Here is a 56,781-nt window from a genome sequence, read left to right as displayed (position 1 = left end):
GGCGGCCAACACCTGGACCATGAACGTACTGATCGACGGGCGCAATCCCAACGATCCGACCCTGACAACGCCCTATACCGCGAACCTGGGCTTCACTACCGCTGGCCAGCTCGACCTCGCCAGCTTGAGTTCCCCGGACCTGACTGTGGATCCGGCTACCGGTCTGATCACCATGACCAACTGGACACCTGCAGCCCCGGACAACTCCGTGCCACCAGTGTGGAGCTCCAACGGTGCCTCCGCTGCCGCGGCCGGGGTGACCATCGATATTCGCGATGCCACCCAGTTCTCCAGCGCCTTCGCCGTTACCGCTGTCAGCCAGGATGGCTACACCACCGGCGAGCTGGCTGGCCTGGAGATCGACGACACCGGTGTGATCTTCGCTCGCTACACCAACGGGCAGTCGCTGATCCAGGGCCAGGTGGTGCTGGCCAACTTCGCCAACGTGCAGGGCCTGACCCCGGTCGGCAAGACCGCCTGGGTGCAGTCCTTCCAGTCCGGCGAGCCGGTGGTGGGCACGCCGCGCTCCGGCACTCTGGGCGCCCTGCAGGCTGGCGCGCTGGAGGACTCCAACGTCGAGCTGTCTGACCAACTGGTGAACCTGATCGTCGCCCAGCGCAACTACCAGGCCAACGCCAAGACCATCGAGACCGAGAGCGCCATCACCCAGACCATCATCAACCTGCGTTGATAGGGGAGGAGGGGCCTTGCCGCCTGCGGCAAGGCCCCGCCGGATGACTCGCAAGCAAGGCTCCCTGAGGAGTCTTTTATTTTAATAAATCCTTGTTAATCATGTAGATAGATGTATTTATAAGTCCTGGCACGCGGTTTGCTTTACAGCAGGTAACTGAGTTGCGAGCGGCAATTGCCGACCTGCGGAGCAAACCATGGACAAGATGCTGTACATCTCCATGACGGGCGCCAGCCAGAACACCCTGGCCCAGCGTGCCCACGCCAACAACCTGGCGAACATTTCCACCAGCGGCTTCCAGCGCGACTACGAGCAGGCCCGCTCGATGCCGGTGTTCGGCGACAGCTACCCGGCTCGTGTCTACGCGATGACCGAGCGTCCGGCCACCGACTTCACCCCCGGCTCGTTGCAGGAGACCGGCCGCGACATGGACGTGGCCATCGACGGCCAGGGCTGGATCGCCGTGCAGGCGGCCGATGGCAGCGAGGCATACGTGCGTACCGCCAGCCTGCAGATCGACGCCTTCGGCCAGCTGCGCACCGGCAACGGTTTGCCGGTACTCGGCAATGGCGGGCCGATCGCCGTGCCGCCGGAGCAGAAGGTCGAGATCGGCCAGGACGGCACCATCAGCATCCGTGCCCTCGGCGAGGCGCCGAACGTGATGGCCGAGGTGGACCGCATCAAGCTGGTCAATCCGGATCCCAAGACCATGGAGAAGGGCACCGACGGCCTGGTCCGCGTCAAAGGCGCCACCGAGCCGATCGCCGCCGACGCCAACGTGCGCGTGACCTCCGGCTTCCTCGAGTCGAGCAACGTCAACGCCGTCGAGGAGATGACCGCGATCCTCTCGCTGTCCCGCCAGTTCGAACTGCACGTGAAGATGATGCGTACCGCCGAAGACGATGCGGCGGCCATGGCACGGGTCATGCAACTCAGCTAATCACCAACGCGAAGCGCCATGAAACTGGCGCTCGAGGAGAAAGAATATGCTTCCTGCACTCTGGGTTGCGAAAACCGGTCTGTCCGCCCAGGACATGAACCTGACCACCATTTCCAACAACCTGGCCAACGTCTCGACCACCGGCTTCAAGCGCGATCGCGCCGAGTTCGAGGATCTGCTGTACCAGATCCGTCGCCAGCCCGGCGGTCAGTCCAGCCAGGACAGCGAGCTGCCCACCGGCCTGCAGCTGGGTACCGGTGTGCGCATCGCCGGCACCCAGAAGATCTTCACCGCCGGCAGCCTGCAGACCACCGAGCAGCCGCTGGACATGGCAGTCAACGGCCGTGGTTTCTTCCAGATCCTGATGCCGGACGGCACCGTCGGCTATACCCGTGACGGCAGCTTCCACCTGGACTCTGACGGCCAGATCGTCACCTCCCAGGGCTTCCCCCTGGAGCCGGCCATCGTCCTGCCGGCCGAGGTGCAGACCTTCACCGTCGGCGAAGACGGCACCGTGTCGGTGACTACTCCCGGCAACCCGGCCGCCCAGGTGATCGGCAACATCCAGACCGCCGACTTCGTCAACCCGGCGGGCCTGCAGGCGATCGGCAACAACCTGTTCCTGGAGACTGCCTCCAGCGGCGCGCCGCAGGTCGGCACCCCGGGCCTGACCGGCCTGGGCACCGTGCTGCAGAACACCCTGGAGAACTCCAACGTCAGCGTGGTGGAAGAGCTGGTCAACATGATCACCACCCAGCGCGCCTACGAGATGAACTCCAAGGTGATCTCCACCTCGGACCAGATGCTCTCCTTCATTACGCAGAACCTTTAATCCCGCGGGCGCCCTAGGCGCCGGCAGCTAGCAACACGAACGCCGTGAGGTAAGTGGTTATGAACCGGCTGATGATTCTTCTCCCCCTGCTGGGCTGCGTGGTCCTGAGTGGCTGCGTCACGCCTCCGCCGAAGCCGGACGATCCCTACTACGCGCCGGTGCTGCCGCGCACTCCGCTGCCGGCGGCGCAGACCAACGGTTCGATCTACCAGGCCGGCTTCGAAACCAACCTGTATGACGATCGCAAGGCCTACCGGGTCGGCGACATCATCACCATCAACCTCAGCGAGCGCACCCAGGCGAGCAAGAAGGCCGGCTCCAGCATGTCCAAGGACAGCAGCGCCAACCTCGGCCTGACCTCGCTGTTCGGCGGCGGCGTGTCCATCGACAACCCGAGCAGCAGCCTCAATCCACTCAAGGCCGAGAACCTCAGCCTGGACGTGGGCTACGAAGGTACCCGTGATACCGATGGCGAGAGCGAGGCCGACCAGAGCAACAGCCTGTCCGGCTCGATCACCGTGACCGTGGCCGAAGTGCTGCCCAACGGCATCCTCGCCGTGCGCGGCGAGAAGTGGCTGACCCTGAACACCGGCGACGAGCTGGTGCGCATCGCCGGCATGATCCGCGCCGACGACATCGCCACCGACAACACTGTGTCCTCGACCCGTGTGGCCAATGCCCGCATCACCTATTCCGGCACCGGCGCCTTCGCCGACGCCAGCCAGCCGGGCTGGTTCGACCGGTTCTTCATGAACCCGTTGTTCCCGTTCTGACCAGGTACCGATCATGAAACGACTGCTTTCCGCCCTCTGCCTGCTGCTCGCCGCCACTGCCGTGCAGGCTGAGCGCCTGAAGGACCTGGCCAGCATCCAGGGCGTGCGGACCAACCAGCTGATCGGCTATGGCCTGGTGGTGGGCCTCAACGGGACCGGTGACCAGACCACCCAGACCCCGTTCACCCTGCAGACTTTCAACAACATGCTGGCCCAGTTCGGCATCAAGGTGCCGACCGGTGGCGGCAACGTGCAGCTGAAGAACGTCGCCGCCGTGTCCGTGCACGCCGAGCTGCCGCCCTTCGCCAAGCCTGGCCAGACCCTGGACGTGACCATCTCCTCGATCGGCAACTCGAAGAGCCTGCGCGGCGGCAGCCTGCTGATGACGCCGATGAAGGGTATCGACGGCAACGTCTACGCCATCGCCCAGGGCAACCTGGTGGTCGGCGGCTTCGATGCCACCGGCAGCGACGGCTCAAGCATCACCGTCAACGTGCCCTCGGCCGGCCGCATTCCTGCTGGCGCCACCGTCGAGCGCCCGGTGCCGAGCGGTTTCGACCAGGGCAACAGCCTGACCCTCAACCTCAATCGCCCGGACTTCACCACGGCGAAGAACATCGTCGACCAGATCAACGGCCTGCTCGGCCCGGGCGTGGCCCAGGCCATCGACGGCGGCTCGGTGCGGGTCAGTGCGCCGCTGGACCCGAACCAGCGCGTGGATTACCTGGCGGTGCTGGAGAACATCGAGATCGAATCGGGTCAGGCGGCGGCCAAGGTCATCATCAATTCGCGTACCGGCACCATCGTCATCGGCCAGAACGTCAAGGTGCAGCCGGCCGCCGTGACTCACGGCAGCCTGACCGTGACCATCACCGAAGACCCCATCGTCAGCCAGCCCAACGCCCTGGCCGGTGGCCAGACCGCCGTGGTGCCGCGCTCCCAGGTGGACGCCGAGCAGGAAGCCAAGCCGATGTTCAAGTTCGGCCCGGGCACCACCCTGGACGAGATAGTGCGTGCGGTTAACCAGGTGGGCGCCGCACCTTCCGACCTGATGGCCATCCTCGAGGCGCTGAAACAAGCCGGCGCCTTGCAGGCCGACCTGATCGTGATCTGACGGAGGCGACCATGGACTCCAGAATCGCAGCCGGCCTCGACAGCGGCGCCTACACCGACCTGAACCGGCTCAACCAGTTCAAGGTTGGCGGCGATAGCGAGAGCAACATCAAGAAGGTCGCCCAGGAATTCGAATCGCTGTTCCTCAACGAAATGATGAAGTCCATGCGCAAGGCGAACGAAGTGTTCGGCGAAGGCAACTTCATGAACAGCAACGAGAGCAAGACCTACCAGGACATGCACGACCAGCAGCTGGCCGTGACCCTGTCGACGAGCAACGGTGGCATCGGCCTGGCCTCGGTGCTGGAACGCCAGCTCAGCCAGATGAAGAGCGGGCCGAAGCGGGTCAACCCGTTCGCCCAGGTCGAGGCGCCGAATGCCACGGCGCGCGCTGGCGCATTCAAGCCGGCGGGCGAGGGCGGCGTTGCCTCCCGCGACGACTCGCAGCTGCTCAACCAGCGTCGCCTGAGCCTGCCGAGCAAGCTCACCGATCGCCTGCTGGCCGGCATAGTGCCGGCCGCTGGTGAAGCGCAGCCGCTGGCCGGCAGCGACTGGGTACCGGCGCATGCCACGGCGGTGGCGGGCGACAAGCCGCTGAGCCTGGACGACAGCGACGCCATCAGCGGTCGCCGCGTGGCCCAACCGCCGCTGGCCAAGGGCAAGTCGGCCTTCGCCTCGGCCGCCGAATTCATCGAGACCATGCTGCCGATGGCCGAGGAGGCCGCGCAGAAGATCGGCGTCGATGCCCGCTACCTGGTGGCCCAGGCCGCCCTGGAAACCGGCTGGGGCAAGTCGATCATTCGCCAGGCCGATGGCTCTAGCAGCCACAACCTGTTTGGCATCAAGGCCCACGGCGGCTGGGAAGGCGATTCGGCGCGGGTGCTGACCACCGAATACAAAGGCGGCGAGGCGGTGAAGGAGTCGGCGTCGTTCCGCGCCTACGACTCCTACCAGCAGAGCTTCAACGACTATGTGAGTTTCCTACAGGGCAATGGCCGCTACCAGGAGGCCCTGGCCGTGACCGACAAACCGGAACGCTTCGTACGTGAGCTGCAGGAGGCCGGTTACGCCACCGACCCGCAGTACGCCCGCAAGATCGCGCAGATCGCCCGGCAGATGCAGACCTATCAGGCTGTAGCCGCCGTCGACAGCCCGACCACAAGGACCTGAGAGCTAGATCATGGCTGACCTACTGAGCATTGGCCTGTCGGGCCTGTCGGCGAACAAGACGTCGCTGGCAGTCACCGGTCACAACATCACCAACGTCAACACGCCCGGCTTCTCGCGGCAGGACACGGTGCAGGCCACGCGCATCCCGCAATTCAGCGGGGCCGGCTACATAGGTTCGGGCACCACCCTGGTGGATGTGCGGCGCATCTACAACGAATTCCTGACTACCCAGGTGCGGACCAGCACGGCGCTGAACAGCGACGTGTCCGCCTACCTGGACCAGATCAACCAGCTCGACTCGCTGCTGGCCGGCAGTACCACCGGTGTCACCCCTGGCCTGCAGAAGCTGTTCGCCTCGCTGCAGACCGCGGCGGAAGACCCCGCCAATATCCCGGCACGACAGCTGGTGCTGTCCGAGGCCGAGGGCCTGGCCAAGCGCTTCAACACCATCTACGACCGTCTCTACGAGCAGAACGCCTTCATCAACAAGCAGCTCGAGGCGGTGACCGACCAGGTCAACCAGCTGGCCACCTCCATCGCCGGTTACAACAACGCTATCGCCGTGGCTGCAGCCAACGGCCAGGCGCCCAACGACCTGCTGGATGCCCGCGAGGAAGCGGTACGCAAGCTCTCCGAGTTCATTGGCGTGACCGTGGTGCCGCAGGACGACAGCAGCTACAACCTGTTCATCGGTTCCGGCCAGCCGCTGGTAGTCGGCGCCACCGCCTCGCGCCTGGAGGTAGTACCGGGGCAATCCGACCCGCTGCGCGCGGAGATCCAGTTCGTCAGCGGCAACTCGCGCCAGGGCATCACCTCGCTGATCACCGGCGGCGAGATGGGCGGGCTGATTCGCTACCGCGAAGATGTACTGGACGAGTCGCTGAATGCCGTGGGACGCCTGGCCATTTCGATTGCCGATCAGGTCAACAGCCAGCTCGGCCAGGGTCTGGACCTCAAGGGCAACTTCGGCGAGCCGCTGTTCCGCGCCATCAACGATCCGCTGCTGATCGGTCAGCGCAGCATTGCCCGGGTCGGCAACAGCGATACCACGGCCAACCTCAATGTACTGATCGAAGACTCCACGGCCCTGACCACCAGCGACTACGAGATCGAGTTCACCAGCGCCACCGAGTACACCGTGCGCCGGGTTTCCGATGGCCAGACGGTGTCGGCGCTATATGACGATGACGGCGATCCGGATACCCCGCTGGTCGCAGCGCCTTCGCCCTACGACATCACCAGCGGTACGCCTTTGGTGTTCGATGGCTTTTCGATGAATGTGGCCTCCGGCACCTTCGCAGCCGGCGACCGCTTCCGCGTGATGCCGACCCGTACGGCCGGCAGCGACATCCGCGCCGACCTGAAGAATGCGCAGGAGCTGGCCTTCGCCTCGCCGCTCAAGGCCGAGACCAGCCCGGGCAACATCGGCACCGGCGTGATCACCCAGCCCAGTCTGACCACCACGATCGACATCTACGATCCGGTTGCCCAGGCCGCGCTGGAGAACAGCCTGCGCACCACACCGCCGTTGCGTATTGTCTTCACCTCGGGCACCGACTATGACGTGGTGGACACCACTGGCGCGGTACTGAGCAGCAACACCATTGTGCCGGGGCAGAACAACACCCAGCAGATTACTGCCGGTACGCCGCCCAACGACTTCACCTTCGAATTCACCATCAGCGGCCGGCCGAGCACGGGCGACAACTTCACCATCGCCTTCAATACCAATGGTGTGTCGGATAACCGCAACGCCCTGAAACTGGCGGACCTGCAGAACAAGGCGACGATCGGTATCGACCCGAACTTCCCCGGCACCACCGGCACGAGTTTTACTGACTCCTACGGCGATCTGGTGGAGCGGGTCGGTACCCTGACCAGCCAGGCGCGGGTAGATGGCGAGGCAACCGGGGCCATCCTCAAGCAGGCCACCGACAACCGCGACTCGGTGTCGGCGGTGAACCTCGACGAAGAGGCGGCCAAGCTTATCCAGTTCGAACAGTACTACCAGGCATCGGCGCAGATCATTCAAGTCGCGCGCAGTCTGTTCGATACCCTGATCAATACCTTCTAAGCCGGATAGCCATCATGGTCATGCGCATCTCCTCCATCCAGGCCTTCAACAACGGTGTGAACGGCATTGGGCGCAACTATTCCGATGTGATCCGCACCCAGGAGCAGATCAGCAGCGGCAAGCGCATCCTGACTCCGGCGGACGATCCGGTGGCGTCGGTGCGCCTGTTGCAGCTGGAGCAGCAGCAGGCGCTGCTGACCCAGTACAAGGACAATCTGACGGCGGCGAAGAACAGCCTGACCCAGGAAGAGACCACGCTGAACTCGACGGTTACGGTGCTGCAGCGTATCCGCGAGCTGGCGGTGCAGGCAGGTGGCGGTGCGCTGTCGGCGGAGGACCGCAAGTCCATTGCCAAAGAGCTCAGCGAGCGCGAGGGCGAGCTGCTCAACCTGATGAACAGCCGCAATGCCCGCGGCGAATATCTGTTCTCAGGGTTCCTGGGCAAGACCGAGCCGTTCATCCGCAATCCCGACGGTACTTATTCATACTTCGGCGACGAGGGGCAGCGTAGCCTGCAGGTGGCCAGTTCCACCACGGTGGCGATCAACGACAATGGCAAGCGTCTGTTCGAGGACGTGACCAACGCTGATCGACTGTTGCGCAACAACGGTGTCGACAATCCAGCTTTGGCTGGCCAGGTGCCGCCGTTGCCAGCTACCACTATTCCGCCGGTACCGAGCGATGAGCAGCGCGTATTCATGTCGCCAGGACTGGTCCAGGACAACGACGCCTTCAACAATAACTTCCGCGCCAGCGAGCCGTATTCCCTGGTATTCGTCAGTGGCAGCGAATTCCGCATCTATGATGGGGCCGGTACCGACGTAACCTCGGAAGTTCCCGGTGGCGGACAGATCGACCCGCTGGCCAGCGGTGGCAACGTCATCAACTTTCGTGGCATGCGCTTCCAGCTGGATGTGGTGCTGCAGGACGGCGACAACGAGCTGGATCTGGACAACCTGCTTGCCGATACCGGCACGCCAGGTACTCCCGGTATCGGCACCCACAGCTTCACCCTGCAGGCCGCGCCGACCGAGTTCGCCGTGACTCGCTCCTCCACCAACGCCTCTACCGCGGTCGTCGCCGGCGGCACGGTCAGCAACCAGGCCACCTTCAACTCGCAGTTCCCCACGTCGGGAGTGGTACTGCGTTTTACCAACGCTACCGACTTCGATGTCTATGCGCAGCCGGTTGGCCCGAGCAGTACGCCGATTGCCAGTGGCTCCGCGCCTGGTCCTTACCCGTCGACCTTCAACGTGTTCGGCGCCGACTTCACGCTGAGTGGTGCGGCGGCGGCTGGTGATGAGTTCGGCGTCAAGCCGCAGTTCCAGGAGCAACGCAGCATCCTCAATACCATCTCGCAGTTGCGTCAGGCCCTCGAGTCCTCGCCCACCACCTCCGTCGGCAATCTGGCGATTCGCGACGAGGTGTCTATTGCGCTGAAGAACCTGGATAACGGGATCGGCCAGGTACTGGAAGTGCAGACCGAGATCGGTGCGCGTCTCAACCTGGTGGATTCGACCGAGGTAGACAACGAGGACGTGACCCTGGTGAACAAGGCCGTGCAGGCTGACCTGCGTGAGCTTGACTATGCCGAGGCCCTTTCGCGGCTGTCGTTCCAGACGGTCATTCTCGAGGCCGCGCAGCAGAGCTATGTGAAGATCGCCGGGCTCAATCTGTTCAACCAGTTGCGCTGATCCTTTGTGTTGCGAACAGTGAGGCCCTGCCGCTTCGAATGAGCTGGCGGGGCTTTCTGTTTGTCTGATTCCTATCGGCCTGACCCTATGCAAGACTGGCTTACTTATTGCTGATGCACTTGCATATAGGCTTCAAGTAACAGTTTCTTGACGGGGAAGGCATGGATTCGAATGTGCAATGGCTGGTCGGCTTCTTCCGTGCCCAGGCCAAACTGGGCTTCGAGGAAGGAGACTACACCCGCACGCGCAACAGCTGTGAACTGGTCTTGGGTCAGTCGCCAGACGACGAGGGCACTTGGCTCTTGCTGGGGGACGCTGCATTGGCCTCCAAGGACAGCGCCACGGCCCGCCGCTGCTTCGAGCAACTGCTGGAACTGCAGCCCCAGGAGGCTGAATACGCGGTCAGTCTCGGTAAGTCCTACATCCAGTTGCAGGCCTGGGAGAGTGCCGCGCTGGCTTTGCGCCAGGCTCTGCAGATAAGTCCCCAGCATGCCGAAGCGCTGCACATGCTGGCGATGGTCGAGAAGATGCAGCAGGCCCTGCAGCTACTCGATGATGCCCCCGCTGTAAATGTCGGGCGTAACGATGCATGCCCCTGCGGCAGTGGCCGCAAGTACAAGAAATGCTGTCTGCTGACCTCGACGGACGACGCCATGCTGCTTTCGTTGCGTGCCGCCATGGCCGCAAAAGAATGGCAGCAGGCCATCAGTCTGGCGACTGATATCCAGGTTCGCAGCCTGGAGGTTCGACGATCAGACGCGATGGCTCGCTATCACCTCGGCCAGCGCCGCAATACGCGCCCGTTGTTGGAAGTCCTGCTCGACGAGCTGCCAGACGACGCCGAGTTGATTGCCGCCTTGGCCGATCTGGAGCTGGATGGCGAGAGCCTGCCGCGCGTCGAGCAGTTGGCCCGGCGCGCGCTGGCCCTAGATCCCGAGAGTCATCTTGCCTGGCTGGTGCTCTGTGCCTTCCATGCCCGCATGGGGCACGCGCAGGAGGCGGAGGAGGGTTTGCGTAGCCTGGTTGGATTCGCGCCGGACTGCCGTATGGCCTGGGAGCGCCTCGGTAGCCTGTTGCGCAAGCAGGGGCGCGGGGAAGACGAACTGAGCGTGATGCTCGACTGGGTCGAGCGCTGCCCGAACAGCCATGAGGCCTGGTTCCAGGTCGGTTTCGTGCTGATCACCCTTGGTCGCGCCCGCGACGACGCGAAGATTTACTTCGAGCGGGCTCTGCAACTCAAGCCTGATTTCCATGAGGCCTATTGCTGGTTGGCGCAGTGTTATCTGGATCTGGGGCAGAGCGAGCAGGCGCAGAATTTCTTTTTGCAGGGGTTGCAGCTCAAGCCCGATTACGACCTCGGCTGGATCCTGCTCGGTGGCGCTTACCAGAAGATCGGTCGCCAGCGTGAGTCTGAAGGCTGCCTGATGCGTGCCATCGCCATCAATCCGCACAACGGCTTCGCCTGGAACAATCTGGCCACCACCTACCTGGATGCTCACGAGCTGGCAGAGGCTGAGCAGGTGATTCGGGTGGCGCTCAAGCTGAACGGCGAGCATGCGGCACTGTGGAACAACCTGGGCATCATTCTCTCCGGCGCGCAGCGCCTGCAGGAGGCCAAGGAGTGTTTCGCCAAGGTCCAGGAATTGGATCCCTCTTTCCACGAGGTACGCATCAATCTGGCCGGTACCGAGGCCAGCTACGGCAACCTCGATCTGGCCATCAACTACCTGGATGGGCTGCTTGAGCAGTCAGAGCTGGCGCGCTCCAACCTGTTGTTCTTTGCCAACTATCATCCCGACTGGAGTATCGAGCGCATCTTCGAGGTGTATCGAGATATCGCCCAGCGCTTCTATCCGGAGCGGCGCTATTTCGAGTACTCCAACCTGCGCACGACCGACCGCCGCCTGCGTATCGGCTACGTATCTCCGGATTTCCGTCAGCATGTCTGCAGTCTTTTCATCGAGCCGCTGCTGAAGAATCATCAGCACGACGATTTCGAGATCTTCGCCTACTCGGCCGTGCGCCGCGAAGACGAGGTCACCGAGCGCTACAAGAGCTACGTGGATCACTGGCGGCACTGCGTGGGTGTCGATGACGAGAAGGTCGCGGAGATGATCCGCGCTGACGGCATCGACATTCTCGTGGATCTGGCTGGCCATACGGCGAATAACCGCCTGGCGGTGTTCGCGCTCAAGCCCGCGCCAGTGCAGGTTACCTGGTGGATGGGCTTCGCCTATACCTCGGGCCTCGACAATATCGACTACTTCCTCAGCGACGAGGAGATGGTGCCGCAGGGCTTCGACCATGTTTTCTCCGAGACGCCATGGCGCATGCCGTGTCCGGCGGTGTCCTATCAACCACCGGCCAATCTGCCGGATGTCACCGCACTACCGGCGCAGCGCAACGGCTACATCACCTTCGGTACATTGACGCGCCCGGTGCGCCTCAACCATAAAGTGATTCGCTGCTGGTCCGAACTGCTGCACCGAGTGCCCGATTCCAAGCTGATGCTGAACGCACCGGCGTTCATCGATCTGGCGCTGTCGGACTACTACGCTGGCCTGTTCGCCGAACATGGTATCGCCCGTGAGCGTCTGGATATCGGCTGCACGTCACCTCCCTGGCCGGTGCTGTCGAGCATGGACATCGCGCTGGACTGCTTCCCACATAACTCGGGTACTACCCTGTACGAGAGCCTGTGGATGGGGTTGCCCTATGTGACCCTGCGTGACAGGCCATCGATGGGGCGCGTGGGCTCGCTGATCCTGCGCGGCCTGGGGCGCGACGAATGGATCGCCGACAGCGAGGCTGAATACGTGGACAAGCTGGTCGAGCTGTCCAGCGATGTGGAGCGACTGGCCGCGATTCGTGCCGGCCTGCGAGATGAAATGAAGGCATCCCCCCTGTGTGATGGGGTGCTCTTTGCCGGCCGCGTCGAAGACGCCTGGCGTGGCATGTGGCAACGCTACTGCGAACAAGGAGAACAACAATGAAAGCAGTGATCCTGGCCGGCGGCCTGGGCACTCGCATCAGCGAGGAATCCCACCTCAAGCCCAAGCCGATGATCGAGATCGGCGGCAAGCCGATCCTCTGGCACATCATGAAGCAGTACTCGGCCCACGGCATTCAGGACTTCGTCATCTGCCTGGGCTACAAGGGTTATGCGATCAAGGACTTCTTCGCCAACTACTTTCTGCACACGTCAGACGTTACCTTCGACATGCGCAACAACCAGATGGAAGTGCACCAGAACTACAGCGAGCCATGGCGCGTGACGCTGGTCGACACCGGCGAAGAGACCATGACCGGCGGGCGTCTGCGCCGGGTCGGGCGCTTCTTGGAGCAGGACGAAGCCTTCTGCTTTACCTACGGCGACGGTGTGTCCGATCTGGACATCGCTGCGCTGGTGGCTTTCCACAAGCAGCATGGCAAGCACGCCACGGTGACGGCCGTGCAGCCGCCCGGTCGCTATGGTGCGCTGGCTCGCGAGGGCGACCAGGTGACCGGCTTCGTCGAGAAGCCGCGGGGCGATGGTGGCTGGATCAATGGTGGTTTCTTCGTCCTGTCGCCCAAGGTTCTGCCTTACATCGCCGATGACGCCACTACCTGGGAGGCTGAGCCGCTCGACAAGCTGGCTGAAGACGGCCAGCTGATGGCCTTCCAGCACGAAGGCTTCTGGCATCCGATGGATACCCTGCGCGACAAGAACTACCTGGAACAGCTGTGGCAGAGCGGAGAGGCACCTTGGAAACAGTGGAGCTGAACCCCGAATTCTGGCGTGGCAAGCGCGTCCTGCTGACCGGCCACACCGGCTTCAAGGGCGGCTGGCTGGCGCTCTGGCTGCAGAGCTGGGGCGCCCAGGTCACCGGCTTCGCACTTGAGCCTTCCACTAAGCCCAGCCTGTTCGAGCTGGCGCGCGTGGGTGAGGGTATCGACAGCCGTATCGGTGATCTACGCGACCTGCCAGCGTTGTTGGCGCTTGTGGCCGAAGTGAAGCCGGAGATTGTCCTGCACCTGGCAGCACAACCGCTGGTGCGCGAAGGTTATCGCGATCCGATTGGCACTTATGCCAGCAACGTGATGGGTACCCTGCACTTGCTCGAAGCGGTGCGCCAGGTGGGAGGCGTGCGCGCCTGCGTGGTAGTGACCACCGACAAGGTCTACGCCAACAACGAGTGGGCCTGGTCTTATCGGGAGAATGAGCCGCTCGGCGGGCATGATCCCTACAGCAGCAGCAAGGCTTGCTGCGAATTGGTGGCGCAATCCTTCGCCGCCTCCTATTTCCCCGTGACCCATTACTCCGAGCACGGTCTGGCCCTGGCCACGGCGCGCGCCGGCAACGTGCTGGGTGGTGGCGATTTTTCTGCCGACCGCCTGGTGCCGGACGTACTGGCCGCCTGGACCCGTGGCGAGCCGGTGACCCTGCGTTACCCGCAAGCCGTGCGCCCCTGGCAGCATGCCCTGGAGCCGCTGGCCGGCTACCTACAACTGGCCCAGGGTCTCTATGAGCAGGGCACGGCCGTAGCCGGCGCCTGGAACTTCGGCCCGGCGGACAGCGATACCTGCAATGTCGGCGAAGTGGTGGCCCGTCTGGCTGCCCGTTGGCCGCAGGCGCCGGGACTCATGGTCGAGCCGAGCGAGCTGCACGAGGCTGGCCTGCTGCGCCTGGACAGCAGCCGGGCGCGCCAGTTGCTCGGCTGGCAGCCGCGCTGGGTGCTGGATGATTGCCTGCAGCAGACCCTCGACTGGCATCTGGCCTGGCAGCGTGGCGATGACATGCGCGCCGTGACTTTGGCGCAACTGGCCGGCTACTGGGGGCAGGCATGAGTGAGCTGCAGCTGATCGAGCTGCCGTTACCGGGCCTGTTCGCCCTGCAGCACCGTGTGCATCAGGACGAGCGCGGGCGTTTCGCCCGGCTGTACTGCGAGGGCAGCCTGGAGGCGTTCGGCCAACCTTTCCATGTACGCCAGATCAACCAGTCGCTGACCCGCGAGCGCGGCACGGTGCGCGGCCTGCATTTCCAGTATCCGCCGCACGCCGAGAGCAAACTGATCAGCTGCCTGCGCGGCGTGGTCTGGGACGTGGCGGTGGACGTGCGTCAGGGTTCGCCGACTTTCCTGCACTGGCATGCCGAGCTCCTGGAGGAGGGCGACGGCCGCAGCTTGCTGTTGCCGCCAGGCTTCGCCCACGGCTTCCAGGCACTCAGCGACGATGCCGAGCTGCTCTACCTGCACAGCGCAGACTACACCCCGGGGCACGAGGGCGGCTTGTCCGTCAGTGACCCGCGCCTGGCCATCGACTGGCCCCTGCCATTCAAGAACCTGTCGGCCCGCGATGCCGGCCATCCGCTGCTGGATGAGAGTTTCCAAGGAGTACGCCTATGAACTGCCGTGGCTGCGGTGCGCACCTGCACCTGCCGTTGATCGACCTGGGCACGGCGCCGCCGTCCAACGCCTATGTCAGCGCCGCGCAACTCGACCAGGCGGAGCAGTGGGTGCCGCTGCGGGTGCAGGTGTGCGACACCTGCTGGCTGGTGCAGACCGAGGACTACCGCGCCGCCGATAGTCTGTTCGACGCCGACTACGCCTACTTCAGCTCCTTCTCCAGCAGCTGGCTGGCCCATGCCGACCGGTATGTGGCGAGCATGACCGAGCGCTTTGGCCTGAGCGCGCAGAGCCGGGTGGTGGAAATCGCCGCCAACGACGGCTATCTGCTGCAGTACGTAGCCAAACGGGGCATTCCCTGCCTGGGCATTGAGCCGACCGCCAGCACGGCGCGGGCGGCGAGGGAGAAGGGCCTGGAGATTCGCGAGCTGTTCTTCGGCGAGGCGGTCGGTCGCAAGCTAGCGGAAGAGGGCTGGAGCGCCGACCTGATGGCTGCCAACAATGTGCTGGCACATGTGCCCGACATCAACGATTTTCTCAAGGGCTTCGCCGCGCTGCTCAAGCCGACCGGCGTGGTGACCTTCGAGTTTCCCCATCTGCTGCGGCTGATGGCCGAACACCAATTCGACACCCTCTACCACGAGCACTATTCCTATCTGTCGCTGACGGCCGTGCAATCCCTTTGCTCGCGCAATGGTCTGGCGGTGTTCGATGTCGAGGAGCTGCCGACTCACGGCGGTTCGTTGCGGGTGTTTGCTCAGCGCACCGCTGGCGAGCGTCCAGTATCGGCGGCAGTCGCTGCGATGCTGACGCGCGAGGAGGACAGCGGCGTCAAGACCGCTGCCTACTACGCCAGCCTGGCGCCGGCCGCCGAACGCATCAAGCACGAGTTGCTGCGTTTCCTGCTCAAGGCCAAGGGCGAGGGCAAGAAAGTGGTGGGCTACGGCGCGGCGGCGAAGGGCAACACCCTGCTCAATTACGCCGGCGTGCGTGGCGACCTACTGGCCTGGGTGGCCGATGCCAACCCGCATAAACAGGGCAAGTTCCTGCCGGGCAGCCGAATCCCTATCGTCGAACCGGCGCGCATTGCCGTCGAGCAACCGGACTATGTGCTGGTGTTGCCATGGAACCTGCTGGCCGAGGTAATGGAGCAGCAGGCCGTGGTCAAATCCTGGGGTGGCCAGTTCGTGGTGGCCGTGCCCGAGTTGCGGAGCCTCTGATGGCTCGGGTGCTGGTCACCGGTGCCAGCGGCTTCGTCGGCCGCCAGGTGGTCGAGCAGCTGCAGGCGGCAGAGCATGAAGTGCACGCGGCCTGTGGCCAGCAGTCACTGGATGGCGTGGCCAACCAGTATCGTATGGATCTGCTCGAGCCGGGTGCGCCTGCTGCGCTGATCGCTAGAGTTCGCCCGCACTGCTTGCTGCATCTGGCCTGGTGCGCCAAACCCGGGGTGTACTGGACCTCGCCGGACAACCTCGGCTGGGTACGGGCGAGTCTGGAGCTGCTGGAAGCGTTTCAGCGCCACGGCGGTGAGCATGCCGTGCTGGTCGGCAGTTGTGCCGAGTACGATTGGAGTGGTGAGGGCATCTGCCGGGAGTATGAAACTCCCTTGCAACCCGCGACCCCTTACGGCCGTTGCAAGAATGCTACCCGCGAGCTGGCTGAGCTGTTCGGTCAGCTGCACGGTATGCCGATCGCCTGGGCGCGAATCTTTCATGCCTACGGCCCATATGAGGCTCAAGGGCGTCTGGTTCCAGCGGTACTGGGAGCCTTGCTCAAGGGCGAGCCGGCGCGCTGTTCCCATGGCGAGCAATTACGCGATCTGCTGCATGTGACGGACGTCGCCGCAGCCCTGGTGCAACTGCTGCAAGTCAGGGCCGACGGTTCATTCAATATTGGCGGCGGCCAGCCGATACGCCTGCGCGAGGTCATCGAGTATCTGGCCAGGCAGCTGGACGCAGAACACCTGCTGCAATTCGGAGCCATTCCGGTTGCGGCCAACGATCCGCCGTTGCTGATTGCCGACAACCAGCGCCTGCTGGCCACCGGCTGGAAGCCGCGGTTCGATCTGTATAGCGGTTTGGATGATGCCCTCGCCTGGTGGCGTGGGCGAATTTGATACTCGAAAGGAGCAGGACGTGAAACTGACAGTCGATACCGATAACAAGAAGCTGATCCTGGAAGAGGGCGGGGCCGTCCGCGAGCTGGATCTGTACACCGACGAGTCCTTCGAGCTGCTGTCCCAGCAATGGGTCAACCTCGGCTGGAATCAGAAATATCCCTATACCTTTTCCTGGATGGGACGCCCGGTAATCCAGTTGCCGGAAGACATGATCCGTATCCAGGAAGTGATCTACAGCGTGAAGCCCGACGTGATCGTCGAGACCGGCATTGCCCACGGCGGCTCCCTCATCTATTACGCCAGCCTGTTCAAGGCCATGGGCAAGGGGCGGGTAATTGGCGTGGACATCGAGATCCGTCCGCATAACCGCAAGGCCATCGAGGAGCATGAGCTGTTCAGCTACCTGACCCTGATCGAGGGCAGTTCGATCGCCGACGATATCGTGGCCCAGGTGAAATCCCTGATCAAACCAGGCGAGACGGTGCTGGTGATCCTCGACTCCAACCACACCTATGCGCACGTGGCTGAAGAGCTGCGCCTGTATTCGCCACTGGTGACCAAGGGCTCCTACATCGTTTCTACCGACGGCGTGATGAAGGAAGTGAAGGACGTGCCGCGCGCCGGCAAGGATTGGGCTACCGACAACCCTTCCAATGCAGCCATCGACTTCGCCAAGGCCAATCCGCAGTTCGTGATCGAGCAGCCAGCCTGGCCTTTCAACGAGAGCAGCCTGAGCCAGAACATTACCCACTGGCCTGATGCCTGGTTGAAGCGGGTCTGATCCACTGAGAAATGGCGCGCTGCCCCTTGGTCGGCGCGTCAAAAATCTTATTTTCCTGCCCCGTTGGACTGTTTTCTGTTTCTAAGTGGCTGTTTTCAAAGCGATAAAAAAAATCGATTTTCCTTGCTAAAGCCACCTAAAGTTGCCGCCGGTAGCGCCGATAAAATTACCGAATGCGAACTTTATGGGGCGTCTGAGCAAAAGCAGGCCCGAAGCTCGCAGGCTCAGACAAACTCAGTAGCACGGTCCTTTGGAGGCAAACACCATGGCCCTGACAGTCAACACAAACGTCGCCTCGCTGAACACTCAGCGTAACCTCAACACCTCGTCCAAGGGCCTGGATACTTCCCTCCAGCGCCTGTCCACCGGTTTCCGCATCAACAGCGCCAAAGACGACGCTGCTGGCCTGCAGATTTCCAACCGTCTGACCAGCCAGATCAACGGTCTGAACGTTGCTACCCGCAACGCCAACGACGGTATCTCCCTGTCGCAAACCGCTGAAGGTGCTCTGCAGCAGTCCACCGGCATCCTGCAGCGTATGCGTGACCTGGCCCTGCAGTCCGCCAACGGCTCCAACGGCGCCAGCGAACGTGCCGCTCTGCAAGGTGAAGTGTCTCAGCTGCAGCAAGAGCTGAACCGTATCGCCGACACCACCAGCTTCGGTGGTCGCAAGATCCTGGACGGCTCCTTCGGTTCCCAGACCTTCCAGGTCGGTGCCAACGCCTTCGAAACCATCAACGTCTCGATCGGTGCTGCCGAGGCTAGCCGTATCGGTGTGAACCGCTACAACACCGCTAGCAGCACTGGCACTGGCACCTCCGCCGGCTACGCCGCTACCAACGTAGCCGACTACGCCGCTGCTACCGCCACCGGCCTGGGCTATCAGCAGTCCGGTACCGGCACCAGCGCCCTGAGCATCACCGGCAAGCTGGGTAGCTCCACCATCGACTTCACCAACGGCGCCAGCGCCCGTGATGTGGCCGCTGCTGTCAACGCCAAGTCCGATGTGACCGGTGTAACTGCCAATGCCCGGACTGTTGCCTCGCTGGATACCTTCTCCAGCCTGACCGGTACTCAGACTGGCACCGTTTCCTTCACCCTGTACGGCGCCAACACTGGCAGCGGCAACGGTGTGTCGATCTCCGCCAACATCACTGATGCCACTGACTTCAGCGCTCTGGCCGATGCCATTAACAAGGAAACCGGTACTACTGGTATCTCTGCCAAGCTGAACAGCGATGGCACTGGCGTTGAAATGACCAGTGAGAAGGGCGATGCGATCGTCATCGACGATCTGTCTGCCAACGGCGGTACTGCGGCGCTGACCAGCTACGTATTCGATGGCAACGACGGCCTGGATACCGATGACAGCGATGTCGTAGGTGCCGCAGCAACCATCGCCGACGGCGCTGCCGGTCGTGCCGATGGCCAGGTACGCCTGGAGTCGCCGGATGCCTTCAACGTCACCAACGCCGTGACCGAGTTTGGCGGTGGTGGCTTCAGCGAACTGGAATCGGTTGCTGAAATCGATGTAAGCACTGCAGTTGGTGCACAGAACGCTCTGGGTATCATCAACGGTGCGATCTCCAACATCGACAGCCAGCGCGCCCAACTCGGTGCCGTGCAGAACCGCTTCGAGAACACCATCTCGAACCTGCAGAACATCGCTGAGAACGCTTCCGCTGCTCGTAGCCGGATTCGTGACACCGACTTCGCTGCCGAAACCTCGGAACTGACCAAGAATCAGATCCTGCAGCAAGCTGGTACCGCCATCCTGGCCCAGGCCAACCAACTGCCGCAGGCTGTACTCAGCCTGCTCGGTTAAGGTCGAAAGCGCTAGACTGCGGGGAGAAGGGCTTGGCTCTTCTCCCCGCTACCTCTTTGTGAGGAGAAATTTATGGACGTCGGCTCAATCAAGAATTCGCTGAATCCCGTGCTTTCCGGTGGGCGTTCAACCGCGTCGGATGCGGCAATCAAGCAGACTGGTACTGAACCGAATAGTAGCGAAGAGCCCGTGGCTAAGGCTGCTGAAGAGGCGCAAAGCGTTTCTCGTGAGCAGGTTGAGTCTGCGGTATCGACCATTCAGGAGTTCGTTCAGTCGGTGCGGCGCAATGTCAACTTCACTCTTGAAGACGGCTCTGGAAGGATCGTGGTCAAGGTGACCGATGCCTCTTCGGGCAACATCATTCGGCAGATTCCTTCCGAAGAAGCTTTGCAGTTAGCTGAGAGCTTGGAGGAAGTGCGCAGTCTGCTCTTCAAGGCCGAGGCCTGACGCATACGTAGCGTTGGCATGGCTTTTGACTGTTTAACGCTCACGAGGCGTTTATAGTCATTTTTTTGGCGAGGTGAGATATGGCTGGAATACTAGGTGTTGGAACGGGCATCAAAATCGATGAAATCGTCGCCGCGCTAGTTAACGCCGAGAGAGCACCGAAGACCCAGCAGTTGGATCGCCTGGAGAAGGCCACCACGGCTCGCTTCTCTGGCTTGAGCGCTATCAAAGGTGCTTTGAGCGGTCTGCAGTCTGCGATTCAAGGGCTCACCAAGTCCTCGGTCTTTGATGCTCGAACCGCCTCCTCGAGTAATACCGGTGTGCTGTCGGCCAAAGCGGAGAGTTCTGCCATCGCTGGCAAGTACAGCGTGCAGGTCCAGCAACTGGCGACAAGCAGCAAGGTCGGTTTGCAGTCGGTCTCGTCCAGCTCGTCCACTACGTTCAATACCGGCAAGCTGACCATTTCTACCGGCTCCTCCAGCTTTAACGTCAATGTCACCGAGGACAACAACACTCTCGCTGGCGTCCGCGATGCGATCAATACGCAAGGCAAGACAGCGGGTGTGAGCGCGACCATCGTAACCGATGCTTCGGGATCTCGTTTGGTGCTCAGTTCCAATAAGACCGGGGCAGGCAACGACATCGAAGTGGCTGCGACGGAGGATGGCGTCAAGATGGGTACCGTGGCGCTGACCACGCAGGCATTCAAGCCTTCGCTCAGCCTGTCCCTGCCCAGTTTTGCTGGTGGTTCTACTTCCACTTTTCAGGCTGGCAACCTCGAGATCAACGCGGGCAGCGTCAATCTGAATGTGGCTATTCCGGACGGCTTCACCCTTGAGGACGTTCGTGACCTGGTTAATATCAACGGCAATAGCCAAGGTATTTCGGCGGCCATCGAAACCGATGCATCCGGCTCGCGCCTGGTGCTGAACTCGACCAATGGAGCTGATCTGACCCTGAATGCCACTTCTACGGGTGGTTCTGGGGCCAATGCCCTGACATCGCTGAATCCAGCCAGCGGAGTGGTGGCGACTTCCAGCGGTCCAAGCTCTACAACGGGCGCTGCAGGTGTCATCAGCAAGGCACAATCGGCAGTGCTCTTTGTCGATGGGCTGCAGGTTGTCAGCGAAAGCAATTCTGTAACCAGCGCCATCGACGGTGTCACCCTCAATCTGGCCGGAGCGCAGAGCGCTGCGGACATCACGGCAGGCAAGACTGTCGATATCACTGTTGGTGTGGACAAGGGCTCGATTAAGTCCAATCTGCAGAAATTCGTCGACTCCTACAACACCCTCATGAATACCGCTGCTGCTCAAACGGCCGTTGTTCCCGTAGGCGAGGGTGAAAATCCTGTGACAGGAGCTCTTGTTGGGGATGCCACCGTACGCGGCATGGTGTCAGGCCTGCGCGGTGAATTGGTCAAGATGGCGGGTGAGGAGGGGCTGCAAGCCCTGGCCCAGCTGGGCATCACGACCCAGAAGGATGGAACGCTGAAGATTGATGACACCAAGCTTACCGCCGCTCTGGATACCAATTACGACCAGGTTGCCAGCTATTTGTCCGGTGACAATGGTCTGATGAAGCGGCTGGACACCAACGTCAACAATTACCTGGCGAGCGGTGGGGTGTTCGATCAGCGTACCAAGGCCCTACAAGGCACCTTGTCCAATATCGATGATCAGCGCGAGGCGCTGGATCTGCGTATTGCCAAGGTCCAAGAGCGCCTTGTCGCACAGTACACAGCGATGGACCAACTGGTTTCCCGTCTGCAGAAAACCAGCGAGAGCCTGACCAACCAGCTGGCTAGTCTCCCTGGCCTCGTGAAGAAGAGCTGATGATGAGCAAGAAACCGATCGATACCTACAAGAAGGTCAAGACCAGCCAGGAAGTCAGTCCTTACAGGGCTGTGCAGATGTTGCTGGACGGTGCTCTGGAGCGTGTTCTGCTGGCGCGTCAGGCGCAGGCAGAGGGCGACATTGAGATTCGTGGCATGGCAGTAGGCAGCACTATCACCATCCTCGGTGTGCTGCAGTCCAGTCTCGACAAGAAACTGGGCGGCGAAATCGCCGAAAACCTCGATGCGCTGTACGACTACATGACCCGCCGTCTGGCTGGCGTGGCGCTGGACGATACGCCGCGCAGTCTCGACGAAGTGCAGGCGCTGCTGACCCAGATCAAGACCGCCTGGGACAGCATCGGTCCGGAAGTAGAGCCTGCCGCCGCCGCGGAATAATCCGTTTTTTTTGCTTCGCGCGGTCCTCAAGATGAGTACCGCTTTGCCGATACAAAGACTGTATCTAGGCAATGTTCAGTGGAGCAATCATGAACGCAATGGCGGCCCTTCGGCAGTATCAAACCGTCAACACTCAGGCCCAGGTCAGCGACGCCAGTCCGCATCGTCTGATCCAGATGCTCATGGAAGGTGGCCTGTCCCGCCTGGCTCAGGCCAAGGGCGTCATGATGCATGGCCAGCACGCCGCGAAAGGCGAGCTGATCAGCAAGGCAATTGGTATCATCGGCGGCCTGCGCGAGAGTCTCGACCTACAGCAAGGCGGCGAAATTGCCGCTAATCTCGACAGACTCTACGAGTACATGGTCTCGCGCCTGGTCGAGGCCAACATCGGTAACGACGTGGCTATCATCGACGAAGTGGCCGAGCTGTTGCGCAACGTGAAATCCGGTTGGGATGCCATCAGTCACTGAGCATCTGCAGTGTGAAGGGGAAGTATCCATGAGTTCATCCGTCCAGCTTCTTGAAGCCACCGGAAACGCCTTGCGCGACGCGCTCGCTCGTCGGGACTGGGCTGCCATTGGTGAGCTGGATGCTCAGTGCCGCCATGCCGTCGATGAGGCCATGGTCGAGGCCGAGCGTGACGAGGGCGTGCTGCGTGAGCGTATGCAGACGCTTCTCGATCTTTACCGCGAGTTGGTGATGACCTGCCAGGCCGAGCAGCGCCGCCTTGCCGGCGAGCTGGTACAGCTCAACCAGTCTCAGCAGGGCGCCAAGGTCTACCAGCTGTTCACCTGAGTTTCCCTTTTCCTTACGAATTTCTCAGGCATCTACAGGTAATTACGGATGCTCTCGGGATTCGCAGAAAAAGTTACGCCATAAATTTGACTCTCGCCTGATTTTTGACTTTACTAGTGGCCAATTGCCGTTGCCGCTTGGCGACTCCTTTTCCCAGCCCGCGAGCCAGACCAGAACAAGATGTGGCGTGAAACCAAAATCCTGCTGATTGACGACAACGTCGAGCGCCGCCGTGACCTGGCGGTGGTTCTCGGTTTTCTTGGCGAAGACCACTTGGCCTGCAGCAGTGCCGATTGGCGCGAGACCGTGGGCAAGCTCGACTCCAGTCGCGAAGTGCTCAACGTGCTGCTCGGCGATGTGAACGCCAAGGGCGGTGCCCTGGAGCTGCTCAAGCAGATCATCGCCTGGGACGAGAACCTGCCGTTGCTGATGATCGGCGAGCCGGTTCCGGCGGACTGGGCGGAGGACCTGCGCCGCCGTGTGCTGGCCAGCCTGGAAATGCCGCCCAGCTACAACAAGCTGCTCGACTCCCTGCACCGTGCCCAGGTCTATCGCGAGATGTACGACCAGGCCCGCGAGCGTGGCCGCCAGCGCGAGCCGAATCTGTTCCGCAGCCTGGTCGGCACCAGCCGCGCCATCCATCAGGTACGCCAGATGATGCAGCAGGTGGCCGATACCGAGGCCAGCGTGCTGATCCTCGGCGAGTCGGGCACCGGCAAGGAAGTGGTGGCGCGCAACCTGCACTATCACTCCAAGCGCCGCGAGGCACCGTTCGTGCCGGTCAATTGCGGGGCGATTCCGGCGGAGCTGCTGGAAAGCGAGCTGTTCGGCCATGAGAAAGGCGCGTTCACTGGCGCCATCACCAGCCGCGCCGGGCGTTTCGAACTGGCCAACGGCGGCACCCTGTTCCTCGACGAGATCGGCGACATGCCGCTGCCGATGCAGGTCAAGCTGCTGCGCGTGCTGCAGGAGCGCACCTTCGAGCGGGTCGGCAGCAACAAGACCCAGTCGGTGGATGTGCGCATCATCGCCGCCACCCACAAGAATCTGGAGAAGATGATCGAGGAGGGGACCTTCCGCGAGGACCTCTACTATCGCCTCAACGTCTTCCCGATCGAGATGGCTCCGCTGCGCGAGCGCGTGGAAGACATCCCCCTGCTGATGAACGAGCTGATCTCGCGCATGGAGTTCGAGAAGCGCGGCTCCATCCGCTTCAACTCTGCTGCCATCATGTCGCTGTGCCGCCATGACTGGCCGGGCAACGTGCGCGAGCTGGCCAACCTGGTCGAGCGCATGGCGATCATGCATCCCTACGGCGTGATCGGCGTCGGTGAGCTGCCGAAGAAATTCCGTCATGTCGATGACGAAGACGAGCAGCTGGCCATCAGCCTGCGCGAAGAGCTGGACGAGCGTGCCGCCATCGGCGCCAGCATGCCGGGCATAGCCAACACCGCCATGCTGCCGCCAGAGGGGCTGGATCTGAAGGATTACCTCGGTAATCTCGAACAGGGCCTGATCCAGCAAGCGCTGGATGATGCCAATGGCGTAGTGGCACGAGCCGCCGAGCGCCTGCGCATTCGTCGCACCACCCTGGTGGAGAAGATGCGCAAGTACGGCATGAGCCGCCGTGACGACGAGGGTGGAGACGAGGACTGAATCTCCTCGCTTCCCAGGAAATAGAGCCGGAGCTTTGACGCAAGCTCCGGCTTTATTTTTTAAGTAGTTGAAATATAAGGCCTAATTTTTAGGCATGGGGATTGCTAAGACTCTCTCGACTGACCGTCTGCTGACGGTTCGCCAGCCGAGAGAAGAGCATGAGCCAAGCCGCCCCGTCGCCCGTTACCCCCGAAGCCGCCGCGCCAGCTGCGCCTATCGAACAGGCCAGCCGTGCCAATCTGGAACAGGCCTTCGCTCTGTTCAACCAGATGTCCACGCAGCTCAGCAGCTCATACAGCATGCTCGAGGCGCGGGTGAGCGAGCTCAAGGGCCAGCTGGCCCTGGTCAGCGCCCAGCGCATGCAGGAGCTGGCCGAGAAGGAGCGTCTGGCCCAGCGACTGCAGAGTCTGCTCGATCTGCTGCCTGGCGGTGTGATCGTCATCGATGGTCAGGGTGTGGTGCGCGAGGCCAACCCGGTGGCGCGCAGCCTGCTGGCCAAGCCGCTGGTAGGCATGCTCTGGCGCGAGGTGATCGCACGCAACTTCGCCCCGCGTGAAGACGACGGTCACGAGATATCCCTCAAGGACGGGCGCCGCCTGTCCATCGCCACCCGCTCCCTGCAGGGCGAGCCGGGGCAACTGGTGCTGTTGACGGACCTGACGGAAACCCGTCGCCTGCAGGATCAGCTGGCGCGCCACGAGCGCCTGTCGTCCCTGGGGCGCATGGTCGCCTCGCTGGCTCATCAGATCCGCACGCCGCTGTCGGCCGCGCTGCTATACGCCAGCCACCTCTCCGAGCAGGAGTTGCCGTTCGAGCAGCAGCAGCGCTTCGCCGGCCGGATCAAGGAGCGCCTGCACGAGCTGGAGCACCAGGTGCGCGACATGCTGGTATTCGCCCGTGGCGAGCTGCCGCTGCCCGACCGCATCGCCCCCAATGCCTTCTTCGATGCATTGCGTCGCGCCGCCGAGCCCCATGTGCTGGGCATGAATGTGCGCTGGCAATGCGATGCCCGCCTGGGCGAGTTGCTGTGCAACCGCGACACCCTAGTCGGCACCGTGCTCAACCTGATCGAGAACGCCATCCAGGCCGGCGGCCGCGAAGCCAGCCTGAAGATTCACCTGTATGCCCGCGACAACAGCCTGCGCCTGTGCGTCAGCGACAACGGCCCGGGCATCGACGAAGTAACCCTGGCGCGCCTCGGCGAGCCCTTCTTCACCACCAAGACCACCGGTACCGGCCTCGGCCTGGCGGTGGTCCAGGCGGTGGTGCGCGCCCATCAGGGCGAGCTGCGCCTGCGCTCGCGCGTCGGTCGCGGTACCTGTGCCACCCTCGTCTTGCCGCTGATCAGCGCGGCGCAACCGGATATTCAGGAGTAAGCCCATGACCGCCAAGGTTCTGCTGGTCGAAGACGACCGCGCACTGCGTGAAGCGCTTGCCGACACCCTGCTGCTCGGCGGCCATGATTTCCGCGCCGTGGAGTGCGCCGAGGACGCCATCGAGGCGCTGGGTGAAGAGGCTTTCAGCCTGGTGATCAGTGACGTCAACATGCCCGGCATGGACGGCCACCAGTTGCTCGGCTTGATCCGCGCCAGCTATCCGCAGCTGCCGGTACTGCTGATGACGGCCTATGGCGCGGTCGAGCGCGCGGTGGATGCGATTCGCCAGGGCGCCGCCGATTACCTGGTCAAGCCGTTCGAGCCGCGTACCCTGCTGGAGCTGGTAGCACGCCACGCCCTCGGTCGGCTGCCGGCCAGCGACAGCGATGGCCCGGTGGCATGCGAGCCGGCCAGCCGGCAGCTGCTGGAGCTGGCCGCCCGCGTGGCCAAGAGCGACTCCACCGTACTGATCTCCGGCGAGTCCGGTACCGGCAAGGAAGTGCTGGCGCGCTACATCCACCAGCAGTCGAACCGCGGCAACGGCCCGTTCATCGCCATCAACTGCGCGGCGATTCCGGACAACATGCTCGAGGCCACTCTGTTCGGTCACGAGAAGGGCGCCTTCACCGGCGCCATCGCCGCCCAGCCGGGCAAGTTCGAGCTGGCCGATGGCGGCACCATTCTCCTCGACGAGATTTCCGAAATGCCGCTTGGCCTGCAGGCCAAGCTGCTGCGCGTGCTGCAGGAACGGGAAGTGGAGCGGGTGGGCGCGCGCAAGCCGATCAACCTGGATATCCGCGTGCTGGCCACCACCAACCGCGACCTGGCCGGGGAAGTGGCTGCGGGGCGCTTCCGCGAGGACCTTTACTATCGCCTGTCGGTTTTCCCGCTGGCCTGGCGCTCCCTGCGCGAGCGGCCTGCCGACATTCTGCCGTTGGCCGAGCGCCTGCTCGGCAAGCACGTCAAAAAAATGAATCACTCCGCCGTGCAGCTCTCGCCGCAGGCCCGCGCCGCTCTGGTAGCTCATGCCTGGCCGGGCAATGTGCGCGAGCTGGACAACGCCATCCAGCGGGCGCTGATCCTGCAACAGGGCGGGCTGATCCAGCCGCATGACCTGTGCCTGACGGCGCCCATCGGCATGGCGCCGATTAGCGTCGCGCCAACCGTGCGGCTGGTGACTGGCAATCCGCTGGCTCCGGCGACCGGAGCCTCGGTTCCAGCGCCGGCCAGCAATCCGCTGCCGACAGAGGAGCCCACCCCCGCTACGGAGGGTGCAGGCGCTCTGGGCGAGGATCTGCGTCGTCGCGAGTTCCAGGTGATCATCGATACTCTGCGCGCCGAGCGTGGCCGCCGCAAGGAGGCTGCCGAGCGCCTGGGCATCAGCCCGCGGACCCTGCGTTACAAGCTGGCGCAGATGCGCGATGCCGGCATGGACGTGGAAGCCTACCTCTACGCCAGCTAAGCATTCGCCCCCGCCCGGCCTTGCCGGCGGAGCAGTAGCAAGTCCCCTCTTGGCCCGCCTCGTGCGGGTCTTTGTTTTTTGGCACTGTGCTTGCAGATACCCCCGCATAGGCCGCGCAGCGTCAAAAATCCGCGGCCGCTGGAGGAAAGGTCATGAGCCAGGGTGTCGAATTCAATCGCCTGATGTTGGAAATGCGCTCCATGCAGATGGAAGCCATGGCCAAGCAGAAGCCGGCTGCCATCAGCCCGCAGGAGCCGGGTATGCCGAGCTTCTCGGAAATGCTCGGTCAGGCCGTTGAGAAGGTGAACGAGACCCAGCAGGTTTCCGGCCAGCTGGCCACTGCCTTCGAGATGGGGCAGGCGGGTGTTGACATCACCGACGTGATGATCGCCTCGCAGAAGGCCAGCGTTTCCTTCCAGGCCATGACCCAGGTGCGTAACAAGCTGGTTCAGGCCTATCAAGACATCATGCAGATGCCGGTTTAACAGGGCGGATTTGAGTCATGGCTGAAGCAGTCGCTGCAAACGTACCCGCCACCACTGGCGCCGACGAGCCGAAGAAGCCGCTGTTCGGGCTGGCCTTCCTGGAGAACCTCTCCGAGATGTCCATGCTGCGTCAGCTCGGCCTCCTGGTCGGCCTGGCTGCCAGCGTGGCGATCGGCTTCGCCGTGGTCCTGTGGTCGCAACAGCCGGACTACAAGCCGCTGCTGGGCAACCTGGCCGGCATGGACAGCAATCAGGTGATGGAGGTGCTCAACGCCGCCGATATCGCCTACACCGTCGAGCCCAACTCCGGCGCGCTGCTGGTCAAGTCCGACGAGCTCGGCCGTGCCCGCATGAAGCTGGCCGCCGCCGGCGTGGCGCCGGCCGACGGCAATGTCGGTTTCGAGATTCTCGACCAGGAGCAGAGCTTGGGTACCAGCCAGTTCATGGAGGCCACCCGCTATCGCCGTGGCCTGGAAGGCGAGCTGGCGCGCACCATCTCCAGCCTGAACAACGTCAAGGGTGCTCGCGTGCACCTGGCCATTCCGAAAAGCTCGGTGTTCGTCCGCGACGAGCGCAAACCGACCGCTTCGGTACTGGTCGAGCTCTACCCGGGCCGCAGCCTGGAGCCGAGCCAGGTGATGGCCATCGTCAACCTGGTGGCCACCTCCGTGCCGGAGCTGACCAAGTCCCAGGTCACCGTGGTCGACCAGAAGGGCAACCTGCTGTCCGACCAGCAGGAGCTGTCCGAGCTGACCATGGCCGGCAAGCAGTTCGACTACACCCGCCGCATGGAAACCCTGTTCACCCAGCGCGTGCACAACATCCTGCAGCCGGTGCTGGGCAACGGCCGCTACAAGGCCGAGGTCTCCGCCGACGTCGATTTCAGCGCGGTGGAATCCACCTCCGAGATGTTCAACCCGGACCAGCCGGCCCTGCGCAGCGAGCAGCAGGTCAACGAGCAGCGCTCCAGCAGTATGCCGCCGCAGGGCGTGCCGGGAGCGCTGAGCAACCAGCCGCCGGGTGCCGCGTCCGCTCCCGAGCAGGCCGCAGCTGCCGCACCGGCGCCGGCCGGCCCGGTCGCCCCCGGCCAGCCACTGCTGGATGCCAACGGTGCGCAGATCATGGACCCGGCCACCGGCCAGCCGATGCTGGCGCCGTATCCGGCGGACAAGCGCGAGCAGTCCACCCGCAACTTCGAGCTGGACCGTTCGATCAGCTACACCAAGCAGCAGCAGGGCCGCCTCAAGCGCCTCTCGGTGGCCGTGGTGCTGGACGACAAGGTCAGCATCAACCCGGAAACCGGCGAGACCACCAGCAGCCCCTGGGGTGCCGATGACCTGGCGCGCTTCACCCGTCTGGTGCAGGACTCGGTGGGCTTCGACGCGAGCCGCGGCGACAGCGTCAGCGTGATCAACGCGCCGTTCTCCGCCGAACTCGGCGAGGTCATCGAGACCCCCTGGTATCAGAGCGAGCTGTTCCTGATGGGGATGGGTGCCCTCAAGCAACTTTTCCCCGCGCTGTTGATCTTCCTTCTGGTGTGGTTCGTTTTGCGCCCGGTGCTCAACAACATCGCCGGTGGCGGCAAGAACGCCGCGGGCGAAGGCCGCGAGGGCGATGTGGAGCTGGGCGACATGGGTGGCCTGGAAGGCGAGCTGTCCTCCGATCGGGTAAGCCTCGGCGGCCCGCAGAGCATCCTGCTGCCAAGCCCCTCCGAGGGTTATGATGCACAACTGAACGCCATCAAGAGTCTGGTGGCGGAAGATCCGGGCCGCGTCGCCCAGGTAGTCAAAGAGTGGATCAACGCCGATGAGTGACAATCGCACCGCCGTCAAGCTGAACAAGGTCGACAAGGCCGCCATTCTCCTGCTGTCCCTCGGCGAGACGGATGCGGCGCAGGTGCTGCGTCACCTCGGGCCGAAGGAAGTGCAGCGGGTCGGCGTGGCCATGGCCGGCATGCGCAACGTGCAGCGCGAGCAGGTCGAACAGGTGATGGGCGAGTTCGTCGATATCGTCGGCGACCAGACCAGCCTGGGCGTTGGCTCCGACGCCTATATCCGCAAGATGCTCACCGCAGCGCTGGGCGAGGACAAGGCCGGCAACCTGATCGACCGCATCCTGCTCGGCGGCAGCACCAGCGGCCTGGACAGCCTGAAGTGGATGGAGCCGCGCGCCGTGGCCGACGTGATCCGCTACGAACACCCACAGATCCAGGCCATCGTGGTCGCCTACCTCGACCCGGATCAGGCCGGCGAGGTGCTCAGCCACTTCGATCACAAGGTGCGCCTGGACATCATCCTGCGCGTTTCCTCGCTCAACACCGTGCAACCGGCGGCGCTCAAGGAACTCAACCAGATCCTCGAGAAGCAGTTCTCCGGCAGCGCCAACACCACCCGCGCCAACCTGGGCGGCGTGAAGCGCGCGGCGGACATCATGAACTTCCTCGACAGCTCGGTGGAGGGCCAGCTGATGGACTCCATCCGCGAGGTCGACGAGGACCTGTCCAGCCAGATCGAGGACCTGATGTTCGTCTTCGACAACCTGGCCGACGTCGACGACCGCGGCATCCAGGCGCTGCTGCGCGAGGTGTCCTCGGACATCCTGGTGCTGGCCCTCAAGGGCGCCGACGAAGGCATCAAGGAGAAGGTCTTCAAGAACATGTCCAAGCGTGCCGCCGAGCTGCTGCGCGACGACTTGGAGGCCAAGGGCCCGGTGCGCGTCAGCGAAGTGGAGACGGCGCAGAAGGAAATCCTCACCATCGCCCGACGCATGGCCGAGTCCGGCGAGATCGTCCTCGGCGGTGCCGGTGGCGAGGCGATGATCTAAACCATGGTGCCGCCCAAGGATGCCCCGAGCGAGCTGATCCGCGCCAAGGACGTGGCGGGCTTCGACCGCTGGGCCATACCCAGCTTCGACCCGGAAGTCGAGACCCCGCCCGAACCCGAACCGGAGCCCGCGCCTGCGGTCGAGGCCGAGCAGGTTCAGGTGGAGGAGGTGGCGGTCGAGGACGTCAAGCCGCTGACTCTCGACGAGCTCGAGGCGATCCGTCAGGACGCCTACAACGAAGGTTTCGCCACCGGCGAGAAGGACGGCTTCCGCGCCGGCCAGCTCAAGGCCAAGCAGGAGGCCGATGCCGCCCTGGCCGGCAAGCTGGCGCAGCTGGAACAGCTCATGGGCCATCTGATGGCACCCATCGCCGAGCAGGACCAGGAACTGGAGAAGGCTCTGGTCAACCTGGTCAGCCAGATGACCCGCCAGGTGATCCAGCGCGAGCTGGCCAGCGACTCCAGCCAGATCCGCCATGTGCTGCGCGAGGCGTTGAAGCTGCTGCCCATGGGCGCCAGCAACGTGCGTATCCATATTCATCCGCAGGACTTCGAGTTGGTGAAGGCCCTGCGCGAGCGCCACGAGGAGAGCTGGCGCATCCTTGAGGACGACTCCCTGCAGCCCGGCGGCTGCCGGGTGGAGAGCGAGCACAGCCGCATCGACGCCAGCGTCGAGACGCGCATGGCCATGGCCCTCAAGCAGCTGTTCGAGCAGCAGCGGGCCCAGGCCACCAATCCGCCGGAGGCCGATATCCAGGTCGATCTGGAGAGTCCCGATGCGCCTTGAGCGCACCAGCTTCGCCAAACGCATGGCCGGCTACGAAGAGGCCGTGGAGTTGCCGACCCAGCCGGTGGTGGAAGGCCGCCTGCTGCGCATGGTCGGCCTGACCCTGGAGGCCGAAGGTCTGCGCGCCGCGCTGGGCAGCCGCTGCCTGGTGATCAACGACGACAGCTACCACCCGGTGCAGGTCGAGGCCGAGGTGATGGGCTTCTCCGCCGGCAAGATCTACCTGATGCCGGTCGGCAGCCTGGCCGGTATCGCACCCGGTGCCCGCGTGGTGCCGCTGCCGGACACCGGCCGCCTGCCCATGGGCATGTCCATGCTCGGCAGGGTGCTGGACGGTGCCGGCCGCGCCCTGGATGGCAAGGGCGGGATGAAGGCCGAGGACTGGGTGCCGATGGACGGCCCGACCATCAACCCGCTCAATCGCGACCCGATCCATGTGCCGCTGGACGTCGGCATCCGCTCCATCAACGGCCTGCTCACCGTCGGTCGCGGCCAGCGCCTGGGCCTGTTCGCCGGTACCGGCGTGGGTAAATCCGTGTTGCTGGGCATGATGACCCGCTTCACCGAGGCGGAGATCATCGTGGTTGGCCTGATCGGCGAGCGGGGCCGCGAGGTCAAGGAGTTCATCGACGAGATTCTCGGCGAGGAGGGCATCAAGCGCTCCGTGGTCGTCGCCTCGCCGGCGGACGATGCGCCGCTGATGCGCCTGCGCGCCGCCATGTACTGCACACGCATCGCCGAGTACTTCCGCGACAAGGGCAAAAACGTCCTGCTGCTGATGGATTCGCTGACCCGCTTCGCCCAGGCCCAGCGCGAGATCGCGCTGGCCATCGGCGAGCCGCCAGCGACCAAGGGCTATCCGCCGTCGGTGTTCGCCAAGCTGCCGCGCCTGGTGGAGCGGGCCGGCAACGCGGAGCAGGGCGGTGGTTCGATCACCGCCTTCTACACCGTGCTCAGCGAGGGCGACGACCAGCAGGACCCGATCGCCGACGCCGCCCGCGGCGTGCTCGATGGTCACTTCGTGCTGTCGCGCCGTCTGGCCGAGGAAGGCCACTATCCGGCCATCGATATCGAGGCCTCGATCAGCCGGGTCATGCCCCAGGTGGTCAGCCCCGAGCACCTCAAGCAGGCCCAGCGCTTCAAGCAGCTGTGGTCGCGCTACCAGCAGAGCCGCGACCTGATCAGCGTCGGCGCCTACGTGCCGGGCGGCGATCCTGACACCGATCTGGCCATCGCCCGCCAGCCGGCCATGGCGCGCTACCTGAAGCAGAGCCTGGGCGAGAGCGAGTCCATGGCCGAGAGCGTCAGCCAGCTGGCGCAGGTGTTCAACCCGCAGGCGCAGGCCTGATAGATGGCCAACAGCCGCGCCGCGCGCCTGGCGCCGGTGGTCGAAATGGCCGAGCGCGCCGAGCGCGAAGCGGCCCGGCAGATGGCTCATATGCAGGGTCTGCTGGCCAAAGCCGAGGCGCAGCTGGGCGAACTGGAGCGCTACCGCGCCGATTACCAGCAACAGTGGATCAGCGAAGGCAGCAAGGGCGTGTCCGGGCAATGGCTGATGAACTACCAGCGTTTCCTCAGCCAGCTGGAAACCGCCATCGGCCAGCAGCTGCAGAGCATCAACTGGCACCGGCAGAACCTCAACAAGGCCAGGACCGCCTGGCAGCAGCGCTATACGCGGGTGGAAGGTCTGCGTAAGCTCGTCCAACGCTACCTGGACGAGGCGCGTGCGGCCGAGGACAAGCGCGAGCAGAAGCTGCTCGACGAGCTGTCGCAACGCCTGCCGCAACGCGAGCAGAATTGACGCGCGGTTGCCGCCGTCACTTGCGGGTGCTACATCTTCTCTTTGCATAAGAATCAACAAGGAGTGCTACATGGCCATCACCGCGCTACCTTCGGGCGACGGGCAGGAGCTGACCATTCACATCCAGGGACGCTTCGATTTCTCTGCGCACCAGGAATTCCGCGATGCCTATGAGCGGGTGAGCGCGACTCCCAAGCGCTACGTGGTGGACCTCAAGGGCGCCACCTACCTGGACAGCTCGGCCCTGGGCATGCTCCTGCTGCTGCGTGACCACGCCGGCGGCGACCATGCGCGGATCAGCCTGGTGAACTGCAATCCGGACGTGCGCAAGATCCTCTCGATCTCCAACTTCGAACAGCTGTTCCAGATTGGCTGACCGCCATGCCCAACCGCCTGTCCATCCTGATCGCCGAGGACAGCGCAGCGGACAGGATGCTGCTGTCCACCATCGTCAGCCGTCAGGGGCATCGCGTGCTCACCGCCAGCAACGGCTTGGAGGCGGTCGGTCTGTTCGAACAGGAGAGGCCGCATCTGGTGCTGATGGATGCGTTGATGCCGGTGATGGACGGCTTCGAGGCGGCACGGCGGATCAAGGGGCTGGCCGGCGAGGCGCTGGTGCCGATCATCTTCCTCACCTCATTGACCGAGAGCGAAGCGCTGGTGCGCTGCCTGGAGGTCGGTGACGACTTCCTCGCCAAGCCCTATAACCAGGTCATCCTGCAGGCCAAGATTAGCGCCATGGATCGTCTGCGCCGCCTGCAGAAGACGGTGCTGGAACAGCGCGACCTGATCGCCAAGCACAACGAGCACCTGCTCACCGAGCAGCGAGTGGCCAAGGCGGTGTTCGACAAGGTGGCCCACTCCGGTTGCCTCAGCGCGGCGAACATCCGCTACCTGCAATCGCCCTTCGCCCTGTTCAATGGCGACCTGCTGCTGGCCGCGTTCAAGCCCTCCGGAGGCATGCATGTGCTGCTCGGCGACTTCACCGGCCACGGCCTGCCGGCGGCCATCGGGGCCATGCCCCTATCCGAGGTGTTCTATGGCATGACCGCCAAGGGCTTTTCCATGGCGGAAATCCTTCGCGAGATGAATGCCAAGCTCAAGCGCATCCTGCCGGTCGGGGTGTTCTGCTGCGCCACCATGCTCAACCTGAGTTTCCAGCGCCGGGTGGTGGAGGTGTGGAATGGCGGCCTGCCGGACGGCCACCTGCTGCGCGTCAGCAGTGGCGAGCGGGTGCCGCTGGTGTCGCGCCACCTGCCGCTGGGCGTGCTGGACCCGGCGTCCTTCAACGAGGCCTACGAGGTTCATCCGCTGCAGCCCGGTGATCGCATCTTCCTGCTCTCCGACGGTGTGCTGGAGACCCGCGACGCTAGCGAGCAGCTGTTCGGCGAGGAGCGCCTGTTGCAGGTGTTCGCCAGCGGTCACGCGCCGGAGCGCCTGTTCGACGAGATCCAGCGGGCGCTGACGGCGTTCCGTGGCGAGGCCCAGGACGACGTCAGCATGATCGAGCTGAGCATGGTCGACGACTCCGTCCTGAGTCGCCCGCCACTGGCCTTCTCCGACAGCGGTCAGAGCAGCCCGCTGGACTGGTCGGCCAGCTTCGAATTCCGCGCCGAGGCGCTCAAGCGCTTCAACCCACTGCCGTTCCTGCTCCAGTTGCTGATGGAGGTGCGCGGCCTGCGTGCCCAGGGCGGTGCGCTGTACACGGTGATGGCCGAGTTGTATTCCAATGCCCTGGAGCACGGGGTGCTGGGCCTGGACTCCAAGCTCAAATCCGATGCCCAGGGCTTCGCCCAGTACTACCGTGAGCGCAGCCAGCGCCTGCTGACGCTGCAGGAGGGCTTCGTGCGCTTCGATCTGGAGCTGTTGCCGGAGGCCGGTGGTGGCTGCCTGCGCATCCATGTGCAGGACAGCGGCGCCGGTTTCGATGTCAGCCGTGCCCTGGATCGCCAGCGCGACTGCGACAGCCTCAGCGGGCGTGGCCTGCGCCTGATCTGCCAACTGGCCGACCAGTGCCAGTGGTCGCCCGACGGGCGTGGCGCCATCGTGGAGTTTCGCTGGGCGGCTCAGGCATAATCGGTCCTTCCCGATCATGGAGTGAGCTGGTGTCCGATTCCCATCTCGATCAGAGCGTGCTGGCTTCCCTGCTGGATGTCATGGGGGAGGAATACCCCGTGCTGCTGGATACCTTCCTGCTCGACTCGGAGGAGCGCCAGCGCCATATCCATGAGGCCATGGCCGCCCAAGACGCCCAGGCCCTGCGCCTGGCCGCCCACAGCTTCAAGGGCAGCTGCAGCAACATGGGCGCCACGCTGCTGGCCGGCCTGTGCAAGAACCTAGAAGAGGCCGCCCGCCGCGAGCGGCTGGACGAGGCGCCGGCGCTGATCGAGCAGATCGGTCGCGAGTTTGCCATCGTGCGCATCCTGCTCAAGTCCGAGCGCCAACGCTATCGCTGAGTGCGTCGGGCAAAGTTGGCCCGGCCCTTGCTCTATCCCCGGTACGATCCCTCACTAACGGAGAGTACCCATGTCCGTTGCACCCGACTTTCTCCTTCAGTCCGCGCCCGAAGTGCGGCCGAAGACACCTGCGGCCAAGGCCCCGGCCACTGCGCCTGAGCCCCGCAACAACGAGGCCTCCAGCTTCGCCGAGGTCTACGCCAAGGAGCGTCAGAGCAAGGCCGCAGAGCGCAAGGAGGCCAATGCCAAGGCCGCCGAGGAGCGCTCTGCCGAGGCCAAGCCGGCAGACGAGGCGACGGCGGAGCCTGCCGCCGAACAGCCGGTCGTTGCCGAAAGCGGCAATGCCTTGCCGGAGGAGTCGGCCGAGGGCAGCGAGGAGGGCGTCGATCCGTTGCTGCTGATGGCCATGACCGGTCAGCTGCCGGCGGCTGAGACGGTCGATCCGCTGGCTGCCGAAGGCGAGGTTCCGGTCGAGGATGGCGATACTCTGTTGCAGGCAACCACGCCGACCGTGGCTAGCGCCGCGCCGGCGACCATGACCGAGGCCAGTCACGATCCCGAGCTGGACATGCTCAACAGCCTGCCGGCGGTGAAGCTGGCGCTTGAGGTGGGCGCGCAGGAGAAGGCTGCCGCACAGCAACAGCTGAGCCCGGGAGCGGTAGCCGCCGAGAAGTCGGCCAATGCCAGCCAGGGCTTCGCCAATGCCCTGGCCGCCTTCTCCGGCGAGGCCGTGCCCAGCGAGGAGACATCGACGGAGGGGCTGGAGGGCGAGCTGCTCGGCGAAGGGCTGGACAGCTCCCTGTCCAGCGTTCGCGAAGGCCAGGCCGAGGCGCGTGCCGAGGCCTTCGCCAGCAAGCTCAGCGCCTTGAGCCAGGCCATCAACCAGCAGAACAACGTGCAGCGCCTGCCGCTGGTGCCCGGTCAGCCGGTGCAGGTGAACCATCCCGGAATGAGCGAGGCGGTGGTCGACAAGGTGATGTGGTTGTCCAGCCAGAACCTCAAGTCTGCCGAGATCCAGCTCGACCCCGCCGAGCTGGGACGCATGGAAGTGCGCATCGAGTTGAACAAGGACCAGGCTGCCCAGGTCACCTTCATCAGCGCCAACGCCAGCGTGCGTGATCAGCTGGAAGGCCAGGTCCATCGTCTGCGCGAATTGTTCGCCCAGCAGGGCATGAACCAGCTGGACGTCAATGTCTCCGACCAGTCCATGGCCCGTAGTTCCCAAGGCGGCGGAGAGGAAGGGCGTAGGCATTCCGGCGGTCGTGGCATGGGCGGCGGCGATGAAGAGGTGCTGACCGGTGTCAGCGAACTGCGCGGCCAGTCTTCTGCCGCGCCGCGTGGCCTGGTGGACTACTACGCCTGACGCTTCGCCAAGCCCCGCAATATCCTGCGCCCGGTGCCGATAAAGCACCGGGCGCAGTCGTTTTCGGGTGACAGGCGGTCGTTGCCTTGGTATATCGGCTGCCTGTGTCGGGCGGGGCGATAGCGGCTATCTTGTTTACAAGATGGCATAACACTTGCTCCTAAGCCCTTGACCAGGGACAAAACACTGAATAGTGACGGATTTTTGGCATGGCAAAGAAACCAGCTCCCAAACCCCCGGCAGCCGAAGGCGGCGAAAAGGCCGGCGGCAAGGGCAAGCTCAAACTCATCATCCTGATCGTGGTGGCATTGCTGCTGGCGGTTGGGGTGTCCGTGGGCGCGACCTGGTTCCTGCTCGGCAAGGACAAGGGCGCAGAAGAAGACAAGCCGGCCGAGGAAACCAGCGAAAGCGCGGCCCCGGTCAAGCAGCCGGCGCTGTACGAGAGCATCGCTCCGGCCTTCATCGCCAACTACAAGCATCAGGGCCGGGCGCGCTACATGCAGGTCAGCGTCGCGCTGATGGCGCGCAACCAGGCCGAGCTGGACGCCCTCAAAGTCCACATGCCGCTGATCCGCAACCGCCTGGTGATGCTGTTCTCCGGCCAGGACTTCGGCGCGCTGATGACGCCGGTCGGCAAGGAAATGTTGCGCAACCAGGCGACCGCCGTGGTGCAGGAAGTGGCGCAGAAAGAAACCGGTAAAACCGTGGTCGAACAGGTACTGTTCACCAACATCGTGCTGCAGTAGCAGGAGCCCCGCATGGCCGTACAAGACCTGCTGTCACAGGATGAGATCGACGCGCTGCTGCATGGCGTCGACGATGGCCTGGTCGAGACCGAGGCCGATGCCGACCCCGGCAGTGTCAAGAATTACGACCTGACCAGCCAGGATCGCATCGTCCGCGGACGCATGCCGACCCTGGAGATGATCAACGAGCGCTTCGCCCGCTACACCCGCATCAGCATGTTCAACCTGCTGCGCCGCTCCGCCGATGTGGCGGTGGGCGGGGTGCAGGTGATGAAGTTCGGTGAATACGTGCACTCGCTGTACGTGCCGACCAGCCTCAACCTGGTGAAGATGAAGCCGCTGCGCGGCACCGCCTTGTTCATCCTCGACGCCAAGCTGGTGTTCAAGCTGGTGGACAACTTCTTCGGCGGCGACGGCCGCCACGCCAAGATCGAGGGCCGCGAATTCACTCCGACCGAGCTGCGCGTGGTGCGCATGGTCATCGATCAGGCCTTCGTCGATCTCAAGGAAGCCTGGCACGCGGTGATGGACGTCAACTTCGAGTACATGAACTCGGAAGTGAACCCGGCCCTGGCCAATATCGTCAGTCCCAGTGAAGTGGTGGTGGTCTCCACCTTCCATATCGAGCTGGACGGCGGTGGCGGCGATCTGCACATCACCATGCCCTATTCGATGATCGAGCCGATCCGCGAGATGCTCGACGCCGGTTTCCAGTCCGATGTCGACGATCAGGACGAGCGCTGGATCAAGGCCCTGCGCGAGGACATCCTCGACGTCAGCGTGCCGCTCGGAGCCACCCTGGCGCGCCGCGAACTCAAGCTGCGCGACATCTTGCACATGCAGCCCGGAGACGTGATTCCGGTGGAGCTGCCGGAACAGATGATCATGCGCGCCAATGGCGTGCCTGCCTTTAAGGTCAAGCTGGGTGCCCACAAGGGCAACCTTGCTTTGCAGATTCTCGAGCCCGTGGAGCGCCTGCGCTGACGCGTAGGGGCCCAGGGTCCATATTCCGGTCAGTCGCGCTGTCGGCTCGACTGACCCTCAGATAAACAGCCAGCCGAGGTAGAGCGATGGCAGACGAAAACGAAGGCACCAGCCCAGAAGAGCAGGCCCTGGCCGACGAGTGGGCCGCAGCCCTCGCCGAAGCCGGTGATGACGCCGGCCAGGCCGACATCGACGCGCTGATGAACCAGGGTGCTGGCGCCGCGGCTCCGGCCGCGCCGCGCATGGCGATGGAAGAGTTCGGTGCCGCGCCCAAGCCGGGCAACGGGCCGGTGTCGCTGGACGGGCCGAACCTGGACGTGATCCTCGATATCCCGGTGTCCATCTCCATGGAAGTGGGCAGCACCGAGATTTCCATCCGCAACCTGCTGCAGCTCAATCAGGGCTCGGTGGTGGAGCTGGACCGTCTGGCCGGCGAGCCGCTGGACGTGCTGGTCAACGGCACCCTGATTGCCCACGGCGAAGTAGTGGTGGTCAACGAGAAGTTCGGCATTCGCCTGACCGATGTGATCAGCCCCAGCGAACGCATCAAGAAGCTGCGCTGAGGCGATGATGCGCGCACTCTGCAGCCTCTTCCTGCTGGCGCCCTTGACGGCGCTGGCCGCCGAACCGGTCGCCAAGGCGGTGACCACACCGATGGCCAGCAGCGACATCGGCAGCCAGCTGGCGCAGCTGCTGCTCGGCCTGTTGCTGGTGATCGGCCTGATCTTCGCCCTGGCCTGGGTGATGCGCCGGGTGCAGCAGATCGGCCCGCGTGGCAATCAGGCGATCAAGTTGGTGGCCAGCCAGGCCCTGGGCCCGCGCGACCGCCTGCTGCTGGTACAGGTGGGCGGTGAGCAGGTGCTGCTCGGTCTCACTGCCGGACGCATCACGCCGCTGCACGTGCTCAAGGAGCCGGTAAGCCTCGAAGCTGCCGAGCCCGCCACGCCCGAATTCGCCCAGCGCCTGATGGAGCTGCTCGGCAAGGACCAGAAGGACCACAAGGAATGAGCGCCTGGCGCATTCTGCTGACGCTGTTGCTGGTCATCGCCGCGCCTCTGGCGTTCGGTGCCGACGATCCGCTGTCGATTCCCGCCATCACCCTGAGCACCAACGCCGAAGGGCAGCAGGAGTATTCGGTCAGCCTGCAGATCCTGCTGATCATGACGGCGCTGAGCTTCATCCCGGCATTCGTCATGCTGATGACCAGCTTCACCCGGATCATCATCGTGTTTTCCATCCTGCGTCAGGCCCTGGGCCTGCAGCAGACACCGTCGAACCAGATCCTCATCGGCCTGGCCCTGTTCCTGACCATGTTCATCATGGCGCCGGTGTTCGACAAGATTAACCAGGACGCCTTGCAGCCCTATCTCAACGAGCAGCTGCCGGCCCAGCAGGCCATCGCCAAGGCCGAGGTGCCGATCAAGGAGTTCATGCTGGCGCAGACCCGTGCCTCGGACCTGGAGCTGTTCGTGCGTCTGTCCAAGCGCACCGACATCGCCTCGCCGGAGCAGGCGCCGCTGACCATCCTGATCCCGGCCTTCGTCACCTCCGAGCTGAAGACCGCGTTCCAGATCGGTTTCATGATCTTCATCCCGTTCCTGATCATCGACATGGTGGTGGCGAGCATCCTCATGGCCATGGGTATGATGATGCTGTCGCCGCTGATCATTTCACTGCCGTTTAAGATCATGCTGTTCGTTCTGATCGATGGCTGGGCGCTGATCATGGGCACCCTGGCCGGCAGTTTCGGCACGTTATAGAGGACGCGCAGATGACCCCCGAAGTCGCCGTCGACCTGTTTCGCGAGTCGCTCTGGCTGACCGCCCTGATCGTCGGCCTGCTGGTGCTGCCGAGCCTGCTGGTGGGCCTGCTGGTGGCCATGTTCCAGGCCGCCACCCAGATCAACGAACAGACCCTGAGCTTCGTTCCGCGCCTGCTGGTGATGCTGCTGACGCTGATGTGGGCCGGCCCCTGGCTGGTGCGCGAGCTAATGGAGTACACCCAGACGCTGATACAGAACATCCCGCTGTTGATCGGCTGATGCTCGAGCTGACCAACATGCAGATCGGCGGCTGGGTGGGCCAGTACCTCCTGCCGCTGTTCCGCATCGCCTCCATGCTGATGGTCATGCCGGTGATCGGCACCCAGTTGGTGCCGATGCGGGTGCGCCTGTACCTGTCTCTGGCGATCTGCCTGGTGCTGGCGCCGAACCTGCCGCCGATGCCGCAGGTGGACGCCGTGAGCCTGCAGTCCATGCTGCTGATCGGCGAGCAGGTGCTGGTCGGGGTGATGTTCGGGTTCGTCCTGCAGTTGTATTTCCACCTGTTCACCGTGGCCGGGCAGATCATTGCCATGCAGATGGGCCTGGGCTTCGCCTCCATGGTCGATCCGGCCAACGGCGTGTCGGTGCCGGTGCTGGGGCAGTTTCTGCTGATGCTGGTGACCCTGCTGTTCCTGGCCATGAACGGCCACCTGGTGGTGTTCGAGGTGCTGGGGGAAAGCTTCGTCACCCTGCCAGTGGGCGAAGGCTTGCTGCTGGATCACTACTGGACGATGGCCGGCAAGTTGACCTGGGTGATTGCGGCCGGCCTGCTGATGGCGCTGCCGGTGGTCACCGCGCTGCTGATCATCAACCTGGCCTTCGGCGTTATGACCCGCGCCGCGCCGCAGCTGAACATCTTCTCCATCGGCTTCCCGCTCACCCTGGTACTCGGCCTGTTCATCTTCTGGCTGGGTATCTCCGACTTCCTCGCGCATTTCCAGGTGTTTACCAGCGAGGCCCTGCAACAACTGCGCGAAGTCGCGCGCGTGCGCTGAGGAGGCTCTGCGATGGCTGAGAGCGAAAGCGGCGCGGACAAGAGCGAGGAACCCACCAGTAAGCGCCTGGAAGAGGCGCGCAAGAAAGGCCAGATAGCCCGCTCCAAGGAGCTCAGTACCCTGGCGGTGACTTTCGGCGGCGCCGCAGCGCTGTTGATCTATGGCGCCGACATGGGCCAGTCGATGCTGGACATGATGCGCGGCAACTTCTCCCTGCCGCGCGAGGTACTGCTGGATGACGGTTCCATGGCTCGCTATCTGCTGGCCACTGGTATGGAGGCGCTGCTGGCCCTGCAGCCGTTCTTCGTGGTCATGCTCATCGCTTCCATCGTCGGCCCCGTTGCCCTGGGCGGCTGGCTGTTCTCCGCCGAGGCGCTGCAGCCCAAGTTCAGCCGGATGAACCCACTGGAAGGGCTCAAGCGCATGTTCTCCACCAAGGCCCTGGTGGAGCTGCTCAAGGCCCTGGCCAAGTTCGTGATCATCCTGATGGTGGCCCTGGCGGTGCTCAAGTCGGACCAGGACGACCTGCTGGCCATCGCCAACGAGTCGGTCGAGTCGGCGATCCTGCATGCCATGCAGGTGACCGGCTGGAGTCTGCTGTGGATGGCCTGCGGGCTGATCCTGATTGCCGCCGTGGACGTGCCGTTCCAGCTCTGGGACACCAAGCAGAAGCTGATGATGACCAAGCAGGAGGTCCGCGACGAATACAAGGACAGCGAGGGCAAGCCCGAGGTCAAGTCGAAGATCCGCCAGTTGCAGCGGCAGATGGCCGAGCGGCGGATGATGCAGCAGGTGCCCGAGGCCGACGTGGTGATCACCAACCCGACCCACTTCGCCGTGGCGCTGAAGTACGACCCGGCCAAGGGCAATGCGCCGATGCTGCTGGCCAAGGGTGGCGACTTCCTGGCGCTGAAGATTCGCGAGATTGCCCAGGAGCACAAGGTTACCCTGCTCGAATCGCCGGCCCTGGCGCGGGCGGTGTTCTACTCCACCGAAGTGGACCAGGAGATCCCCGCGGGCCTGTACCTGGCGGTGGCTCAGGTACTGGCCTACGTCTACCAGCTCAAGCAGTTCCGCTCCGGCAAGGGCAAGCGTCCGGCGCCGCTGTCGAATCTGCCCATCCCGCCGGACCTACGTCGCGACGAGTGACGTGTCACTCGATCACGCCACAGGCCACCCGTGCGCCGCCACCACCCAGTGGCTTGGGATGGTCGGCATGGTTGTCGCCTCCGGCGTGGATCATCAGGGCATGGCCCTTGAGCTCGTCCAGGCTCTTCAGACGTGGCGCCAGTACCGGCTGCCCGGCCTTGCCGCTGGCGTCCACATACAGCGGCGGCAGGTCGCCGCGGTGGGCGTCGTCCTCCCAGGGGCTGCCGTGACGCGCGCTGCCGTCCGGGTCCCAGTGGCCGCCCGCCGCCTCGGCGGCGGAGGCCTGGCCGTCCTTCTCGGCGGGTTTGCAGTCCGGTTTGGCATGCAGGTGGAAGCCGTGCAGGCCAGGCTCAAGGCCCGAAAGGGCAGGGCTGAACACCAGGCCGTAGAGACTCTGTTCGACCTTGACGGTGCCGAGCGGCTGGCCGACGCCATTGGCGTCCACGGCATTGAGCTGGACCGTCAGCGGTGCGGCCTGGGCCACGCTGGTTAAGCCGAGCAGGGCGGCGATAAGGCACTTTTTCATGGGTTCTTCCTCGGATGTCTGAACTGCATGTGACCCATGACCTACGCCCCGGGTTTCCCTCGAATACGTTGCGTTTCAAGGCCTTGAGGAAACTGGCCGACTTCTTGCTCTAACCTCGCCACGGCGCTTCTTCGCGTCAAAAGATTGAACTGGCTGGGGTAATCAAGTGGCAGTGGATCGGGCGCAACTCATCGGTGATGTACGCAGCAACCTGGCGGGGTTGCGCCACGGCAATCTGGGCATTCCGCTGCTGCTGCTGGTCATGCTCGCCATGGTCATGCTGCCGATTCCGCCGTTCCTGCTCGACGTGCTGTTCACCTTCAGCATCGCCCTGTCCATCGTGGTTCTGCTGGTGGCCATCTACTCCCTGCGGCCGCTGGACTTCGCCGTATTCCCCACGGTGCTGCTGGCCGCGACCCTGTTGCGCCTGGCGCTGAACGTCGCCTCCACGCGGGTGGTGCTGTTGCACGGCCAGGAGGGCCACGATGCCGCGGGCAAGGTGATCCAGGCCTTCGGCGAGGTGGTAATTGGCGGCAACTACGTGGTCGGTGCCGTGGTGTTCGCCATCTTGATGATCATCAACTTCGTGGTGGTCACCAAGGGCGCCGGGCGCATCTCCGAGGTGAGCGCACGTTTCACCCTCGATGCCATGCCCGGCAAGCAGATGGCCATCGACGCCGACCTCAACGCCGGCCTGATCGACCAGGCCGAGGCCAAGAAGCGCCGCGTCGAGGTGGCCCAGGAGGCCGACTTCTACGGTTCGATGGACGGTGCCTCGAAGTTCGTTCGTGGCGATGCCGTCGCCGGCCTGCTGATCCTCTTCATCAACCTGATCGGTGGCATGGCCATCGGTGTGCTGCAGCACGACCTGGCTTTTGCCGAGGCCGGGCGCATCTACACCCTGCTGACCATCGGTGACGGCCTGGTGGCGCAGATCCCGTCTCTGCTGCTGTCCACCGCCGCCGCGATCATGGTGACCCGCGTTTCGACCTCGGAAGACATGGGCGCCCAGGTCAGCCGGCAGATGTTCGCCTCGCCCAAGGCTTTGGCCGTGTCGTCGGCGATCATGATCGCCATGGGCCTGGTACCGGGCATGCCGCACTTTTCCTTCATCAGCCTCGGCCTGGTGGCCGCCGGTGCGGCCTACTGGATCGCGCACAAGCAGCGCAAGACCAAGGAGGACGCGGTCAAGGAAGTCCAGCGCCAGCAGGAGCTGCTGCCGGCGCAGAAGGCCCAGGAGGTCAAGGAGCTGGGCTGGGACGACGTGACCCCGGTGGACATGGTCGGCCTGGAAGTGGGTTACCGCCTGATTCCGCTGGTCGACCGCAACCAGGGTGGCCAGCTGCTGGCGCGGATCAAGGGCGTGCGCAAGAAGCTGTCCCAGGAAATGGGCTTCCTGATGCCATCCGTGCATATCCGCGACAATCTTGACTTGTTGCCCAACGCCTACCGTTTGACCCTGATGGGCGTCAGCGTGGCCGAGGCCGAGGTGTATCCGGAGCGCGAGCTGGCGATCAACCCCGGCCAGGTGTTCGGCACCCTCAACGGTATCGCCGCCAAGGATCCGGCGTTCGGCCTGGAAGCGGTGTGGATCGACCCGACCCAGCGCGACCAGGCGCAGTCGCTCGGCTACACGGTGGTGGACGCCAGCACCGTGGTCGCCACCCACCTCAACCAGGTGCTGCACAAGCATGCCCATGAACTGCTCGGCCACGAAGAGGTCCAGCAATTGATGCAGCTGCTGGCCAAGAGCTCGCCGAAGCTGGCCGAGGAGCTGGTGCCGGGCATGGTCTCGCTGTCGACCCTGCTCAAAGTACTGCAGACCCTGCTGCAGGAGCAGGTGCCGGTGCGCGACATCCGCAGCATCGCCGAGGCCATCTCCAACGTGGCCGGCAAGAGTCAAGATCCCGCCGCGATGGTGGCCGCGGTTCGCGTCGCGCTTTCCCGCGCAATCGTGCAAAGCATTGTGGGACTAGAGCCGGAGCTGCCTGTGATCACTCTAGAACCCAGGTTGGAACAGTTATTGCTCAATAGCCTGCAGAAGGCCGGTCAGGGCTCCGAGGATGGCATCCTCCTCGAGCCCGGCATGGCCGAGAAGCTGCAACGCTCCCTGGTGGAAGCGGCGCAGCGCCAGGAAATGCTCGGCAAACCGGTGATCCTGCTGGTAGCCGGTCCGGTCCGGGCGATGCTCTCGCGATTCGCGCGGCTCGCCGTACCGGCCATGCACGTACTGGCCTACCAAGAAATACCGGATAACAAGCAGGTCACGATCGTTGCTACGGTCGGCCAGAACTGAGGGTTCTAAGCCATGCAAGTCAAACGCTTCTTCGCCGCCGATATGCGTACCGCCATGAAACTGGTGCGTGATGAGCTGGGCGCCGATGCCTCCATCATCGGCAATCGCCGTGTGGCCGGTGGCGTGGAGCTGACCGCTGCCCTGGACTACCAGCCGACCGCTCCGGCACGTCAGGCCAACCCGGCGCTGGAAGCCGAGCTGCGCAAGACTCAGGCGAAGATCGCCAATGCCCAGGCCGAGCTGACCATTCGCGCCGTGGCCGACGAGCGCAAGGACCGCCAGCTGTTCGCCAACGAATCGCTGGTCGCCCCGGAGCTGCCGGCCACCGCCGTCAAGGCTCAGCGCCCGGTGGCCGCCGCACAGCCCGCAATCAAGCCGGCTGCCGCTGCGGTGGATCAGCGCGCCCTGGATGCCATGCGCTTCGAGCTGCACGGCCTGCGCGAGCTGATCGAAGTACAGCTGGGCTCCATCGCCTGGGGCCAGCTGCAGAATCGCAAGCCGCAACAGGCCAACCTGTGGCGCCGCCTGCAGCGCATGGGCCTGTCCGCCGAGCTGTCCAAGGCCCTGCTGGAGCGCGTGGCCAAAGTCGCCGAGCCGCGTCAGGCCTGGCGCATGCTGCTGGCCCACCTGGCTCATGCGATCAAGACGCCCGAAGTGGAGCCGCTGGAAGAGGGCGGTGTGATCGCCCTGGTCGGCCCGGCCGGCATGGGCAAGACCACCACCCTGGCCAAGATGGCGGCGCGCTACGTGCTGAAATACGGCCCGCAGAGCATCGCCCTGGTCAGCATGGACAGCTTCCGCATCGGCGCCCAGGAGCAGATCAAGACCCTCGGTCGCATCCTCAACGTACCGGTGACCCAGGTCGACCCGGGCCAGTCCCTGGTTCAGGCCCTGGCCCCGCTGGCGCGCAAGAAAGTGGTGCTGATCGATACCGCCGGCCTGCCAGGCAATGATCCGGCTCTGCGTCTGCAGTTGGAGAGTCTGGCCGCGCGTGGGGTCAAATCGAAAAACTATCTGGTGCTGGCCGCTACCAGCCAGGCTCAGGTGCTCAAGGCCGCCTATCACAGCTACAAGCAGTGCGGCCTGGCCGGGTGCATCCTGAGCAAGGTCGATGAAGCCGCCAACCTGGGTGAAGTTCTGGGGCTGGCTATCAGCCAGCATCTACCGGTAGCCTATCTGGCAGATGGGCCGAAGATTCCGGACGATCTGCAGGTGCCGCGCAGCCATCAGCTGGTGAGTCGCGCCGTGAGCCTGCAGACCGCCGAAGATCCAAGCGAGGAGGCCATGGCGGATATGTTCGCCGGCCTGTACCACCACCCGGCGCGCCGCGTGGGATAAGGCAGGCGGCAGCGTGCAAGGCGTTCTAGTGTTAGGAAAGGGTCGGTGTGGTTGCCCGACCAGCCCAGTCCAGGCAAGTCAAGGTAAGAGAAGAACATGGGTAGTATGCATCCCGTACAGGTGATCGCAGTCACAGGCGGCAAGGGCGGTGTCGGCAAGACCAATGTGTCGGTGAATCTGTCGCTGGCGCTGGCCGACCTCGGTCGCCGGGTCATGCTGATGGACGCCGACCTGGGCCTGGCCAACGTCGACGTCCTGCTCGGCCTGACCGCCAAGCGCACCCTGGCCGACGTGATCGCCGGCGAGTGCGATCTCAAAGATGTGCTGATCCAGGGTCCCGGCGGCGTGCGCATCGTGCCGGCCGCCTCGGGCACGCAGAGCATGGTGCAGTTGTCGCCGGTGCAGCATGCCGGCCTGATCCAGGCCTTCAGCGACATCAGCGACAACCTCGATGTCCTAGTCATCGACACCGCCGCCGGCATCGGCGACGGCGTGGTCAGCTTCGTGCGCGCGGCGCAGGAAGTCATCGTGGTGGTCTGCGACGAGCCGACTTCGATCACCGACGCCTATGCGCTGATCAAGCTGCTCAATCGCGACTACGGCATGAGCCGCTTCCGCGTGCTGGCCAACATGGCCCATACGCCGCAGGAAGGGCGCAATCTGTTTGCTAAGCTGACCAAGGTAACCGACCGTTTTCTCGATGTGGCTTTGCAATACGTCGGGGCAGTGCCCTATGACGAGTCCGTACGCAAGGCCGTGCAGAAGCAGCGCGCGGTATACGAAGCCTTCCCGCGCTCGAAATGCGCACTGGCGTTCAAGGCGATCGCCCAGAAAGTCGACACCTGGCCGCTGCCGGCCAACCCGCGCGGCCATCTGGAGTTCTTCGTCGAGCGTCTGGTGCAGCAACCGATCGCGGGTACGGCCGTATGACAGCAGCCAGTGGACTACGCATGTACAACAAGGCGCAGGCGCAGGATTCCCAGCACCAATTGATCGAGCGCTACGCGCCCCTGGTCAAGCGCATCGCCTATCACCTGCTGGCACGCTTGCCGGCCAGTGTGCAGGTCGACGACCTGATCCAGGCGGGCATGATCGGTCTACTGGAAGCTTCGAAAAAATACGACGGCAGCAAGGGCGCCAGCTTCGAAACCTACGCCGGCATCCGCATCCGCGGCGCCATGCTGGACGAGGTGCGCAAGGGCGACTGGGCGCCGCGTTCGGTACACCGCAATACCCGCATGGTCAGCGACGCGATTCGTGCAATCGAGGCGCGCACCGGAAGAGACGCTAAAGATCAAGAGGTTGCGGCCGAACTCCAATTGAGTCTCGAGGATTACTACGGCATCCTTGGCGACACTCTGGGCAGTCGCCTGTTCAGCTTCGACGACCTGGTTCAGGACGGCGAGAGCGGCGGTCTGCACGAGGATGTCAGCAGCAGTCACGGAGGGCCCTTGCATGGTCTGGAAGATGAACGCTTCCAGGCGGCCCTGGCCGATGCCATCGCCAACCTGCCGGAGCGCGAGCGCCTGGTGCTGTCGCTGTACTACGACGAAGAATTGAATTTGAAGGAAATCGGCGAAGTCCTGGGGGTCAGCGAATCCCGGGTCAGCCAGTTGCACAGCCAGTGCGCCGCGCGTTTGCGGTCCAGGCTGGGCGAGTGGCGGGCCAGCTGACGGCGAGCCGGTTTCATGATTTGCGACGCTACCGGGCTGCCGGAGGCGTTTAGGACTGTACGGAGGTCGACTTGGACAAGAACATGAAAATCCTCATCGTTGACGATTTTTCGACGATGCGACGGATCATCAAGAACCTCCTGCGTGATCTGGGGTTCACCAACACCGCGGAGGCCGACGACGGCAACACCGCTCTGCCCATGCTGCAGAGCGGCAGCTTCGACTTCCTGGTGACTGACTGGAACATGCCCGGCATGACCGGCATCGACCTGTTGCGCGCGGTGCGCGCCGACGACCGCCTGAAGACCCTGCCGGTACTGATGGTGACTGCGGAAGCCAAGCGCGAGCAGATCATCGAGGCCGCCCAGGCCGGTGTGAACGGCTATGTGGTCAAGCCGTTCACCGCCCAGGTGCTTAAGGAGAAGATCGAGAAGATCTTCGAACGGGTTAACGGCTGATGTCCGCCGCGAGGGCGCTATGGCACACGATGATTCAACCCTGGGCGAACTCGAATCGACCCTGAAGACACATGCTACCCAACTCGTCGACAGCCTTGAGAAGGGTCGCTTCGGCGAAGCGGTACAGCTGATCCACGAGTTGAGCAAGGCGCGCGATCACGGCCTGTACCAGGAAGTCGGCAAGCTCACCCGCGAGCTGCACAACGCGATAGTCAATTTCCAGATCGACCCGCACATGCCGGGCGCCCAGGAAATCTCGCAGATCTCCGATGCCACCGAGCGTCTGTCCTACGTGGTCAAAATGACCGAGAAGGCGGCCAACCGCACCATGGATCTGGTCGAGCAGAGCGCGCCGCTGGTCAACGACCTGGGCGACGAGGCGCAGAGCCTGTCGGCCGAGTGGGGCAAGTTCATGCGCCGCGAGATGGGCGCCGACGCCTTCCGTGACCTGGCCAAACGCATCGAGCTGTACCTCGCCCGCAGCGAGCGCGACAGCCAGAAACTGTCCGGCCACCTGAACGACATCCTGCTGGCGCAGGACTTCCAGGACCTCACCGGGCAAGTGATCAAGCGGGTGACCCAACTGGTCACCGAAGTGGAAAGCAATCTGCTCAAGCTGGTGCTGATGGCCAGCCATGTCGACCGTTTCGCCGGCATCGAACACGACCATGCCGTGCTCCGCGCCGAGCAAGAACAACAAAAAGAGCCTTCCAAGGGTGAAGGTCCGCAGATTCATGCCGATAAGCGTGAGGACGTGGCGTCCAGTCAGGACGACGTCGACGATCTGCTGTCCAGCCTTGGATTTTAAGGCTCTAACAGAGCCTTTGGAGCGCACCGATGAGCTTCGACGCCGATGAAGAAATCCTCCAGGACTTCCTGGTAGAGGCCGGCGAAATTCTTGAGTTGCTGTCCGAACAACTGGTCGAGCTGGAAAGCCGACCCGATGACATGGACCTGCTCAATGCGATTTTCCGTGGTTTCCACACCGTCAAGGGTGGCGCGGGCTTCCTCCAGCTGAACGAGCTGGTGGAGTGCTGCCACATTGCGGAGAACGTGTTCGACATCCTGCGCAAGGGTGAGCGTCGCGTTACCGCCGAACTGATGGATGTGGTGCTGCAGGCGCTGGACTCGGTCAACGAGATGTTCAGCCAGGTGCGCGAGCGTACTGAGGTGACTCCCGCGACTCCCGAGCTGCTGGCCGCGCTGTCGCGCCTGGCCGAGCCGGAGAGCGCCGACGAACTGGCCGCCGTGGCCGAACCGGAGCCGGAAGCGGCCGCCGCTGAAGACATCTCCGACAGCGAGTTTGAACAGCTCTTGGATGCCATCGGCGATCAGCCGGCGGAAGCGCCTGCGCCGGCGGCCGGCGGCGACGAAATCACCGACGACGAATTCGAAGCGCTGCTCGACCAGTTGCATGGCAAGGGCAAATTCGCTGCGGATGAGGTTCCTGCCGTTTCGGTTAAGCCTGCCGCTCCCGCGCCGGCAGCCGGCGGTGACGAGATCACCGACGACGAATTCGAAGCGCTGCTCGACCAGTTGCACGGCAAGGGCAAGTTCTCCGCCGAAGAGCCGACGCCTACGCCCAAGCCGGTAGCCGCCGCCCCCGCAGCTGCAGGGGGCGACGAGATCACTGACGACGAATTCGAAGCACTGCTCGATCAGTTGCATGGCAAGGGCAAGTTCACCGGCCCCGACGAGGGCGCCGCGCCCGCTGCCAAGCCTGCCGCCGCTGCCCCGGCCGCCAAGAAGGCTGAGCCGAAGAAGGCCGAACCGGCCAAGCCTGCCGCCAAACCGACGGCCAAGCCCGAGCCGGTCAAGGCCGCCGCTGCGGCGCCGGCGCCAGCAGCAGCTGCCGCAGGTGGTGCGCCAGCCGGTGCCGCCAGCGAGGCGGAAACCACGGTGCGGGTCGATACCGCGCGCCTGGACGAGATCATGAACATGGTCGGCGAACTGGTGCTGGTGCGTAACCGCCTGGTGCGCCTGGGTCTGAACAGCGGCGACGAGGCCATGGCCAAGGCCGTGTCCAACCTCGACGTGGTCACCGCCGATCTGCAGACCTCGGTGATGAAGACCCGCATGCAGCCGATCAAGAAGGTATTCGGGCGCTTCCCGCGCCTGGTCCGCGATCTGGCGCGCAACCTGAAGAAAGAGATCAACCTGGAGCTGATCGGCGAAGAGACCGACCTCGACAAGAACTTGGTCGAGGCCCTGGCCGACCCGCTGGTCCACTTGGTGCGCAACGCCGTCGACCACGGCATCGAGGGGCCGGAGGAGCGCGAAGCCGCAGGCAAGGCGCGCGGTGGGCGAGTGGTACTCTCCGCCGAACAGGAAGGTGACCACATCCTGTTGTCGATCTCCGACGACGGCAAAGGCATGGACCCGGAAATTCTCCGCGCCAAGGCGGTGGAGAAGGGCCTGCTGGACAAGGACGCAGCCGACCGCCTGAGCGAGACCGAGTGCTACAACCTGATCTTCGCCCCGGGCTTCTCGACCAAGACCGAGATTTCCGACGTGTCCGGCCGTGGCGTGGGCATGGACGTGGTGAAGACCAAGATCTCCCAGCTCAACGGCATCATCAACGTGCACTCGGCCAAGGGCCAGGGCTCGAAGATCATCATCAAGGTGCCGCTGACCCTGGCGATCATGCCGACCCTGATGGTGATGTTGGCCAACCAGGCCTTCGCCTTCCCGCTGGTCAACGTCAATGAGATCTTCCACCTCGACCTGTCGCGCACCAACGTGGTGGACGGTCAGGAAGTGGTGATAGTGCGCGACAAGGCGCTGCCGCTGTTCTACCTCAAGCGCTGGCTAGTCAATGGCGCATCCAGCGAGGAGCAGCGTGAGGGGCATGTGGTGATCCTTACCGTGGGCAGCCAGCGCATCGGCTTCGTGGTCGATCAGCTGGTGGGCCAGGAAGAGGTGGTGATCAAGCCGCTCGGCAAGATGCTGCAGGGCACGCCCGGCATGTCTGGCGCTACCATTACCGGCGACGGGCGCATCGCCCTGATCCTCGACGTGCCGAGCATGCTCAAGCGCTACGCACGTCGCATCTGATTGATCACGGCTGGCCCGGCCAGTCGCTCTGGAGTGTTTATGGCAGTCAAGGTCCTGGTGGTGGATGATTCCGGCTTCTTCCGCCGCCGGGTCTCGGAGATTCTCTCCGCCGACCCCGATATCCAGGTGGTCGGTACCGCCACCAACGGCCGCGAGGCCATCGATCAGGCCCTGGCACTGAAGCCGGACGTGATCACCATGGACTACGAGATGCCGATGATGGACGGCATCACGGCCGTGCGGAACATCATGCAGCGCTGTCCGACGCCGGTACTGATGTTCTCCTCGCTGACCCACGAGGGCGCCCGCGTTACCCTCGATGCGCTGGATGCCGGTGCGGTCGACTACCTGCCGAAGAACTTCGAGGACATCTCGCGCAACCCCGAGAAGGTCAAGGCCATGTTGTGCGAGAAGGTGCATACCATCGCTCGCAGCAACCGCCGCTACAGCACCTTCAGCGCGACGCCCAGCGCTGCTCCTGCCAGCAGCACGTCCAGCGCCTCGGCGCGCCCGGCGACTGCCGCGCCTGCTCCGGCCGCCAGCCGGCCTAGCACAGCTCCCGCACCGGCGGCGCCCAGTGGCGCCCCAAAGCGTAAATCCTACAAGCTGGTCGCCATCGGCACGTCCACCGGCGGCCCGGTCGCCCTGCAGCGGGTGCTGACCCAGCTGCCGGCCAACTTTCCGGCGCCCATCGTGTTGATCCAGCACATGCCGGCGGCCTTCACCAAGGCTTTTGCCGAGCGTCTGGACAAGCTGTGCCGGATTACCGTCAAGGAAGCCGAGGACGGCGATCTGCTGCGCCCTGGCCTCGCCCTGCTGGCTCCCGGCGGCAAGCAGATGATGGTCGACCCGCGCGGCTCGGTGCGTATTCTCCCGGGTGACGAGCGCCTGAACTACAAGCCCTGCGTCGACATCACCTTCGGCTCCGCCGCCAAGTCGTTCAGCGACAAGGTGCTGGCCGTGGTGCTCACCGGCATGGGCGCCGATGGCCGCGAAGGCGCGCGCCTGCTCAAGCAGGGCGGCAGCCAGGTGTGGGCCCAGGACGAAGCCAGCTGCGTGATCTATGGCATGCCCATGGCGGTGGTGAAGGCCAATCTGGCCGACGCCGTGTACGGGCTGGACGATATCGGCCGGCACCTGGCCGAGGCCTGTATCTGATGGATGTACTGAGCCTTATCGGGATCATCCTGGCGTTCGTCGCCATCCTGGGCGGCAACTACCTGGAAGGCGGCCATGCCGGGGCGCTGCTCAACGGCCCGGCTGCGCTGATCGTGATCGGCGGCACCCTTGGCGCGGCGTTTCTGCAGGCACCGATGAGCGTGTTCAAGCGTTCCCTGATCATCCTGCGCTGGATCGTCTTCCCGCCGCGCGTCGACCTGGCCGGCGGCATTGCCAGTGTGGTCGGCTGGAGCATGGTGGCGCGCAAGGAAGGGCTGCTCGGCCTCGAACCGGTCGCCGATGCGGAGCCCGATCCCTATGCCCGCAAGGGCCTGCAGTTGCTGGTGGATGGCGCCGAGCCGGAAGCCATCCGCAGCATCCTCGAGGTCGATCTGTACACCCAGGAAGGACGCGATATCCAGGCGGCCAAGGTGTTCGAGAGCATGGGCGGCTATGCGCCGACCATCGGCATCATCGGTGCGGTGATGGGCCTGATTCATGTCATGGGCAACCTGGCCGACCCGAGCAAGCTGGGCGCCGGCATCGCCGTGGCGTTCGTCGCCACCATCTACGGCGTGGCCTTCGCCAACCTGTTGCTGTTGCCGATTGGCAACAAGCTCAAGTCGATTGCGGCGCGTCAGTCGCGTTACCGCGAAATGCTCCTGGAGGGCATCCTCTCCATCGCTGAGGGCGAGAATCCGCGCTCCATCGAGTTGAAGCTGCAAGGCTTCATGGACTGACGGGGGTAGGGGACCGACATGGCCCGGCGGCGCCACCACGAGGAACACGAGAATCACGAGCGCTGGCTGGTGTCCTACGCGGACTTCATCACCCTGCTGTTCGCCTTCTTCGTGGTGATGTACTCGATTTCCTCGATCAACGAAGGCAAGTACAAGGTGCTCTCGGAAAGCCTGGTCGGCGTATTCAGCGAGCCGGAGCGGGCGATCAAGCCGATTCCCATCGGTGAGGAGAAGCCGCGGACCACCGAGCCCGATCGCTCGATGATCGAGGACAATCCCAATAGCAGCACCTCCAGCGAAGACCCCAGCGATCCGCTGCAGAAGATCGCCAGCAGTATGCGCGATGCCTTCGGCGACCTGATCGCCTCCGAGCAGCTGACCGTGCGCGGCAACGAGTTATGGGTGGAGATCGAGCTGAATTCCAGCCTGCTGTTCCCCAGCGGCGATGCGGTGCCCAACGAAATGGCCTTCACCCTGATCGAGAAGGTGGCGAAGATCCTCGCGCCCTACGAGAACCCGATCCACGTCGAAGGCTTCACCGACAATCTGCCGATCAGCACCGCCCAGTACCCCAGCAACTGGGAACTTTCCACGGCGCGGGCGGCCAGCATAGTGCGGATGCTGGCGATGGACGGAGTCAATCCCGGACGTCTGGCGGCGGTCGGCTATGGCGAATTCCAGCCGGTGGCCGACAATGCCACTGACGAGGGGCGTTCACGCAATCGTCGCGTGGTACTGGTGATCTCGCGCAACCTGGATGTGCGCCGCAGCGTCAGTGGTGTGGGCAGCGGCCATGCCAAGCCCGATGCCGCCCTGAGACGGGCTGGCACGCAACCTGCACCGGCACAGCCACAGGCGGCACCGGTGAGCGGTTCCGCCAATATTCCGACGCCCGCACCCTGAGGCGTCATCCAGTTCTCGGCAGGGGGACGGCCAGGCCGGGAGGACGAAGAAGATGAAAGTCTGGGCAATAGCCAATCAAAAAGGTGGAGTCGGCAAGACCACCACCTCCATCGCTCTGGCGGGCCTGCTGGCCGATGCCGGCAAGCGCGTGGTGGTGGTCGATCTCGACCCGCATGGTTCGATGACCAGCTATTTCGGCCATGATCCGGATAGCCTGGAGCACAGCAGCTTCGATCTGTTCCTGCAGCAGGGCACGGTGCCGGACGGCCTGCCGGCGCGCCTGCTGCTGCCGACCAGCCACGAGAACATTTCCCTGCTGCCTTCCAGCACCGCGCTGGCCACCCTGGAGCGCCAGTCGCCGGGGCAGAACGGCTTGGGCCTGGTGGTCGCCAAGAGCCTGGCGCAGCTGTGGGAAAAGTTCGACCACGCCATTATCGACAGCCCGCCGCTGCTCGGCGTGCTGATGGTCAATGCGCTGGCCGCGAGCCAGCAGCTGGTGATTCCGGTGCAGACCGAGTTCCTCGCCGTGAAAGGGCTGGAGCGTATGGTCAGCACCCTGGCCATGATCAATCGCTCGCGTAAGCAGCCGCTGCCCTACACCATCGTGCCGACCCTGTTCGACCGCCGCACCCAGGCTTCGCTGAATACCCTGCGGGTGCTGCGCAACTCCTATCCGGAGCACCTGTGGCAGGCCTACGTGCCGGTGGATACGCGTCTGCGCGACGCCAGCCGGGCAGGGCAGACGCCCTCCCAGTTCGACAACAACAGCCGTGGCGTCATCGCCTATCGCGCGCTGCTCAAGCACCTGCTGGCGGGGCAACCGGCCAGTCAGGTAGCCTGACGGAGCAGGCTATGCTGATCAGACCGGTTCAAGTGATCGGCCAGCCCTGCCGATAGTCTGTAAGACCTATTTCGTGGAACTCCCTATGAGCCGTACCGCCGCCACCGCCACTCGCCCACAGCAGGCCCTGCAGTCCTACCTGGATGCGCTGCTGCAGGACGCGGCTGTCGAGCTGGAACAGGAGCTGAGTTTCGACGAGTTCGAGGCCGCCGTGCTCGAGGAACAGGTGCGCGATGCTCGTCGCGTGGAGGCCAAGCCGGTACTGGCCAGGTCGCTGGCCCTGGCGGAAGCCAAGCCGCAGGTGCTGCCGACCATCGAGCTGCGCATGCCGGAAGTGCCGCCGGTCATCGAGGTGTCTGTGGCACCGGCCGAGCCGGAAGTTGAAGTGCAGGTGGCGCAGGCGCCAGCGCCGGCCGCCGCGCCGAGCCTGGAGGGGCGGCCGAGCTGGGCGGAAGAGCCCTTCGAATGCCTGTTGTTCGACGTAGCCGGTCTGACGCTGGCCGTGCCGCTGGTATGCCTGGGCACCATTCACCCGCTGGCGGGCACCGAGCTGACGCCGCTGTTCGGTCAGCCGGACTGGTTCCTCGGCCTGCTGCCGGGGCAGGACTGCAATCTGAAGGTGCTGGACACGGCGCGCTGGGTGATGCCCGAGCGCTACCGCGAAGACTTCCGCGACGGCCTGCAGTACGTGATTTCCGTACAGGGCTATGAATGGGGCCTGGCGGTACACCAGGTCAGCCGCTCGATCCGCCTGGACCCGAGCGAGATCAAATGGCGCAGCCAGCGTTCGCAACGCCCCTGGCTGGCCGGTACGGTGATCGAGCACATGTGCGCGCTGCTGGATGTCTCGGCCCTGGCCGAGCTGATCGCCAGCGGCGCCACGCGCAACGGAGCGATCCGCACGAATTGAATGCAACGCCCCGTTCCGTGCGGGGCTCTATAGTTAACGACAAGCGGGCACACCCGCGAACTTGACCGAGGCTAGGGACATGAAGAAATCGTCAGCGCAAGGTTCCGAA

General features: G+C 64.0%; 56 protein-coding genes (2 of these 56 only partly in view). 55 read left to right on the top strand and 1 reads right to left on the bottom strand.

The window, feature by feature from the left end:
- From flgE to flhB, 42 genes are all read left to right on the top strand, one after another.
- A protein-coding gene (gene flgE, locus OH686_RS02905) for a flagellar hook protein FlgE (protein ID WP_289536086.1) crosses the window boundary here: on the top strand, positions 1–691 show its 3' portion. It extends 620 nt beyond the left edge of the window; 691 of the gene's 1,311 nt are visible here — the last part of the coding sequence; the start codon falls outside the window, past its left edge; its stop codon occupies positions 689–691.
- Between the two features lie 196 nt (positions 692–887).
- Complete coding sequence (locus OH686_RS02900) at positions 888–1,631, top strand: flagellar basal body rod protein FlgF (RefSeq protein ID WP_289536085.1); 744 nt, start codon at positions 888–890, stop codon at positions 1,629–1,631.
- Positions 1,632–1,677: 46 nt separating this feature from the next.
- On the top strand, positions 1,678–2,463 hold the full coding sequence (gene flgG, locus OH686_RS02895; RefSeq protein WP_137972812.1) for a flagellar basal-body rod protein FlgG: 786 nt from the start codon (positions 1,678–1,680) through the stop codon (positions 2,461–2,463).
- Between the two features lie 59 nt (positions 2,464–2,522).
- Positions 2,523–3,236, top strand: coding sequence for a flagellar basal body L-ring protein FlgH (gene flgH, locus OH686_RS02890; RefSeq protein WP_289536084.1), 714 nt, complete (start codon positions 2,523–2,525; stop codon positions 3,234–3,236).
- Between the two features lie 13 nt (positions 3,237–3,249).
- Positions 3,250–4,350: a flagellar basal body P-ring protein FlgI gene (locus tag OH686_RS02885; protein ID WP_192398537.1), complete on the top strand. Its 1,101-nt coding sequence runs from the start codon at positions 3,250–3,252 to the stop codon at positions 4,348–4,350.
- An 11-nt stretch (positions 4,351–4,361) separates the two neighbouring features.
- Complete coding sequence (flgJ, locus tag OH686_RS02880; RefSeq protein ID WP_289536083.1) at positions 4,362–5,519, top strand: flagellar assembly peptidoglycan hydrolase FlgJ; 1,158 nt, start codon at positions 4,362–4,364, stop codon at positions 5,517–5,519.
- 10 nt (positions 5,520–5,529) lie between these two features.
- Entirely contained in the window at positions 5,530–7,593 is a 2,064-nt protein-coding gene (gene flgK, locus OH686_RS02875) for a flagellar hook-associated protein FlgK (protein WP_289536082.1), read from the top strand.
- A gap of 14 nt (positions 7,594–7,607) precedes the next feature.
- Positions 7,608–9,287, top strand: a complete 1,680-nt coding sequence (locus OH686_RS02870; protein ID WP_289536081.1) for a flagellar hook-associated protein 3 — start codon at positions 7,608–7,610, stop codon at positions 9,285–9,287.
- A gap of 161 nt (positions 9,288–9,448) precedes the next feature.
- A complete protein-coding gene (locus tag OH686_RS02865) occupies positions 9,449–12,280 on the top strand; it encodes a tetratricopeptide repeat protein (RefSeq protein WP_289536080.1) in 2,832 nt (943 codons plus the stop codon).
- The gene (rfbF, locus tag OH686_RS02860) at positions 12,277–13,050 is read left to right on the top strand and encodes a glucose-1-phosphate cytidylyltransferase (RefSeq protein ID WP_289536079.1); all 774 of its coding nucleotides are present in this window, start codon (positions 12,277–12,279) and stop codon (positions 13,048–13,050) included. Before OH686_RS02865 ends, rfbF begins: the two co-directional genes overlap by 4 nt.
- Positions 13,041–14,114, top strand: a complete 1,074-nt coding sequence (gene rfbG, locus OH686_RS02855) for a CDP-glucose 4,6-dehydratase (protein WP_502942795.1) — start codon at positions 13,041–13,043, stop codon at positions 14,112–14,114. The genes rfbF and rfbG overlap by 10 nt, the downstream gene beginning before the upstream one ends.
- The gene (locus OH686_RS02850; RefSeq protein ID WP_289536077.1) at positions 14,111–14,671 is read left to right on the top strand and encodes a dTDP-4-dehydrorhamnose 3,5-epimerase family protein; all 561 of its coding nucleotides are present in this window, start codon (positions 14,111–14,113) and stop codon (positions 14,669–14,671) included. The genes rfbG and OH686_RS02850 overlap by 4 nt, the downstream gene beginning before the upstream one ends.
- On the top strand, positions 14,668–15,891 hold the full coding sequence (locus OH686_RS02845) for a class I SAM-dependent methyltransferase (protein WP_289536076.1): 1,224 nt from the start codon (positions 14,668–14,670) through the stop codon (positions 15,889–15,891). Before OH686_RS02850 ends, OH686_RS02845 begins: the two co-directional genes overlap by 4 nt.
- Positions 15,891–16,787 carry an NAD-dependent epimerase/dehydratase family protein gene (locus OH686_RS02840; RefSeq protein ID WP_289536075.1) on the top strand — a complete coding sequence of 299 codons (897 nt, stop codon included), beginning with the start codon at positions 15,891–15,893 and terminating at the stop codon, positions 16,785–16,787. Before OH686_RS02845 ends, OH686_RS02840 begins: the two co-directional genes overlap by 1 nt.
- Positions 16,788–16,806: 19 nt before the next feature.
- Positions 16,807–17,571 carry a cephalosporin hydroxylase family protein gene (locus OH686_RS02835; protein WP_289536074.1) on the top strand — a complete coding sequence of 255 codons (765 nt, stop codon included), beginning with the start codon at positions 16,807–16,809 and terminating at the stop codon, positions 17,569–17,571.
- Between the two features lie 265 nt (positions 17,572–17,836).
- On the top strand, positions 17,837–19,396 hold the full coding sequence (locus tag OH686_RS02830) for a flagellin (protein WP_289536073.1): 1,560 nt from the start codon (positions 17,837–17,839) through the stop codon (positions 19,394–19,396).
- A gap of 72 nt (positions 19,397–19,468) precedes the next feature.
- Positions 19,469–19,843, top strand: coding sequence for a flagellar protein FlaG (locus OH686_RS02825; protein ID WP_289536072.1), 375 nt, complete (start codon positions 19,469–19,471; stop codon positions 19,841–19,843).
- 80 nt (positions 19,844–19,923) lie between these two features.
- On the top strand, positions 19,924–21,678 hold the full coding sequence (gene fliD / locus OH686_RS02820) for a flagellar filament capping protein FliD (RefSeq protein ID WP_289536071.1): 1,755 nt from the start codon (positions 19,924–19,926) through the stop codon (positions 21,676–21,678).
- Between the two features lie 2 nt (positions 21,679–21,680).
- On the top strand, positions 21,681–22,076 hold the full coding sequence (gene fliS / locus OH686_RS02815) for a flagellar export chaperone FliS (RefSeq protein WP_289536070.1): 396 nt from the start codon (positions 21,681–21,683) through the stop codon (positions 22,074–22,076).
- Positions 22,077–22,165: 89 nt separating this feature from the next.
- Entirely contained in the window at positions 22,166–22,546 is a 381-nt protein-coding gene (gene fliS / locus OH686_RS02810) for a flagellar export chaperone FliS (protein ID WP_137972834.1), read from the top strand.
- Between the two features lie 28 nt (positions 22,547–22,574).
- Positions 22,575–22,871, top strand: coding sequence for a flagellar protein FliT (gene fliT / locus OH686_RS02805; RefSeq protein ID WP_137972835.1), 297 nt, complete (start codon positions 22,575–22,577; stop codon positions 22,869–22,871).
- Positions 22,872–23,051: 180 nt separating this feature from the next.
- Entirely contained in the window at positions 23,052–24,527 is a 1,476-nt protein-coding gene (locus OH686_RS02800) for a sigma-54 dependent transcriptional regulator (protein ID WP_289536069.1), read from the top strand.
- Positions 24,528–24,685: 158 nt separating this feature from the next.
- The gene (locus tag OH686_RS02795) at positions 24,686–25,903 is read left to right on the top strand and encodes a sensor histidine kinase (protein WP_289536068.1); all 1,218 of its coding nucleotides are present in this window, start codon (positions 24,686–24,688) and stop codon (positions 25,901–25,903) included.
- Positions 25,904–25,907: 4 nt separating this feature from the next.
- A complete protein-coding gene (gene fleR, locus OH686_RS02790) occupies positions 25,908–27,365 on the top strand; it encodes a sigma-54-dependent response regulator transcription factor FleR (RefSeq protein ID WP_289536067.1) in 1,458 nt (485 codons plus the stop codon).
- Between the two features lie 152 nt (positions 27,366–27,517).
- Positions 27,518–27,850, top strand: a complete 333-nt coding sequence (fliE, locus tag OH686_RS02785; protein WP_289536066.1) for a flagellar hook-basal body complex protein FliE — start codon at positions 27,518–27,520, stop codon at positions 27,848–27,850.
- Positions 27,851–27,867: 17 nt separating this feature from the next.
- Positions 27,868–29,664, top strand: coding sequence for a flagellar basal-body MS-ring/collar protein FliF (gene fliF, locus OH686_RS02780; protein WP_137972840.1), 1,797 nt, complete (start codon positions 27,868–27,870; stop codon positions 29,662–29,664).
- Positions 29,657–30,673: a flagellar motor switch protein FliG gene (fliG, locus tag OH686_RS02775; RefSeq protein ID WP_137972841.1), complete on the top strand. Its 1,017-nt coding sequence runs from the start codon at positions 29,657–29,659 to the stop codon at positions 30,671–30,673. Before fliF ends, fliG begins: the two co-directional genes overlap by 8 nt.
- A gap of 3 nt (positions 30,674–30,676) precedes the next feature.
- On the top strand, positions 30,677–31,459 hold the full coding sequence (gene fliH, locus OH686_RS02770; protein ID WP_371920119.1) for a flagellar assembly protein FliH: 783 nt from the start codon (positions 30,677–30,679) through the stop codon (positions 31,457–31,459).
- The gene (fliI, locus tag OH686_RS02765; protein WP_289536065.1) at positions 31,449–32,807 is read left to right on the top strand and encodes a flagellar protein export ATPase FliI; all 1,359 of its coding nucleotides are present in this window, start codon (positions 31,449–31,451) and stop codon (positions 32,805–32,807) included. The genes fliH and fliI overlap by 11 nt, the downstream gene beginning before the upstream one ends.
- Positions 32,808–32,810: 3 nt before the next feature.
- Complete coding sequence (fliJ, locus tag OH686_RS02760; RefSeq protein ID WP_289536064.1) at positions 32,811–33,260, top strand: flagellar export protein FliJ; 450 nt, start codon at positions 32,811–32,813, stop codon at positions 33,258–33,260.
- 70 nt (positions 33,261–33,330) lie between these two features.
- A complete protein-coding gene (locus tag OH686_RS02755; RefSeq protein ID WP_137972844.1) occupies positions 33,331–33,636 on the top strand; it encodes an STAS domain-containing protein in 306 nt (101 codons plus the stop codon).
- A 5-nt stretch (positions 33,637–33,641) separates the two neighbouring features.
- Entirely contained in the window at positions 33,642–35,336 is a 1,695-nt protein-coding gene (locus OH686_RS02750) for a fused response regulator/phosphatase (protein ID WP_289536063.1), read from the top strand.
- A 29-nt stretch (positions 35,337–35,365) separates the two neighbouring features.
- Positions 35,366–35,716, top strand: coding sequence for an Hpt domain-containing protein (locus tag OH686_RS02745; RefSeq protein ID WP_289536062.1), 351 nt, complete (start codon positions 35,366–35,368; stop codon positions 35,714–35,716).
- Positions 35,717–35,786: 70 nt separating this feature from the next.
- A complete protein-coding gene (locus OH686_RS02740) occupies positions 35,787–37,079 on the top strand; it encodes a flagellar hook-length control protein FliK (protein WP_289536061.1) in 1,293 nt (430 codons plus the stop codon).
- 209 nt (positions 37,080–37,288) lie between these two features.
- Complete coding sequence (gene fliL / locus OH686_RS02735; RefSeq protein WP_289536060.1) at positions 37,289–37,825, top strand: flagellar basal body-associated protein FliL; 537 nt, start codon at positions 37,289–37,291, stop codon at positions 37,823–37,825.
- Between the two features lie 12 nt (positions 37,826–37,837).
- Positions 37,838–38,809, top strand: a complete 972-nt coding sequence (gene fliM / locus OH686_RS02730) for a flagellar motor switch protein FliM (RefSeq protein WP_289536059.1) — start codon at positions 37,838–37,840, stop codon at positions 38,807–38,809.
- An 86-nt stretch (positions 38,810–38,895) separates the two neighbouring features.
- Entirely contained in the window at positions 38,896–39,372 is a 477-nt protein-coding gene (gene fliN, locus OH686_RS02725) for a flagellar motor switch protein FliN (RefSeq protein WP_137972850.1), read from the top strand.
- A gap of 4 nt (positions 39,373–39,376) precedes the next feature.
- Entirely contained in the window at positions 39,377–39,817 is a 441-nt protein-coding gene (fliO, locus tag OH686_RS02720; RefSeq protein ID WP_289536058.1) for a flagellar biosynthetic protein FliO, read from the top strand.
- Positions 39,814–40,569, top strand: coding sequence for a flagellar type III secretion system pore protein FliP (fliP, locus tag OH686_RS02715; protein ID WP_137972852.1), 756 nt, complete (start codon positions 39,814–39,816; stop codon positions 40,567–40,569). Before fliO ends, fliP begins: the two co-directional genes overlap by 4 nt.
- A gap of 11 nt (positions 40,570–40,580) precedes the next feature.
- On the top strand, positions 40,581–40,850 hold the full coding sequence (gene fliQ, locus OH686_RS02710) for a flagellar biosynthesis protein FliQ (RefSeq protein WP_137972853.1): 270 nt from the start codon (positions 40,581–40,583) through the stop codon (positions 40,848–40,850).
- Complete coding sequence (gene fliR / locus OH686_RS02705; RefSeq protein WP_289536057.1) at positions 40,850–41,626, top strand: flagellar biosynthetic protein FliR; 777 nt, start codon at positions 40,850–40,852, stop codon at positions 41,624–41,626. The genes fliQ and fliR overlap by 1 nt, the downstream gene beginning before the upstream one ends.
- A 12-nt stretch (positions 41,627–41,638) precedes the next feature.
- Positions 41,639–42,775 (top strand): flagellar biosynthesis protein FlhB, encoded by a 1,137-nt coding sequence (flhB, locus tag OH686_RS02700; RefSeq protein WP_289536056.1) that lies wholly within the window; start codon positions 41,639–41,641, stop codon positions 42,773–42,775.
- A gap of 4 nt (positions 42,776–42,779) precedes the next feature.
- On the opposite strand, the gene sodC is transcribed toward flhB, so the two are convergent.
- A complete protein-coding gene (gene sodC, locus OH686_RS02695) occupies positions 42,780–43,301 on the bottom strand; it encodes a superoxide dismutase [Cu-Zn] SodC (RefSeq protein ID WP_289536055.1) in 522 nt (173 codons plus the stop codon).
- 172 nt (positions 43,302–43,473) lie between these two features.
- Between sodC and flhA the strand changes: the two genes are divergently transcribed.
- From flhA to OH686_RS02630, 13 genes are all read left to right on the top strand, one after another.
- Entirely contained in the window at positions 43,474–45,597 is a 2,124-nt protein-coding gene (gene flhA, locus OH686_RS02690) for a flagellar biosynthesis protein FlhA (RefSeq protein WP_289538791.1), read from the top strand.
- A gap of 12 nt (positions 45,598–45,609) precedes the next feature.
- Complete coding sequence (gene flhF / locus OH686_RS02685; RefSeq protein ID WP_289536054.1) at positions 45,610–46,935, top strand: flagellar biosynthesis GTPase FlhF; 1,326 nt, start codon at positions 45,610–45,612, stop codon at positions 46,933–46,935.
- 96 nt (positions 46,936–47,031) lie between these two features.
- The gene (gene fleN, locus OH686_RS02680) at positions 47,032–47,865 is read left to right on the top strand and encodes a flagellar synthesis regulator FleN (RefSeq protein ID WP_137972858.1); all 834 of its coding nucleotides are present in this window, start codon (positions 47,032–47,034) and stop codon (positions 47,863–47,865) included.
- The gene (gene fliA / locus OH686_RS02675; protein WP_137972859.1) at positions 47,862–48,608 is read left to right on the top strand and encodes an RNA polymerase sigma factor FliA; all 747 of its coding nucleotides are present in this window, start codon (positions 47,862–47,864) and stop codon (positions 48,606–48,608) included. Before fleN ends, fliA begins: the two co-directional genes overlap by 4 nt.
- 83 nt (positions 48,609–48,691) lie before the next feature.
- Positions 48,692–49,066: a chemotaxis response regulator CheY gene (locus OH686_RS02670; protein ID WP_171016308.1), complete on the top strand. Its 375-nt coding sequence runs from the start codon at positions 48,692–48,694 to the stop codon at positions 49,064–49,066.
- Positions 49,067–49,085: 19 nt separating this feature from the next.
- Positions 49,086–49,874: a protein phosphatase CheZ gene (locus tag OH686_RS02665; RefSeq protein WP_289536053.1), complete on the top strand. Its 789-nt coding sequence runs from the start codon at positions 49,086–49,088 to the stop codon at positions 49,872–49,874.
- A 29-nt stretch (positions 49,875–49,903) separates the two neighbouring features.
- Complete coding sequence (locus OH686_RS02660) at positions 49,904–52,120, top strand: chemotaxis protein CheA (protein WP_289536052.1); 2,217 nt, start codon at positions 49,904–49,906, stop codon at positions 52,118–52,120.
- A 39-nt stretch (positions 52,121–52,159) separates the two neighbouring features.
- Positions 52,160–53,278, top strand: a complete 1,119-nt coding sequence (locus OH686_RS02655) for a protein-glutamate methylesterase/protein-glutamine glutaminase (RefSeq protein WP_289536051.1) — start codon at positions 52,160–52,162, stop codon at positions 53,276–53,278.
- Positions 53,278–54,018, top strand: a complete 741-nt coding sequence (locus OH686_RS02650) for a flagellar motor protein (RefSeq protein WP_289536050.1) — start codon at positions 53,278–53,280, stop codon at positions 54,016–54,018. Before OH686_RS02655 ends, OH686_RS02650 begins: the two co-directional genes overlap by 1 nt.
- A gap of 18 nt (positions 54,019–54,036) precedes the next feature.
- The gene (gene motD, locus OH686_RS02645) at positions 54,037–54,921 is read left to right on the top strand and encodes a flagellar motor protein MotD (protein ID WP_289536049.1); all 885 of its coding nucleotides are present in this window, start codon (positions 54,037–54,039) and stop codon (positions 54,919–54,921) included.
- Positions 54,922–54,973: 52 nt separating this feature from the next.
- Positions 54,974–55,762, top strand: coding sequence for a ParA family protein (locus OH686_RS02640; protein ID WP_289536048.1), 789 nt, complete (start codon positions 54,974–54,976; stop codon positions 55,760–55,762).
- Positions 55,763–55,847: 85 nt separating this feature from the next.
- A complete protein-coding gene (locus tag OH686_RS02635; protein ID WP_289536047.1) occupies positions 55,848–56,672 on the top strand; it encodes a CheW domain-containing protein in 825 nt (274 codons plus the stop codon).
- A gap of 79 nt (positions 56,673–56,751) precedes the next feature.
- Positions 56,752–56,781: the beginning of a chemotaxis protein CheW gene (locus OH686_RS02630; RefSeq protein WP_137972867.1), read on the top strand. The gene runs 450 nt beyond the window's last position; the window shows 30 of its 480 coding nt (coding positions 1–30); the start codon lies at positions 56,752–56,754; its stop codon lies beyond the right edge, outside the window.

Origin of the sequence: Pseudomonas sp. SO81, assembly GCF_030374125.1 — a bacterium.
Lineage (GTDB): Bacteria > Pseudomonadota > Gammaproteobacteria > Pseudomonadales > Pseudomonadaceae > Aquipseudomonas.
Note: the sequence above shows the minus strand (reverse complement) of the source record. Positions and strands in the feature narration are given on the sequence as shown.

Bases quoted from the DNA above. Each gene is read 5' to 3' on its own strand.
- OH686_RS02660 (WP_289536052.1), top strand. From the start codon at position 49,904: ATGAGCTTCGACGCCGATGAAGAAATCCTCCAGGACTTCCTGGTAGAG.
- fliA (WP_137972859.1), top strand. From the start codon at position 47,862: ATGACAGCAGCCAGTGGACTACGCATGTACAACAAGGCGCAGGCGCAG.
- fliH (WP_371920119.1), top strand. From the start codon at position 30,677: ATGGTGCCGCCCAAGGATGCCCCGAGCGAGCTGATCCGCGCCAAGGAC.
- flhF (WP_289536054.1), top strand. From the start codon at position 45,610: ATGCAAGTCAAACGCTTCTTCGCCGCCGATATGCGTACCGCCATGAAA.
- sodC (WP_289536055.1), bottom strand. From the start codon at position 43,301: ATGAAAAAGTGCCTTATCGCCGCCCTGCTCGGCTTAACCAGCGTGGCC.
- fliS (WP_137972834.1), top strand. From the start codon at position 22,166: ATGAACGCAATGGCGGCCCTTCGGCAGTATCAAACCGTCAACACTCAG.
- OH686_RS02795 (WP_289536068.1), top strand. From the start codon at position 24,686: ATGAGCCAAGCCGCCCCGTCGCCCGTTACCCCCGAAGCCGCCGCGCCA.
- fliL (WP_289536060.1), top strand. From the start codon at position 37,289: ATGGCAAAGAAACCAGCTCCCAAACCCCCGGCAGCCGAAGGCGGCGAA.
- fleN (WP_137972858.1), top strand. From the start codon at position 47,032: ATGGGTAGTATGCATCCCGTACAGGTGATCGCAGTCACAGGCGGCAAG.
- fliR (WP_289536057.1), top strand. From the start codon at position 40,850: ATGCTCGAGCTGACCAACATGCAGATCGGCGGCTGGGTGGGCCAGTAC.
- OH686_RS02885 (WP_192398537.1), top strand. From the start codon at position 3,250: ATGAAACGACTGCTTTCCGCCCTCTGCCTGCTGCTCGCCGCCACTGCC.
- OH686_RS02850 (WP_289536077.1), top strand. From the start codon at position 14,111: ATGAGTGAGCTGCAGCTGATCGAGCTGCCGTTACCGGGCCTGTTCGCC.
- OH686_RS02900 (WP_289536085.1), top strand. From the start codon at position 888: ATGGACAAGATGCTGTACATCTCCATGACGGGCGCCAGCCAGAACACC.
- fliM (WP_289536059.1), top strand. From the start codon at position 37,838: ATGGCCGTACAAGACCTGCTGTCACAGGATGAGATCGACGCGCTGCTG.
- flgK (WP_289536082.1), top strand. From the start codon at position 5,530: ATGGCTGACCTACTGAGCATTGGCCTGTCGGGCCTGTCGGCGAACAAG.
- fliN (WP_137972850.1), top strand. From the start codon at position 38,896: ATGGCAGACGAAAACGAAGGCACCAGCCCAGAAGAGCAGGCCCTGGCC.
- OH686_RS02840 (WP_289536075.1), top strand. From the start codon at position 15,891: ATGGCTCGGGTGCTGGTCACCGGTGCCAGCGGCTTCGTCGGCCGCCAG.
- fliF (WP_137972840.1), top strand. From the start codon at position 27,868: ATGGCTGAAGCAGTCGCTGCAAACGTACCCGCCACCACTGGCGCCGAC.
- OH686_RS02650 (WP_289536050.1), top strand. From the start codon at position 53,278: ATGGATGTACTGAGCCTTATCGGGATCATCCTGGCGTTCGTCGCCATC.
- OH686_RS02665 (WP_289536053.1), top strand. From the start codon at position 49,086: ATGGCACACGATGATTCAACCCTGGGCGAACTCGAATCGACCCTGAAG.
- fliG (WP_137972841.1), top strand. From the start codon at position 29,657: ATGAGTGACAATCGCACCGCCGTCAAGCTGAACAAGGTCGACAAGGCC.
- OH686_RS02740 (WP_289536061.1), top strand. From the start codon at position 35,787: ATGTCCGTTGCACCCGACTTTCTCCTTCAGTCCGCGCCCGAAGTGCGG.
- OH686_RS02870 (WP_289536081.1), top strand. From the start codon at position 7,608: ATGGTCATGCGCATCTCCTCCATCCAGGCCTTCAACAACGGTGTGAAC.
- OH686_RS02825 (WP_289536072.1), top strand. From the start codon at position 19,469: ATGGACGTCGGCTCAATCAAGAATTCGCTGAATCCCGTGCTTTCCGGT.
- flgJ (WP_289536083.1), top strand. From the start codon at position 4,362: ATGGACTCCAGAATCGCAGCCGGCCTCGACAGCGGCGCCTACACCGAC.
- OH686_RS02640 (WP_289536048.1), top strand. From the start codon at position 54,974: ATGAAAGTCTGGGCAATAGCCAATCAAAAAGGTGGAGTCGGCAAGACC.
- flgH (WP_289536084.1), top strand. From the start codon at position 2,523: ATGAACCGGCTGATGATTCTTCTCCCCCTGCTGGGCTGCGTGGTCCTG.
- fliJ (WP_289536064.1), top strand. From the start codon at position 32,811: ATGGCCAACAGCCGCGCCGCGCGCCTGGCGCCGGTGGTCGAAATGGCC.
- flhB (WP_289536056.1), top strand. From the start codon at position 41,639: ATGGCTGAGAGCGAAAGCGGCGCGGACAAGAGCGAGGAACCCACCAGT.
- OH686_RS02670 (WP_171016308.1), top strand. From the start codon at position 48,692: ATGAAAATCCTCATCGTTGACGATTTTTCGACGATGCGACGGATCATC.
- OH686_RS02845 (WP_289536076.1), top strand. From the start codon at position 14,668: ATGAACTGCCGTGGCTGCGGTGCGCACCTGCACCTGCCGTTGATCGAC.
- motD (WP_289536049.1), top strand. From the start codon at position 54,037: ATGGCCCGGCGGCGCCACCACGAGGAACACGAGAATCACGAGCGCTGG.
- OH686_RS02655 (WP_289536051.1), top strand. From the start codon at position 52,160: ATGGCAGTCAAGGTCCTGGTGGTGGATGATTCCGGCTTCTTCCGCCGC.
- fleR (WP_289536067.1), top strand. From the start codon at position 25,908: ATGACCGCCAAGGTTCTGCTGGTCGAAGACGACCGCGCACTGCGTGAA.
- fliE (WP_289536066.1), top strand. From the start codon at position 27,518: ATGAGCCAGGGTGTCGAATTCAATCGCCTGATGTTGGAAATGCGCTCC.
- fliO (WP_289536058.1), top strand. From the start codon at position 39,377: ATGATGCGCGCACTCTGCAGCCTCTTCCTGCTGGCGCCCTTGACGGCG.
- OH686_RS02755 (WP_137972844.1), top strand. From the start codon at position 33,331: ATGGCCATCACCGCGCTACCTTCGGGCGACGGGCAGGAGCTGACCATT.
- rfbF (WP_289536079.1), top strand. From the start codon at position 12,277: ATGAAAGCAGTGATCCTGGCCGGCGGCCTGGGCACTCGCATCAGCGAG.
- fliS (WP_289536070.1), top strand. From the start codon at position 21,681: ATGAGCAAGAAACCGATCGATACCTACAAGAAGGTCAAGACCAGCCAG.
- OH686_RS02635 (WP_289536047.1), top strand. From the start codon at position 55,848: ATGAGCCGTACCGCCGCCACCGCCACTCGCCCACAGCAGGCCCTGCAG.
- fliQ (WP_137972853.1), top strand. From the start codon at position 40,581: ATGACCCCCGAAGTCGCCGTCGACCTGTTTCGCGAGTCGCTCTGGCTG.
- OH686_RS02800 (WP_289536069.1), top strand. From the start codon at position 23,052: ATGTGGCGTGAAACCAAAATCCTGCTGATTGACGACAACGTCGAGCGC.
- OH686_RS02865 (WP_289536080.1), top strand. From the start codon at position 9,449: ATGGATTCGAATGTGCAATGGCTGGTCGGCTTCTTCCGTGCCCAGGCC.
- OH686_RS02750 (WP_289536063.1), top strand. From the start codon at position 33,642: ATGCCCAACCGCCTGTCCATCCTGATCGCCGAGGACAGCGCAGCGGAC.
- fliI (WP_289536065.1), top strand. From the start codon at position 31,449: ATGCGCCTTGAGCGCACCAGCTTCGCCAAACGCATGGCCGGCTACGAA.
- fliD (WP_289536071.1), top strand. From the start codon at position 19,924: ATGGCTGGAATACTAGGTGTTGGAACGGGCATCAAAATCGATGAAATC.
- fliP (WP_137972852.1), top strand. From the start codon at position 39,814: ATGAGCGCCTGGCGCATTCTGCTGACGCTGTTGCTGGTCATCGCCGCG.
- flgG (WP_137972812.1), top strand. From the start codon at position 1,678: ATGCTTCCTGCACTCTGGGTTGCGAAAACCGGTCTGTCCGCCCAGGAC.
- fliT (WP_137972835.1), top strand. From the start codon at position 22,575: ATGAGTTCATCCGTCCAGCTTCTTGAAGCCACCGGAAACGCCTTGCGC.
- OH686_RS02830 (WP_289536073.1), top strand. From the start codon at position 17,837: ATGGCCCTGACAGTCAACACAAACGTCGCCTCGCTGAACACTCAGCGT.